The 57671-nt window shown below is 37.6% G+C and carries 55 protein-coding genes and 1 pseudogene (1 of these 56 running past the window's edge); 35 read left to right on the forward strand and 21 right to left on the reverse strand.

Annotated features, from left to right (window positions below):
* Positions 1 to 504: 504 nt before the first annotated feature.
* The 4 genes from G9H60_RS10395 to G9H60_RS10410 all read left to right on the forward strand — a co-directional run bounded on the left by G9H60_RS10395 (position 505) and on the right by G9H60_RS10410 (position 2802).
* Complete coding sequence (locus tag G9H60_RS10395; RefSeq protein ID WP_223143997.1) at positions 505 to 714, forward strand: response regulator transcription factor; 210 nt, start codon at positions 505 to 507, stop codon at positions 712 to 714.
* A gap of 225 nt (positions 715 to 939) precedes the next feature.
* Positions 940 to 1167 carry a hypothetical protein gene (locus G9H60_RS10400; RefSeq protein ID WP_223143998.1) on the forward strand — a complete coding sequence of 76 codons (228 nt, stop codon included), beginning with the start codon at positions 940 to 942 and terminating at the stop codon, positions 1165 to 1167.
* 566 nt (positions 1168 to 1733) lie between these two features.
* Complete coding sequence (locus G9H60_RS10405) at positions 1734 to 2267, forward strand: stage II sporulation protein M (RefSeq protein ID WP_223143999.1); 534 nt, start codon at positions 1734 to 1736, stop codon at positions 2265 to 2267.
* A 28-nt stretch (positions 2268 to 2295) separates the two neighbouring features.
* Positions 2296 to 2802 (forward strand): hypothetical protein, encoded by a 507-nt coding sequence (locus G9H60_RS10410; protein WP_223144000.1) that lies wholly within the window; start codon positions 2296 to 2298, stop codon positions 2800 to 2802.
* 55 nt (positions 2803 to 2857) lie between these two features.
* Here G9H60_RS10410 and pruA read toward each other — a convergent pair whose 3' ends face one another.
* Together pruA and G9H60_RS10420 are read right to left on the reverse strand one after the other, a co-directional pair.
* On the reverse strand, positions 2858 to 4486 hold the full coding sequence (pruA, locus tag G9H60_RS10415; RefSeq protein ID WP_223144001.1) for an L-glutamate gamma-semialdehyde dehydrogenase: 1629 nt from the start codon (positions 4484 to 4486) through the stop codon (positions 2858 to 2860).
* A gap of 51 nt (positions 4487 to 4537) precedes the next feature.
* Positions 4538 to 5254, reverse strand: a complete 717-nt coding sequence (locus tag G9H60_RS10420; RefSeq protein ID WP_223144002.1) for a ComEA family DNA-binding protein — start codon at positions 5252 to 5254, stop codon at positions 4538 to 4540.
* Between the two features lie 286 nt (positions 5255 to 5540).
* Here G9H60_RS10420 and rpoB point away from each other — a divergent pair, with 286 nt between their 5' ends.
* From rpoB to G9H60_RS10450, 6 genes are all read left to right on the forward strand, one after another.
* A complete protein-coding gene (rpoB, locus tag G9H60_RS10425; RefSeq protein WP_223144003.1) occupies positions 5541 to 9416 on the forward strand; it encodes a DNA-directed RNA polymerase subunit beta in 3876 nt (1291 codons plus the stop codon).
* Between the two features lie 61 nt (positions 9417 to 9477).
* Positions 9478 to 13806: a DNA-directed RNA polymerase subunit beta' gene (gene rpoC / locus G9H60_RS10430; RefSeq protein ID WP_223144004.1), complete on the forward strand. Its 4329-nt coding sequence runs from the start codon at positions 9478 to 9480 to the stop codon at positions 13804 to 13806.
* 98 nt (positions 13807 to 13904) lie between these two features.
* A complete protein-coding gene (locus G9H60_RS10435) occupies positions 13905 to 14096 on the forward strand; it encodes a response regulator transcription factor (protein WP_223144005.1) in 192 nt (63 codons plus the stop codon).
* A 357-nt stretch (positions 14097 to 14453) separates the two neighbouring features.
* The gene (locus G9H60_RS10440) at positions 14454 to 14642 is read left to right on the forward strand and encodes a hypothetical protein (protein WP_223144006.1); all 189 of its coding nucleotides are present in this window, start codon (positions 14454 to 14456) and stop codon (positions 14640 to 14642) included.
* A gap of 11 nt (positions 14643 to 14653) precedes the next feature.
* Positions 14654 to 14836 carry a class IIb bacteriocin, lactobin A/cerein 7B family gene (locus tag G9H60_RS10445; RefSeq protein ID WP_223144007.1) on the forward strand — a complete coding sequence of 61 codons (183 nt, stop codon included), beginning with the start codon at positions 14654 to 14656 and terminating at the stop codon, positions 14834 to 14836.
* Between the two features lie 373 nt (positions 14837 to 15209).
* On the forward strand, positions 15210 to 15401 hold the full coding sequence (locus tag G9H60_RS10450) for a response regulator transcription factor (RefSeq protein WP_223144008.1): 192 nt from the start codon (positions 15210 to 15212) through the stop codon (positions 15399 to 15401).
* 18 nt (positions 15402 to 15419) lie between these two features.
* Here G9H60_RS10450 and G9H60_RS10455 read toward each other — a convergent pair.
* From G9H60_RS10455 to G9H60_RS13455, 9 genes and pseudogenes are all read right to left on the reverse strand, one after another.
* Positions 15420 to 16079: pseudogene (locus G9H60_RS10455) on the reverse strand (ATP-binding cassette domain-containing protein); the annotation flags it as partial.
* Positions 16080 to 16174: 95 nt separating this feature from the next.
* Positions 16175 to 17506, reverse strand: a complete 1332-nt coding sequence (locus tag G9H60_RS10465) for a glycosyltransferase (protein WP_223144011.1) — start codon at positions 17504 to 17506, stop codon at positions 16175 to 16177.
* 3 nt (positions 17507 to 17509) lie between these two features.
* Positions 17510 to 18070, reverse strand: coding sequence for a hypothetical protein (locus tag G9H60_RS10470; RefSeq protein ID WP_223144012.1), 561 nt, complete (start codon positions 18068 to 18070; stop codon positions 17510 to 17512).
* Positions 18067 to 18588, reverse strand: a complete 522-nt coding sequence (locus G9H60_RS10475; RefSeq protein ID WP_223144013.1) for a stage II sporulation protein M — start codon at positions 18586 to 18588, stop codon at positions 18067 to 18069. Before G9H60_RS10475 ends, G9H60_RS10470 begins: the two co-directional genes overlap by 4 nt.
* Positions 18572 to 19447: a M48 family metallopeptidase gene (locus G9H60_RS10480; RefSeq protein WP_223144014.1), complete on the reverse strand. Its 876-nt coding sequence runs from the start codon at positions 19445 to 19447 to the stop codon at positions 18572 to 18574. The genes G9H60_RS10475 and G9H60_RS10480 overlap by 17 nt, the downstream gene beginning before the upstream one ends.
* 63 nt (positions 19448 to 19510) lie before the next feature.
* Positions 19511 to 19795 carry a hypothetical protein gene (locus tag G9H60_RS10485; protein ID WP_223144015.1) on the reverse strand — a complete coding sequence of 95 codons (285 nt, stop codon included), beginning with the start codon at positions 19793 to 19795 and terminating at the stop codon, positions 19511 to 19513.
* A 729-nt stretch (positions 19796 to 20524) separates the two neighbouring features.
* Complete coding sequence (locus tag G9H60_RS10490) at positions 20525 to 20845, reverse strand: hypothetical protein (RefSeq protein ID WP_223144016.1); 321 nt, start codon at positions 20843 to 20845, stop codon at positions 20525 to 20527.
* Positions 20846 to 20873: 28 nt separating this feature from the next.
* Complete coding sequence (locus G9H60_RS10495; protein WP_223144017.1) at positions 20874 to 21143, reverse strand: hypothetical protein; 270 nt, start codon at positions 21141 to 21143, stop codon at positions 20874 to 20876.
* The gene (locus G9H60_RS13455; RefSeq protein ID WP_262495130.1) at positions 21143 to 21274 is read right to left on the reverse strand and encodes a hypothetical protein; all 132 of its coding nucleotides are present in this window, start codon (positions 21272 to 21274) and stop codon (positions 21143 to 21145) included. Before G9H60_RS13455 ends, G9H60_RS10495 begins: the two co-directional genes overlap by 1 nt.
* Positions 21275 to 21560: 286 nt before the next feature.
* On the opposite strand from G9H60_RS13455, the gene G9H60_RS10500 reads away from it, so the two are divergent.
* The 6 genes from G9H60_RS10500 (at position 21561) to G9H60_RS10525 (ending at position 28036) form a co-directional block, all read left to right on the forward strand.
* Positions 21561 to 21884 (forward strand): DUF3467 domain-containing protein, encoded by a 324-nt coding sequence (locus G9H60_RS10500; protein WP_130924388.1) that lies wholly within the window; start codon positions 21561 to 21563, stop codon positions 21882 to 21884.
* Between the two features lie 108 nt (positions 21885 to 21992).
* Complete coding sequence (locus tag G9H60_RS10505; RefSeq protein ID WP_223144018.1) at positions 21993 to 23453, forward strand: tagaturonate reductase; 1461 nt, start codon at positions 21993 to 21995, stop codon at positions 23451 to 23453.
* A 201-nt stretch (positions 23454 to 23654) separates the two neighbouring features.
* Positions 23655 to 25058 (forward strand): glucuronate isomerase, encoded by a 1404-nt coding sequence (gene uxaC, locus G9H60_RS10510; protein WP_223144019.1) that lies wholly within the window; start codon positions 23655 to 23657, stop codon positions 25056 to 25058.
* 3 nt (positions 25059 to 25061) lie between these two features.
* Positions 25062 to 26072 carry a sugar kinase gene (locus G9H60_RS10515; RefSeq protein ID WP_223144020.1) on the forward strand — a complete coding sequence of 337 codons (1011 nt, stop codon included), beginning with the start codon at positions 25062 to 25064 and terminating at the stop codon, positions 26070 to 26072.
* Positions 26073 to 26074: 2 nt separating this feature from the next.
* Positions 26075 to 26737 (forward strand): bifunctional 4-hydroxy-2-oxoglutarate aldolase/2-dehydro-3-deoxy-phosphogluconate aldolase, encoded by a 663-nt coding sequence (locus G9H60_RS10520; RefSeq protein ID WP_223144021.1) that lies wholly within the window; start codon positions 26075 to 26077, stop codon positions 26735 to 26737.
* 21 nt (positions 26738 to 26758) lie between these two features.
* Positions 26759 to 28036, forward strand: coding sequence for an MFS transporter (locus G9H60_RS10525; RefSeq protein WP_223144022.1), 1278 nt, complete (start codon positions 26759 to 26761; stop codon positions 28034 to 28036).
* A 51-nt stretch (positions 28037 to 28087) separates the two neighbouring features.
* Here the strand turns inward: G9H60_RS10525 and coaBC are convergent, their stop codons facing one another.
* Positions 28088 to 29317, reverse strand: a complete 1230-nt coding sequence (gene coaBC, locus G9H60_RS10530; RefSeq protein ID WP_317197231.1) for a bifunctional phosphopantothenoylcysteine decarboxylase/phosphopantothenate--cysteine ligase CoaBC — start codon at positions 29315 to 29317, stop codon at positions 28088 to 28090.
* A gap of 30 nt (positions 29318 to 29347) precedes the next feature.
* Between coaBC and panC the strand changes: the two genes are divergently transcribed.
* Complete coding sequence (gene panC / locus G9H60_RS10535) at positions 29348 to 30226, forward strand: pantoate--beta-alanine ligase (protein ID WP_223144023.1); 879 nt, start codon at positions 29348 to 29350, stop codon at positions 30224 to 30226.
* The gene (panB, locus tag G9H60_RS10540) at positions 30204 to 31019 is read left to right on the forward strand and encodes a 3-methyl-2-oxobutanoate hydroxymethyltransferase (protein ID WP_223144024.1); all 816 of its coding nucleotides are present in this window, start codon (positions 30204 to 30206) and stop codon (positions 31017 to 31019) included. Before panC ends, panB begins: the two co-directional genes overlap by 23 nt.
* Here panB and panD read toward each other — a convergent pair.
* Positions 31016 to 31366, reverse strand: coding sequence for an aspartate 1-decarboxylase (panD, locus tag G9H60_RS10545; protein WP_223144025.1), 351 nt, complete (start codon positions 31364 to 31366; stop codon positions 31016 to 31018). The two genes, panB and panD, sit on opposite strands and share 4 nt — an antisense overlap.
* A 69-nt stretch (positions 31367 to 31435) precedes the next feature.
* Here panD and G9H60_RS10550 point away from each other — a divergent pair, with 69 nt between their 5' ends.
* The 6 genes from G9H60_RS10550 to G9H60_RS10575 all read left to right on the forward strand — a co-directional run bounded on the left by G9H60_RS10550 (position 31436) and on the right by G9H60_RS10575 (position 36264).
* Entirely contained in the window at positions 31436 to 32155 is a 720-nt protein-coding gene (locus G9H60_RS10550) for a type III pantothenate kinase (protein WP_223144026.1), read from the forward strand.
* A 299-nt stretch (positions 32156 to 32454) separates the two neighbouring features.
* A complete protein-coding gene (locus tag G9H60_RS10555; RefSeq protein WP_223144027.1) occupies positions 32455 to 33255 on the forward strand; it encodes a UDP-2,3-diacylglucosamine diphosphatase in 801 nt (266 codons plus the stop codon).
* 1 nt (position 33256) lies between these two features.
* Positions 33257 to 34444 carry a glycosyltransferase family protein gene (locus G9H60_RS10560; protein WP_223144028.1) on the forward strand — a complete coding sequence of 396 codons (1188 nt, stop codon included), beginning with the start codon at positions 33257 to 33259 and terminating at the stop codon, positions 34442 to 34444.
* A 98-nt stretch (positions 34445 to 34542) separates the two neighbouring features.
* Positions 34543 to 34920, forward strand: coding sequence for a DMT family transporter (locus G9H60_RS10565; RefSeq protein WP_262900014.1), 378 nt, complete (start codon positions 34543 to 34545; stop codon positions 34918 to 34920).
* Positions 34921 to 35027: 107 nt separating this feature from the next.
* The gene (locus G9H60_RS10570; protein ID WP_223144029.1) at positions 35028 to 35180 is read left to right on the forward strand and encodes a hypothetical protein; all 153 of its coding nucleotides are present in this window, start codon (positions 35028 to 35030) and stop codon (positions 35178 to 35180) included.
* Between the two features lie 7 nt (positions 35181 to 35187).
* Positions 35188 to 36264 carry an alkaline phosphatase gene (locus tag G9H60_RS10575; protein ID WP_223144030.1) on the forward strand — a complete coding sequence of 359 codons (1077 nt, stop codon included), beginning with the start codon at positions 35188 to 35190 and terminating at the stop codon, positions 36262 to 36264.
* Here G9H60_RS10575 and G9H60_RS10580 read toward each other — a convergent pair.
* The 3 genes from G9H60_RS10580 to G9H60_RS10590 all read right to left on the reverse strand — a co-directional run bounded on the left by G9H60_RS10580 (position 36255) and on the right by G9H60_RS10590 (position 41129).
* Positions 36255 to 36695 (reverse strand): GNAT family N-acetyltransferase, encoded by a 441-nt coding sequence (locus G9H60_RS10580; RefSeq protein ID WP_223144031.1) that lies wholly within the window; start codon positions 36693 to 36695, stop codon positions 36255 to 36257. The two genes, G9H60_RS10575 and G9H60_RS10580, sit on opposite strands and share 10 nt — an antisense overlap.
* 249 nt (positions 36696 to 36944) lie before the next feature.
* Entirely contained in the window at positions 36945 to 38276 is a 1332-nt protein-coding gene (locus G9H60_RS10585) for a T9SS C-terminal target domain-containing protein (protein WP_223144032.1), read from the reverse strand.
* A 60-nt stretch (positions 38277 to 38336) separates the two neighbouring features.
* The gene (locus tag G9H60_RS10590) at positions 38337 to 41129 is read right to left on the reverse strand and encodes a TonB-dependent receptor (RefSeq protein ID WP_223144033.1); all 2793 of its coding nucleotides are present in this window, start codon (positions 41127 to 41129) and stop codon (positions 38337 to 38339) included.
* Positions 41130 to 41432: 303 nt separating this feature from the next.
* Between G9H60_RS10590 and G9H60_RS10595 the strand changes: the two genes are divergently transcribed.
* Together G9H60_RS10595 and G9H60_RS10600 are read left to right on the forward strand one after the other, a co-directional pair.
* Positions 41433 to 41786 carry a hypothetical protein gene (locus G9H60_RS10595; RefSeq protein ID WP_223144034.1) on the forward strand — a complete coding sequence of 118 codons (354 nt, stop codon included), beginning with the start codon at positions 41433 to 41435 and terminating at the stop codon, positions 41784 to 41786.
* Between the two features lie 149 nt (positions 41787 to 41935).
* Entirely contained in the window at positions 41936 to 44212 is a 2277-nt protein-coding gene (locus tag G9H60_RS10600; protein ID WP_223144035.1) for an ATP-dependent helicase, read from the forward strand.
* Here the strand turns inward: G9H60_RS10600 and G9H60_RS10605 are convergent, their stop codons facing one another.
* From G9H60_RS10605 to mutY, 5 genes are all read right to left on the reverse strand, one after another.
* Positions 44213 to 45154, reverse strand: coding sequence for a hypothetical protein (locus G9H60_RS10605; RefSeq protein ID WP_223144036.1), 942 nt, complete (start codon positions 45152 to 45154; stop codon positions 44213 to 44215).
* Positions 45151 to 46107, reverse strand: a complete 957-nt coding sequence (locus G9H60_RS10610) for a hypothetical protein (protein WP_223144037.1) — start codon at positions 46105 to 46107, stop codon at positions 45151 to 45153. Before G9H60_RS10610 ends, G9H60_RS10605 begins: the two co-directional genes overlap by 4 nt.
* Entirely contained in the window at positions 46091 to 47449 is a 1359-nt protein-coding gene (gldE, locus tag G9H60_RS10615) for a gliding motility-associated protein GldE (protein WP_223144038.1), read from the reverse strand. The genes G9H60_RS10610 and gldE overlap by 17 nt, the downstream gene beginning before the upstream one ends.
* Before the next feature lie 75 nt (positions 47450 to 47524).
* On the reverse strand, positions 47525 to 47989 hold the full coding sequence (gene ssb / locus G9H60_RS10620) for a single-stranded DNA-binding protein (protein ID WP_223144039.1): 465 nt from the start codon (positions 47987 to 47989) through the stop codon (positions 47525 to 47527).
* A gap of 49 nt (positions 47990 to 48038) precedes the next feature.
* Positions 48039 to 49136, reverse strand: coding sequence for an A/G-specific adenine glycosylase (gene mutY / locus G9H60_RS10625; RefSeq protein ID WP_223144040.1), 1098 nt, complete (start codon positions 49134 to 49136; stop codon positions 48039 to 48041).
* 176 nt (positions 49137 to 49312) lie between these two features.
* Here mutY and G9H60_RS10630 point away from each other — a divergent pair, with 176 nt between their 5' ends.
* The 9 genes from G9H60_RS10630 to G9H60_RS10670 form a co-directional block, all read left to right on the forward strand.
* Positions 49313 to 49606 carry an HU family DNA-binding protein gene (locus G9H60_RS10630; protein ID WP_109321911.1) on the forward strand — a complete coding sequence of 98 codons (294 nt, stop codon included), beginning with the start codon at positions 49313 to 49315 and terminating at the stop codon, positions 49604 to 49606.
* Positions 49607 to 49631: 25 nt separating this feature from the next.
* Positions 49632 to 50498: a tetratricopeptide repeat protein gene (locus tag G9H60_RS10635; protein ID WP_223144041.1), complete on the forward strand. Its 867-nt coding sequence runs from the start codon at positions 49632 to 49634 to the stop codon at positions 50496 to 50498.
* Between the two features lie 279 nt (positions 50499 to 50777).
* Positions 50778 to 52334, forward strand: a complete 1557-nt coding sequence (locus G9H60_RS10640) for an Rne/Rng family ribonuclease (protein WP_223144042.1) — start codon at positions 50778 to 50780, stop codon at positions 52332 to 52334.
* Complete coding sequence (locus G9H60_RS10645; RefSeq protein ID WP_223144043.1) at positions 52312 to 53538, forward strand: tetratricopeptide repeat protein; 1227 nt, start codon at positions 52312 to 52314, stop codon at positions 53536 to 53538. Before G9H60_RS10640 ends, G9H60_RS10645 begins: the two co-directional genes overlap by 23 nt.
* A gap of 88 nt (positions 53539 to 53626) precedes the next feature.
* Complete coding sequence (locus tag G9H60_RS10650) at positions 53627 to 55084, forward strand: inorganic phosphate transporter (protein ID WP_223144044.1); 1458 nt, start codon at positions 53627 to 53629, stop codon at positions 55082 to 55084.
* Positions 55085 to 55180: 96 nt separating this feature from the next.
* Positions 55181 to 55972 carry a DUF2490 domain-containing protein gene (locus G9H60_RS10655; protein WP_223144045.1) on the forward strand — a complete coding sequence of 264 codons (792 nt, stop codon included), beginning with the start codon at positions 55181 to 55183 and terminating at the stop codon, positions 55970 to 55972.
* Between the two features lie 37 nt (positions 55973 to 56009).
* Positions 56010 to 56636: a 16S rRNA (guanine(527)-N(7))-methyltransferase RsmG gene (rsmG, locus tag G9H60_RS10660; RefSeq protein WP_223144046.1), complete on the forward strand. Its 627-nt coding sequence runs from the start codon at positions 56010 to 56012 to the stop codon at positions 56634 to 56636.
* A gap of 40 nt (positions 56637 to 56676) precedes the next feature.
* Positions 56677 to 57663: a glycosyltransferase family 2 protein gene (locus G9H60_RS10665; RefSeq protein ID WP_223144047.1), complete on the forward strand. Its 987-nt coding sequence runs from the start codon at positions 56677 to 56679 to the stop codon at positions 57661 to 57663.
* Between the two features lies 1 nt (position 57664).
* Positions 57665 to 57671, forward strand: the start of a protein-coding gene (locus tag G9H60_RS10670) for a DUF5672 family protein (protein ID WP_223144048.1). Its footprint extends 722 nt past the window's final position; 7 of the gene's 729 nt are visible here — the first part of the coding sequence; it begins with the start codon at positions 57665 to 57667; its stop codon lies off the right edge, out of view.

The following is a 57671-nucleotide window of genomic DNA, read 5'->3' on the forward strand; positions in this document are numbered from 1 at the left end:
GCGTTCATCCTGAGCCAGGATCAAACTCTCCATTGTAAATAATCTTTGGATGTTTGACTTTGCTCTTACTATTAAAATAAGAATTGTCATTATCCTTGTCTTGAATGCTATTTCTTCTCTTCATAACCATTTTAACTGGTTATGAACTTTTTCCTTTTATCAACACGTCAAAGAACTCTTTGTACTTCTCTCCTTAATTCCTTAAAAAATCTCAGGCAAAAAAAATTGAACTCTTAACAAGTTCGACTCTTTTTATTCCTTCTCTTTTTTAAGCCCTAAGGCCTCTGTACTTCGAACGACTGCCGTTGTAGTCGCTAAATCGGAGTGCAAAGATGTAGGTTTATTTTCCTTATTCCAAATCATTCCACAAAAAAAATTGAGATTTATTACTAATTCGCTGAATATCAAAGAGAAAATTTTTGAAAAAATTTAGTCTGCTTTCGTTATTTCATAACTTACCGTATTATTGCTCCCACAATAACCTAACCCTAATAATATACTTACATGAATCCACATGTCCAAAATGGAGATTTTACGCTCCGTGAACTGGAGATTATTTCACTAATCCAACAAGGAAATACCTCCCAGGAGATTGCCGAAGAACTTCACATCTCCGAATTCACCATCAAAAAACACCGAGAAAACATAGCTCGAAAGATTGGAAGCCATGGAAAAAAGGAATTCAGAAGATTCATTCGAAATTTTAAGGCTTGATCCTATTCGTGAAGAATCCCTCCCTCTAAAAAACAGAAATATTTCAAAAAATAGGAGAAAATAGGAGAACCGTAGGACATCATTCCCTACAAAGGACTTTTAAAAAACCAAGAGCTTTACATCAAGTTGGCCAAGCTTGGTGTATCCCGAAAAACCAGAAAAGAGTAGGGGCAATTATTTAGAATTTAACTGAATATGGAAAATTTGAAATCAAGTTTTGCATTGATGGCAGTTTGTTTTGCATTTGCAACTTTATCAAAATCTCCTCAGCAGAAATCAGGTAAAGTATGGCTGGCAATAACTCACGTAATGAGTGCAAGAGGCGCATCTGCAAATGCAACTACAGCTGTCGGAGCAATAGGTATCATGGATGCTGCAGCATGGGGATTTGCAGTTGGTTCTGTAGGTACTCCAGTTGCTGGCGCAGTTGCTGGGATTGCTGCTGGATTCTAATGATTATGGAGGGATTTATACCCTCCATGATTTTTTAAAAAATAAATTTTAAGAAAAAAATACTATAATTTCAAAATTGAAAAAAGTCAAGACCTTTAACAATTATAACTACTTCTGAAATGCGCGAAAAATCCTACTTTACTTGTGATAATTGCCACAATAAAATCTCCTTCTGGGAAACATTCAAAACTAATAAGAACAGTAAAACAATTTGTAATTTCTGTAATACTGAATTACATCCAATCAAAACAATTTCTTTCAATTGGTCTTTTTTTATTGGATTTATTTCAACTGTAATCCCTGCTGAAATTGTGTTAAAATACTATAATAGTGTTCCCATTGCTTTTTTTGTTGCATTATGCGGAGGGATATTATCAGTTTTAGGAATTGCATTTTATACATATAAATCTACGGAACTTAAAAGCTAACTCCATTAAATAAATTTAAGGATAAACATGACACTTCTTGAGTTTTAGTATTAAATGAGACGAGTGTAAAATCAGAAAATTGTTAACACTCCATTTTCTGCTATTTGACATGAAAATTAATACAATTAAAATGAGGTAATGAAAAAATATTTAATGAGCAAGTTCTTTAATTTATCTATTTCAATTTATATCGTCGGGTTTTTAACAGCTTTTTTCTTGAAAAACCATTTCATTGAATTAAAACCAAATTTGCTTTCTAATGACAACAAACTATTTTTAAATCTATCTCAATGGGAATTATTTTTATTAATCCTGAAAAATAATTCGTTAGTTTATTTTATTAATATTTCCGGGTTTCTAACCTTTGGCTTATTTACTGTTCTCAATACATTCTATAATGGATTTGTATTGGGCTATCTAATAACTACAATTAATCGAATTTTTCTTGATTCGGCTTTTTTTTACAAAAGAATAGCTCCTCATTCAATAGAAATAATAGGTATCATCATTTCTTCTACCTTAGGTTTTTATTTAACAAACTATGTTTTTAAAAATATATTTCTAAACAAAAAACCGAAATTCAATTTTAAACATTTCACTAGCTTATTCGTGCTTGGATTCATAATAATTTTAATCGCAGCATTTCTAGAATCATATGTTTCAGCTCACTAGGTTTTATACAATTTTTACTATTGCAATCTTGTCAATAATATTTTATGAAATTTCAGTATATGCAGGTATTTTGCAAGAGAACATTACTGGAAAATTTAATTCTTTTCAATCCTTTATTTTCCAAATAAATAACTTAACATCTGCAATATTTCCACTGTTGATTTACACATTTATATACATTACTACACAAATATTTTTTATATTTTTCAATATAGATAAAGAAAAAGCTTCCCTTTCAAAGATAATAAGTGTCGCTTTATTACCAGTAATAGTTTTCTCATTAGTTTACCTAGTAGTATTAATTCATTTTGTGAAAAATATTGATGGTCCAATGCCGCAAGAATTAAAAAACCTCAAATTAATATCTAGTTTTACTTTTAATGATTTCAAAAATATTGGATACCTATTTTGGGGACTATTTTATTTGATTTTAATTGTAGAAATAAAATCAAAGTTCGAGTTAAGTATTTTAAAGTCTCTAATAATTAATTTAACCCCAACTTCAATTGTGAGTATATTGATTCAAATTATATGAAATTTATTCATATTATTTGAATCAGGTGAACGCATTGAAATCAAAATCTTTAACTTTATCCCCCCAAAAACGGATACTTAAAATCCGTCGGAGAAGAGAATACTTCCTTAACTGTACGTGGGGAAACCCAACGAAGCAAATTCAAATAGGATCCGGCTTTATCATTCGTTCCCGAAGCACGTGCACCACCAAAAGGCTGTTGGCCCACTACCGCTCCTGTACATTTATCGTTTAAATATAAATTACCTGCCGCATTTTCTAAGGCTTTAGCCGCCTCAGACAAAGCATAAGTATCTTGAGAGAAAATGGCTCCTGTCAACGCATAAGCCGAGGTTTGATCCACCAAATGTAAAGTTGCAGCCCAATCTTGATCTGGATAAACATACACAGTCAATACCGGCCCAAAAATCTCCTCCTCCATGGTACGATAGTGGGGATTCGTTGTCAACAAAACTGTAGGTTCTACAAAATATCCTTTACTCGCATCAAAGCCTCCACCAGCAATGACTTCCACTTCCTTCGAATGTTTAGCTTCCTCTATATAAGAAGTAATCTTATCAAACGCTTTTTGATCAATGACCGCATTCACAAAATTCCCAAAATCCTCGGTCCCTCCTACTTTAATCTTAGCCAAATCAGCTTGCAGTTGACTTTTTACGGCAGGCCATAAACTGGCGGGCACATAAGCTCTTGAAGCTGCCGAACATTTTTGCCCTTGGTATTCAAAGGCGCCTCGGATTAATCCTGTTACCAATGCTTTCACATCAGCCGAGGCATGTGCTACCACAAAATCCTTCCCTCCTGTTTCTCCCACGATACGTGGATATGATTTATAGTTAGCGATATTGTTCCCAATATTCTGCCAAATGGTTTGAAAAACTTTGGTAGATCCCGTGAAGTGAATCCCCGCAAAATCACGATGTTTAAATACCACCTCCCCTGCTTCAGGACCATCAGCAAAAACCAAATTAATCACACCAGCTGGTAAACCTGCTTCTTCCAAAATTTGCATCAACAAGGCGGCAGAGTAAATCTGCTGAGGGGCCGGTTTCCAAACTACTGTATTCCCCATCATCGCTGGTGCTGCTGGTAAATTCCCAGCAATGGCCGTAAAATTGAAAGGGGTTAAGGCATATACAAATCCTTCTAATGGTCTATATTCCAATCGATTCCAAACACCAGGGGATGAAATCGGTTGGTCAGCATATATTTGAGTGGCATAATGAGCATTGAAGCGCAAGAAATCTACCCATTCACAGGCTGAATCAATCTCTGCCTGATAAGCATTTTTGGATTGCCCTAGCATGGTTCTGGCATTCAATTCCATGCGATATTTGTTCGCCGACAAATCAGCGGCTTTTAAAAAGATGGATACTCGTTCTTGCCAAGTCAATGCAGCCCAAGCCGCTCTGGCAGATAAAGCCGAATCTATTGCCTCCGCAATTTCTTTTTTCCCTCCTTCATAATAATAACCTAAAATATGCTGGTGATCGTGTGGACATGTCATGGCCACCTTCTTTGATCCTTGAACTGATTTTCCATGGATGCGCATGGAAACCTCCACTTGTTTATTACGTAATGTGTGAAGTGTATCTTGTAATAATTGGCGCTCAGAACTACCTACAGCATAAGAGTAGATGGGTTCATTGGTAGGTTGTGGTACCTTGAAAAATCCAGTTGACATATCCTTATATATAATGAAGTGTAAATTTTAAACAAAAGTACGGCATATTTCTCAAGGTTCAAATGAAAGATAAGGACTTAACCTTTGCCAAACCGCCTCATCCAATTGCTGTACTTTTTTTAAATCTTCCCAATTTTGAAATAGTCCATGTTGTTTACGATAATTCAAAATCAAATTGGCTTGTCGATAAGGCAAATAAGGATGCCTAAATTCTTTCCAATCTGACCTATTAATATATAGGTGTCGAAACACTCCTTTGCCGACATGAAACTGGGAACTATGTTCATTAATCCAAAGAGTATCCAAACCGTATACCTCCTTCAGTTGAGCTGTTCGATAAAAGCCCCCCAATTTATCCCGATAAGCTAAAATTCGTTTAGCAAAAGCTGGCCCTATACCTGGCAAGGCTATCCACGCTAAAGAATCTGCTTGGTTGATATCAATCTGCCAAACTTGCTTTTTGTCCCTTTTCAAATCCTTGGAAGAGAACGTGGATTTGTACGATTGATGGTCAACATAATAATAAGGAGACTTTCTCTTGGAATTAGTACGTAGGGGTTGATTTGACTTTTCCATCTCAATCAAAGTCTTGGTCCAATAAGTGGTTTGAGAAAAATTCGTCATTTGCTGTTGACTTTGGTATGCGATCCAACGGGAAAAGATATCGGCAAGTAATAAAAAAATAAATAAACTGAGTAGCCCCAGAATTTCGGAGCGCGTCATGCCCAGGGTAAAACGGAGGTAATAATGAACTTTATTTTTCCACATGTTTAGAACATCATAATGACAAGAATAGTATTTTTTTGTGGAGCCTTCTAGCTAAGCTATTGTTTATTAGAAAATTATCAGTAATTTTGCAGGCTATTTTAGGATTAAAGCCCTCTGGGCAAATCCGAAGAGTGGTTCCGAAACAACTTTTCTTTTCGTAGGGAAATGGTCAAGGGACACCACATCTTTTCATCTACGAGGCGTTCAGCTTGATTAATCTCTTCCAAAAGGAGGAGAATTTGTGCCCCTAGGGCCATTATTCACATTAATTAAAACGTATAAAGCCTTGAGTAACATCACTGCCACCGGAAGACACAGCTTTGCGAAAACGCAGAGTGTGATCAATTATCCAGATTTTCTGGATATCCAAATCCAATCCTTCCAAGATTTCTTCCAGCTAGAAACTGCAGCTGAAAATCGCACGGACGAGGGTTTATTTAAAGTATTTGCTGAAAATTTTCCAATCGCGGATTCGCGTGAAAATTTCGTTCTTTCATTCGTTGATTACTCAGTAGATCCGCCGAAATATTCGGTAGATGAGTGTATTGACCGTGGGTTAACGTATTCAGTGCCTTTAAAAGCCAAGTTGCGATTGATCTGTAATGACACAGACAACGAAGATTTCCAAACCATCGAACAAGAGGTTTTCTTGGGAAATATTCCTTACATGACAGAACGTGGATCCTTTGTGATCAACGGTGCTGAGCGTGTTATTGTATCGCAACTACACCGTTCACCGGGTGTATTCTTCGCACAATCGAAGCATACCAATGGTACGAAATTGTATTCGGCTCGTATTATTCCATTCAAGGGTTCTTGGATTGAATTTGCTACGGACGTAAACAATGTCATGTATGCCTACATTGACCGTAAGAAAAAGTTCCCTGTAACCGTTTTGCTTCGTGCGATCGGATACGGAAATGATAAAGACATCCTAGATTTATTCGGTTTAGCTGAAGAAATCAAAGTAGATAAAAAAATCATCAAAGGTATCGTTGGTCGTCGTTTGGCTGCAAGGGTTTTGAAAACTTGGCAGGAAGACTTCGTAGATGAGGATACAGGTGAGGTGGTTTCTATTGACCGTAATGAAATCTTGATTGAACGTGATACGGTGATTACAGAGAATGAAGTAGAGACGATTTTAGAATCAGGTTCTTCTACCGTTATTCTTCACAAAGATGATGTGAACGTTTCTGACTACAACATCATTTACAATACTTTACAAAAAGATACTTCCAACTCGGAAAAAGAGGCTGTTGAAGTTATTTATAAGCAATTACGTAACACGGATGCACCGGATGAGCAAACAGCTCGTGACATCATCCAAAACTTGTTCTTCTCAGACAAACGTTATGATTTAGGAGAAGTTGGTCGTTACCGTATTAATAAAAAGTTAGGCCACGACATCCCGATGGATGTGAAGGTATTGACGAAGGAAGATATCATTTCAATCGTGAAGTATTTGATCGGTTTGATCAACTCGCGCGCAGTTGTGGATGATATTGACCACTTATCTAACCGTCGTGTACGTACTGTAGGTGAGCAATTATATGCTCAGTTCGGTGTGGGTCTTGCTCGTATGGCTCGTACTATCAAAGAGCGTATGAACGTACGTGATAACGAAGATTTCAAGCCAGTTGATTTGATCAATGCTCGTACATTGTCTTCGGTGATTAATTCATTCTTTGGAACGAATCAGCTTTCTCAGTTTATGGATCAAACGAATCCATTGGCGGAGATTACACACAAAAGACGTATGTCGGCCCTAGGGCCAGGTGGTCTTTCTCGTGAAAGAGCTGGTTTTGAGGTTCGTGACGTTCACTACACGCACTACGGTCGTTTGTGTACGATTGAAACACCAGAGGGTCCAAACATTGGTTTGATTTCCTCACTTTGCGTTCATGCTAAAGTGAATTCCATGGGCTTTATTGAAACTCCATACCGTATTATTGACGGTGGTAAAGTGGATGTAAGTAGCCATGTACAATATTTGACTGCAGAGGAAGAAGATGGTAAGAACATTGTTCAAGCTAACGCTCCTATTGATATTAAGTCGGGTAAATTCTTATCTGATCGAGTGAAGGCTCGTTTTGAGGGTGACTTCCCATTGGTTAATCCATCGGAAGCACAGTATATGGACGTGGCACCTAACCAGATTGTTTCGGTGGCGGCTTCTATGATTCCTTTCTTGGAACATGATGATGCTAACCGTGCCTTGATGGGATCCAACATGCAACGTCAAGCGGTACCATTATTAAGACCAGAAGCTCCGATTGTAGGTACTGGTTTAGAGCACCGTGTAGCGATTGACTCAAGAACTTTGGTAGTTGCCGAAGGAGATGGAGTTATCGAGTACGTAGATGCCATGAAGATTGTGGTAAATTATGATCAAACGGAAGATGAAAAAGTCATCAGCTTTGATGGTTCTTCTAAGACGTATAAATTGATCAAGTTCCGTAGAACGAACCAGGATACTACCATCAACTTGAAGCCAATTGTTTTCAAAGGAGAGCGTGTTTCAAAAGGACAAGCACTTTGCGAAGGATATGCCACTCAAGGTGGAGAATTAGCTTTAGGACGTAACATGAAAGTGGCATTCATGCCATGGCAAGGTTACAACTTTGAGGATGCGATCGTAATCTCAGAGAAAGTTGTTCGTGATGATATCTTTACTTCCATCCATATTGAAGAGTTTGAATTAGAAGTTCGTGATACTAAACGTGGAGAAGAGGAATTAACTTCTGAAATCCCGAACGTATCGGAAGAGACTGTTCGTAACTTGGATGAAAACGGGGTTGTTCGCGTAGGATCTGATGTAAAAGAAGGAGATATTTTAATCGGTAAGATTACTCCAAAAGGAGAGTCTGATCCAACTCCAGAAGAAAAATTATTACGTGCCATCTTTGGTGACAAAGCCGGTGACGTGAAAGATGCTTCTAAGAAAGCACCTCCATCACTTAAAGGTGTGGTTATCGATACGAAATTGTTCTCTCGTCCTAAAAAGGATAAAGAAGAGCGTGAGAAGTCGAAAGCTGAGTTGAAAAAAGTGATGAAGCAATATGGTAAAGATTTGTTAGACATTCGTCGTATCATGATTGACAAGACTGTTGCCTTGTTGAACGGAAAGACGTCTAACGGAATCAAGCATAAATTCGGAACGGTGATTGTTGAGAAGGGTGTAAAATTCAGTGCGAAAAACATTGAAGAATTATTATTCCCTGACAAAAACTTATACCGTGATGAGAGCACATATGCTGTACCTGAAGAAGCCAATTTACTTTCTGATTTGATTGTAGAGGAAGCTACTGCTGATGCAGAATTAAATGCTCGTTTCTTACAGTTAATTAAGAACTACAACATTCGTCGTAATGAAATCGCTGGTCGATTCAAGCGTGAGCGTTTCGTGTTAGAAGTGGGTGATGAATTGCCTGCAGGTATCGTGAAATTAGCGAAGGTGTATGTAGCTAAGAAACGTAAGTTGAAAGTAGGAGATAAAATGGCGGGTCGTCACGGTAATAAGGGTGTTGTAGCTCGTATTGTACGTGAAGAAGATATGCCATTCTTGGAAGATGGAACACCAGTAGATATCGTATTGAATCCACTTGGGGTACCTTCTCGTATGAACTTAGGTCAGATTTACGAAACTGTATTAGGTTGGGCTGGACAAAAATTAGGTAAGCGTTATGCGACACCAATCTTTGACGGTGGAACTGAAGCAGAAGTAGCTGCTGAGTTAACTCTAGCTGGTTTACCAGATTGGGGCCGTACGTATTTATACAATGGTTTGACGGGTGATAAATTTGATCAACCAGTAACAGTAGGTATTATTTACATGCTGAAATTGGGCCACTTAGTGGATGATAAGATGCACGCTCGTTCGATTGGACCATACTCATTGATTACGCAACAACCATTGGGAGGTAAAGCTCAATTTGGAGGTCAGCGTTTTGGTGAGATGGAGGTATGGGCGCTTGAGGCCTTCGGAGCAGCGAATATCTTGCAAGAGATTTTGACTGTTAAATCCGATGACGTTATCGGCCGTGCTAAAGCATACGAAGCCATCGTAAAAGGTGAGAATATGCCAAAACCAAATATTCCAGAATCATTCAACGTATTGATTCATGAATTACGTGGTTTAGCATTAGAAATCACCCTAGAGTAAACATACATAGGGCTGGCAACGGCCCTTAACTAACATCATTTTCCAAAAAAATTAAACGAAAATGTCATTTAAAAAGACTAGAAAGCTGAATAGCGACTTCCAAAAGGTGACCATTTCATTGGCCTCACCTGAGTCGATCTTAGAAGGTTCAAATGGTGAAGTAACCCAACCGGAAACCATCAACTATAGAACATATAAGCCTGAGATGGGTGGATTGTTCTGTGAGAGAATCTTTGGACCTACCAAAGATTGGGAATGTCACTGTGGAAAATATAAGCGTATTCGTTACAAAGGCATCATTTGCGACCGCTGTGGTGTTGAGGTAACTGAGAAAAAAGTACGTCGTGAGCGTATGGGACACATTGAATTAGTGGTCCCAGTAGCGCATATTTGGTACTTCCGTAGCTTACCCAACAAAATTGGTTACATGCTCGGATTATCAACTAAGAAATTAGATCAAGTGATCTATTATGAACGATATGTGGTAGTTCAAGCCGGTATGTATGCTGAGGAAGGAAAGATAGGTTCTCAATACCTGGATTTCTTAACGGAAGATGAATACTTAGATATCTTGGATAAGTTGCCACGTGAGAACCAACATTTGCCGGATGAAGATCCACAGAAATTCATCGCTAAGATGGGTGCTGATGCATTGAACATGTTGTTGTCTCGTATCAACTTAGACGAATTATCAGCTGACTTGCGTCACTCGGCAGATACAGAATCTTCACAACAACGTAAAGCAGAAGCTTTGAAGCGTTTGAAGGTGGTAGAAGCTTTCCGTGAGTCGATTGGCCGTATTGATAACCGTCCAGAATGGATGATCATCAAAATGGTACCTGTAATTCCACCAGAATTACGTCCATTAGTTCCATTAGATGGAGGTCGTTTTGCGACTTCAGACTTGAACGATTTATACCGTCGTGTGATTATTCGTAATAATCGTTTGAAGCGTTTGATCGAGATCAAAGCTCCAGAGGTAATTTTACGTAATGAGAAGCGTATGTTGCAAGAGGCTGTTGACTCTTTGTTCGATAACTCTCGTAAAGTAAACGCAGTTCGTTCTGAAGGTAACCGTGCTTTGAAATCTCTTTCTGATATGTTGAAAGGAAAGCAAGGTCGTTTCCGTCAAAACTTATTAGGAAAGCGTGTTGACTACTCTGGTCGTTCGGTAATTGTGGTTGGACCAGAATTGAAAATGCATGAGTGTGGTCTTCCAAAAGACATGGCAGCTGAGCTTTTCAAACCGTTTGTTATCCGTAAGTTGATCGAGCGTGGTATCGTTAAAACAGTTAAATCTGCTAAGAAAATTGTGGATCGTAAAGATCCTGTCGTTTGGGATATTTTGGAAAATGTTATGAAAGGTCACCCGGTATTATTAAACCGTGCTCCTACATTGCACCGTTTGGGTATCCAAGCGTTCCAGCCTAAATTGATCGAAGGAAAAGCGATTCAATTACACCCATTGACTTGTACGGCATTCAACGCCGACTTTGACGGTGACCAGATGGCGGTTCACGTTCCACTAGGACATGAAGCGATTTTGGAAGCCTCTTTATTGATGTTGGCTTCACATAACATCCTTAACCCTGCCAACGGAGCACCAATCACGGTACCTTCTCAAGACATGGTTCTTGGATTGTATTATGTAACCAAAGGAAGAAAGTCGACTGAAACTCATAAAGTTGATGGTGAAGGCCGTCGCTTCTATGGTTTTGAAGAAGTGGTTATTGCTTTGAACGAAAAGAAATTATCGAAACATGCGAACATCGTGGTTAAAGCGAATGTACGTAAGGAAGATGGTTCTTTAGTAAGCGAAATGGTGGAGACTGTTGCAGGACGCGTATTGTTCAATCTTTGCGTACCGGAGCAAGTAGGTTACATCAATGAATTATTGACTAAAAAGAAATTGCAGCAGATCATTTCTCAAGTTCACAAAATTTGTGGAATGGCACGTACGGCTCAATTCTTGGATGATATCAAAGATTTAGGATTCCAGCAAGCCTTCCACGGCGGATTGTCGATGGGTATTGGTGATGTTCAGATTCCAGAGGAAAAAGCACATTTAGTGAAGAAGGCTCAGGAAGATGTACAAGCTGTTTGGGATAACTACTTAATGGGTTTAATCACAGATAACGAGCGTTACAATGCTGTTATTGACATCTGGACTAAAGTGAACTCGAAAATTACCGAGACATTAATGAAGCAGATGGAAGAGGACAACCAAGGATTCAATGCGATCTACATGATGATGCACTCTGGAGCCCGTGGTTCTCGTGAGCAAATTCGTCAGTTGGGTGGTATGCGTGGTTTGATGGCTAAGCCACAGAAGAACTTACAAGGTTCGGTTGGTGAGATCATCGAAAACCCTATCCTATCTAACTTTAAAGAAGGTCTAGACGTATTGGAGTACTTTATTTCAACACACGGTGCGCGTAAAGGTTTGGCAGATACTGCCTTGAAAACAGCCGATGCGGGTTATTTGACACGTCGTTTACATGACGTTGCTCAAGATGTGATTGTGAATGAAGAAGATTGCGGTACTTTGCGTGGTATTCAGGTGTTCCCATTGAAAGATAATGAGGAGATCATTGAGCCATTATCTGAGCGTATCTTAGGTCGTGTATCTGTACATGATGTATATGATCCTATCAGCAATGAGTTAATTGTAGCTTCTGGAGATGAAATCACTGAGATTGCAGCTAACAAAATTGATGAAACGGCGATTGAATCTGTTGAGATTCGTTCGGTATTAACTTGTGAAACTAGAAATGGTGTTTGTGCGAAATGTTACGGACGTAACTTAGCAACAGGCCACATGGTGGGTCAAGGAGAAGCTGTTGGTGTAATTGCATCACAGTCGATCGGTGAGCCAGGTACACAGTTGACATTACGTACATTCCACGTCGGTGGTACAGCACAAAACGTATCCTTAGATGCAAGTGTTAAAGCGAAGTTTGACGGTGTGATCAATTTTGAAGAAGTTCGTACGGTAAGTTCAACTGATTCAGAAGGAAATCCAGTAGAAATCGTAATGGGTCGTTCGGGTGAGGTTCAGATCATCAACCCTGCTAACAAGCAATTGTTGATTTCTAGCAACATTCCATACGGTTCCGTGATTCGTGTAAAAGATGGTCAAACCATTAAGAAAGGCGAAGAGATTTGTGCATGGGATCCGTACAATGCGGTTATTTTATCTGAAGCTGAAGGTAAGGTTGTGTTTGAAGCAATTGAAGAAAACAATACCTACAAAGAGGAAGCAGATGAGCAAACAGGATTACGCGAGAAGGTGATTATCGAATCTAAGGATAAGACAAAGAACCCTTCTGTATTGGTTGTAGCTAAAGGAAAAGAGGATTTGGTATATAACGTACCAGTAGGTGCTCGTTTGGCGATTGATGAAGGAGACAAAATCAAAGCTGGACAAATCATTGCGAAGATTCCACGTGCTGCGGGTAAAACTCGTGACATTACGGGAGGTCTTCCACGTGTAACAGAATTATTTGAAGCACGTAATCCATCTAACCCAGCGGTTGTTTCTGAGATTGACGGTGTTATTTCTTATGGTATCATCAAGCGTGGTAACCGTGAGATCATTGTTACTCCAAAAGAAGGAACAGAGCGTAAGTACTTGGTGCCATTGACTAAGTTTATCTTGGTACAAAACAATGACTTCGTACGTGCTGGAACGCCATTATCTGATGGAGCTATTACGCCTTCGGATATTTTATCAATCAAAGGACCAACAGCGGTACAAGAATACTTAGTAAATGAAATCCAAGATGTATACCGCTTACAAGGGGTAAAAATCAACGATAAGCATATTGAGTGTATCGTTCGTCAGATGATGCAGAAGGTTGAAATCTTGGATCCAGGTGATACTCAATTCTTACAGGGTCAAAACGTAGATCGTTTTGCCTTCCGTGAGGAGAATGACCAGATCATGGATAAGAAAGTGATCACAGAATCAGGTGATTCAGATAAGTACAAGCCAGGTATGATTATCTCTGCTCGTGCTTTACGTGATGAGAACTCCTCATTGAAGCGTAGAGATATGAAAGTGATGAAAGTACGTGATGCTCATGCAGCAGTATCTTCAGCAAATTTGCAAGGTATTACACAGGCATCTTTGGGTACTGAGTCATTCATCTCGGCAGCATCCTTCCAGGAAACCACGAAGGTGTTGTCTGAGGCATCGATTCGTGCAAAACAAGATACATTGGATGGCTTGAAGGAGAATGTAATAGTTGGACACTTGATTCCTGCGGGAACGGGAGTGCGCAGATACAAGGACTTCATTGTTACTCCAGTAGACGAGTTAAAGCAATTAGAAGCCAAAGTGGCAGCTAGCGAAGCAGAAGTTGCGGCAAAGGTTTCTGTTGAAAACTAGTCGAATTTAACTTGAATTAAAAGCCCTCTCAGGAAACTGAGGGGGCTTTTTTTATTATAAATGATTGCTTATATTAGAGTAAATAAACCACTAAAAACATGTCCACAATTCAATTAACCTTGCGTGAATTTCGCGTGGTGCAATTAGCTCAACAAGGCTGCAGTAATAAGGGAATTGCCAAACAATTGAATATTCAAGAATCAACGGTTAAAAGCCATCGAAAAAATATTATGAAAAAATTGGGCTTAAAAGGGAAAACTGAGTTTATACGGTATTTACTCAACAAATGATATAAAGTAGACCTACCGTTATTTCATTAACAAATTTTGTTTCATGGACATCTCATAGAAGTATTGTTTGTTATTCATTAGAAAATGGTAGTTCCCTTGTTCAACAATTTGTCCATTTTTCATCACCAAAATTTGGTCCGCTGAAACAATGGTAGAAAGTCGATGTGCAATAATTATTTTAAAAGGTAATTTCCTATAAAAATTATGCCCAAGATCCCACTAAAATACTACCAAAATACTACTTAGGTGGTATTGCCCAACTTACACCCAACTAATAAATTTACTTGAAGATTGGCCAATCTAGGAGAATCCTGAAAAACCTTAAACGAGTAGGGGAAATTTTTAAATTATAAAAAAATGAATTGTTTAGAATTAAAAAAAATAAATTTAATTGAATTGGACACTAATGAAATGTTGGAATCAGATGGAGGGTTTATTCCAATAATTATCTTAGGTTATACTGTTTTAACTGCAACCCAAACTGCAGCCGTATTTTTAACAGGAGTAGGTATAGGAGCTGCAGTAGCGGCATCACATCACCATTAAAAATAAATAATATGACTAATTTAAATAACTTAAACCAATATGATGTCTTAGAATTGGACAATGTTGAATTAGAAAAAACGGAAGGAGGTGCTGCTCCTTTAATATTAGTTGCTGGTGCCGTAGTGAGGGTTCTACTAGTTGGAGCACTCGTTGGATATGCAGTTTACAAAGCCGTAGATTGGTTAACTCATTAAATAACTTAAAATGGACTATTTGAAATTATTTTTTGAAAAATATGCTATCTGGACATTTTTAGCAGGGGTTTGTATTGGCGCTCTTGTAGCTCATAATCAATTACATGCTTAAATATTCAAGTTTAGAATTTGCAGAGCTCATAATCTCCTTTGAATTGGGGTTCGCAGATACAAGGACTTCATTGTTACTCCAGTAGACGAGTTAAAGCAATTAGAAGCAAAAGTGGCAGCTAGCGAAGCAGAAGTTGCGGCGAAGGTTTCGGTTGAAAACTCGTCTTCAACTATCTTGAATTAAGATCCCCTTCAGGAAACTGGAGGGGATTTTTTTATTATAAATGATTGATTATATTAGAATAAATAAACCACTAATAACATGTCCAACATTCAATTAACCATACGTGAATTTCGCGTATTGCAATTAGCTCAACAAGGCTGCAGTAATAAAGAAATTGCCCAACAATTGAATATTCAAGAATCAACCGTTAAGTGCCATCGAAGGAATATCATGAAAAAATTGGGCTTAAAAGGGAAGTCAGAATTTATAAGGTATTTAGTCAACAAATAATGTAAAGTAGACCTACCGTTATTTCATCAACAAATTTTGTTTCATGGACATTTCATAGAAGTATTGTTTGTTGTTCATAAGAAATTGGTAGTTCCCTTGTTCAACAATTTGTCCATTTTTCATCACCAAAATCTGGTCAGCTGAAACAATGGTAGAAAGTCGATGTGCAATAGTAATGATGGTTTTATTTTGTGCTAAATACTTAGTAAGTACATCTTGAATTAATCCTTCAGCTTGAGAATCCAAAGATGAAGTTGCTTCGTCCAATAACAAAATTTCTGGCTCTTTGTATAAAGCCCGTGCAATGGCTATACGCTGTTTTTGTCCCCCAGATAGCATTGCCCTGTTTTCCCCTAATTGTGTTTGATACCCATTGGGTAATTTTTCAACGAACTCAGAAATACCTAATTCTTGACAAAGTTGAACTACTCTTTTTATATCGGGGAAAGATTGCCCCAAGGCAATATTATCAATAATATTGCCAGAAAATAGGCTAATTTGTTGAGGAACAACTCCGATCAAATGCCTTAAACTTTGTTAATGAATTGAATCCAAGGAAAACCCTCCAATAAAAATCTTACCGGTACTTATTGCATAAAGATTTTGCAAAATTGCAAAAATAGTTGTCTTACCACTCCCACTTTCACCTACAATGGCTGTCATTTTATTCACTGGAAAAACAGCATCAAAATCTTTAAAAGATTAAAAACATTCTACTACAAAAAATTAGTTGTGATTATCTAAATAAATTGTTCATCCAAAAAAGAAAGGACTTAATATCTGCCCAATAAATCTAAAATTATTTTTTCTTCATCGTATTGATTTATGCATATCTCCTTAAACAATTTAATTGACTCTTTGAAAGATTTATCAGTAAGAAGTAATTTTATTTTTAACCAAATATCATTTTTAGAATCTTTATTAATGTCTCCCAATAGTCCAATATTTTTAAACTCAATCTTTTGTGCATTTCCAAATTGGTCTATTTCAAGAGGGTAAGCTATCATTGGAGTTGTTGTAGAAATACTTTCTTTTATTGAGTTAAGACCACCATGAGTAATAAAAATATCACATTCATGCAAAAGGGCTAATTGTGGAATAAACTTGAAGATATGCAAATATTTCAAATCAATTCCTGATAAATTAATATCTTGACCCCCGAGAGAAAATATTCCTACCATTCCAGGCTCTTGAGATAGAATAGAGTTTATTTTAATAATAAATGTTACTATACAATTTAGTCTATTAACATAAACTGACCCAAATGATATATAAATTATTATTTTCCCTGCGTTTTTTGCTTTGCAAATTATAGAGTTTAAATCTGGATAATCGGTTAATAATTGTTGATTTGAAGGAGTAACTAGTCCAAGATAATATTGAAATTCCTTTTTTCTTTTACTAAGCTCCAATTCAAATGGTGCTGTTATGAGCTCTGGGATATTTCTAAAACTGAGAAAAAGATAATTATCATATAAAGGATAATGATTTGTGCAGAAACCTTCACTTTTAATTCGGTATTTAATTTGTGAATTATCATCATATCCTAAATAAATAATCTTAGAAATAAAATTATTTTTGATTCTTCTAAATTTTCTTTCTAATTCTTCAAGGTAAATTTTTGTCCTATCTGTTAATTTAAGAGAACTGTCAATGTATGGAATTCCTTCATATTGATAGCATGATAACATTGTTTGAAGAAAACACACTTTGATACTATTTTCAAATAGATACTTGTAAGAAGGTATAAAATCAGTACTTAAATAAGCGTCTATAAAAACTAAATCAGGTTTAATTAAGGCTAAGGCTTGAATAAGTTCATTCTTTCTTTTTTCATAAACATCATCTTTGAGTTTATTTTTTAATCTAGTAAGATAAGGAATGGTTAAGCCTTGACTTTTTGCAATATCAACATCTAAATTTAGTCCGAATGGAATAGTGGAAGATATAAAAAAATCAAAACCCAAACTTGTGACATAGGCTTTTATATTTTCTGGACCGAAATAAATAACTTTAAAACCATTTTTACCTAATATTTCGCTTACACTATGGGCAGCTCGCAAATGGCCTAGTAATGGAGGAACTATAAATAATGCCTTTTTCATTCGTCAAATTGCAAATAAAACATAAACAATTGACACTGAAAACAAAAGAAATAAAGAGGTGATTGCAATATCAAAAATTGAATTTACCCCACCAAATTTCAATTCTATTCCAAATATAAAAATAGCCAATACTGTAAATATTAAATCAAGATATTTACATATCTCAGCATAATAACCATCATTTAGTTGTTCAATTTTAAAATCAGGTGCTAAAGATTTTATTTCATCACTAAATACTAATATTAAAAAAAACAACTTAATTATCTCATTAGTGATAAGTACATAAATAGCAAAATTGGTCGATGCTAAATAAATTTCGTTTGAAATATCTATATTTTGCCATCGAACTAGATACCAAGGAATTACAAATATTATACAAATAACTACAAATGAAACTAAGCAAGAGATACTTAACGTAAGTAAGCTACTAATTCTCGTAATTAATATTATAGAGTCATTAAGGACAGAAATAATCATTTCACTCCTTACTATTCCATTAACCCAAATGATGATAATATAATAAAACAATATTTTTAATGTTTTTGAAAACACTAACTCTTTCATGATGAAATAAACGTTTCAATTAATGCAGAAACAAACAATAAAAAAGTTGGTAAAATAAACTCTTCAATCCTTGGAAGATGCATCAAATAAAGTCTTGACTCAAATAAAATTCCTTTAAAGAAAAAATAACCTTTCAACCCTATACATCCAAATAAGCAATAGGCAAATATTTCAGTTGGAGCATGTGGTAAAACTTGATTTATGAAAATATTTGTAGCATTAATGTTTGTATTTTGTAACGTTTTATATAACAACCCAAGTGTAAATCCATTCCAAATAAAAACAAGGATAGTCATTAGACCACCAGTAAAAAATCCAATTATTGAAGTAAAAAATCCTACAATAAAGTTGTTGAAAAATATTTTTTTAAAGGTTGCTATATAATCAATTGGGCTAATATTTGTAAATATTTTAAGCAATAATGGCTTATCATTGTTTGATATTAATCCTAAGTAAAAGCCTACCACTCCAAGTAGAATACATAATATGCTTCTTCTAAAATTATATCTTCCCCACATTTTCTAATCGTTCTGTTAAATTTGGATAATTAATAGCCCATTTCTCTAACCCTCCTTGAGTGATTAAATTTAGTTTGATTAGGAATGCCTGATATTTATCACTACCCATAATTTTTGCAGCGTATAAATCTGCATCCTTTTCCAATTTTCTCTGTATTATTCCCAAGAATAATAATGATCCCCCCCCTAAAATAATACCAGCATAAATCCCAATAAATAAGTGCTTATACTCAAATAATCTTAAATAAGGGAACACAATAAAAGTTGATAAAACATAAATCGTGACATAAATTAAATTAGCTAAAAATAATTTGCGAAGATGATTTAATTCAGAATGCCCCACTTCGTGTAAAAGCAAACATTTCATCTCATCTTCAGATAATTCTCTTACCATTGGTTTCCCGACTAAAATTATTTTAAGAAAAGGAACCAAGCCAGTCGCATAAGCATTTAATATATCTTTATTAATTATCCTGACATTAATTTTCTTAGAAAGAACATTATCAATCCAATTTTGATATTCATTACCTACATGAAAATCTCTTTGATTTAATAAATAATAAACTGGATGAACTACATAATTGTAAGTAATAGGCACAGTGGCAAATACCACTGAAAAAATCACCCCAGAAAATAGCTCGCTGATATACCCAAATCTTAAATACAGTTCTAAAACAATATATAGAAATATTGTTAAAATTGAGAAACTAAAAATATCTGATTTCCAATCAATCTTTTTAATGAATAGAAATCCATTTCCTGATAATACACTAATAAAAATAAATACCAAATACTTAATAAGTATAAATATTCCACTTAAAAATAATGCCAACAATAGATTGCTAGTAGTTATATACATGATTTGGTGGGGTTTGAGTTTAACCTATGAAGAGATGGTAGGTTCTCTTCATAGGTGTAAATTTTAAAGGGCACCCGCGCCAGCTCCCACAATTCCACCAATAACTGCACCGGCAGGACCTCCAACGCAACCAATTTGTGCTCCTAACCATGCTCCAGCATAGGCTCCAGCCATTGCCCCAACATAACCACCTACTCCAGCTGCTCCGTTGATTACATGGTTATTTGAAGTAACATGAGAAGCGGCCCAAGAACCTAAATTTGCGTTTAATTCGCTACTAGTTTCCTTTATACCAACTACTGCAGAAATACATGTAATTATTCCAATAATGATTGTCTTATTTTTCATTGATTTAAAATTAAAAGGATTAAACACCTACTCTCTTTCAGGCTTTTCGGTTAGCGCCTTTGTCCATTGCAATGACATGTCAAAACTAGTTAATACAAAGGCCTTAAAAAATCCCACCTAGGTAGTAATTTGGTGGTATTTTAGTAGGAGATCAGTTAAGGATTGGGGCAATTTACCCCATCATCCATTCTCTCTTATGGAAATACATCTAAATAATCACTTATAAAAGATGACATGCTTCAAGCTCCTATATTATAATGATCCGAACAATCATCCATGGAAGTAAGCAACAATAAACCTGAAAAACATGGGAGAGTAAGTCATCAAAATATAGGCTATTAATCCTCCTAGAAAGAACCAGATGCTAAATTTCAGCTTCATCATTCAAAATAAATTTACTTGACAATATAATTAAGCCTTAAATCTAGAAGCCAGATGATACTCGAATATAGGCTACTTCTAACGAGCGTTTCAAAATGTTCAATATCCTATAGTATCTGCCATTCATAGGCTTTAGTGTATTTCGGATAATTGCATTAATAGCCCTTACTTATTAATCCAAACAAGTAAGATTTCTATCTTTCGAATTAAAAAATCCACCCAGTCGGGCAAAATTTCTATTTAAGTAATGAGTTAAGGCATTTATAAATTATCATACCAATAATTCCGCAAATAGCTAGTAAATAATAATTTGGCTTTTTTTTCATATGATTCGAAAAATTAACTTCCCTACCAATTTAATAAGCCCACTAACCCAAACGGCCGCTCAAACCATAGATAAATTCCATATAGAATGAAAGCCAAAGTGGCTATTCGAGATTCTTGAAAAAGGAGTGGATATCGACTTTGATCTATGAACATGCTTCCCAACAAATAGAGGCTTAGGATAATCAAGCCTACCAAAACATAACGAGTATCTACTACAAAATAGGTAAAGGGAATCCAATCCAAGGTTTTGATAAAATCCACCGTCGGTATGATGAGTGAAGCCAACACGAGGAATATATTGGCGTACCAAGACGTCCAACGAAAGGATAGTAAATTATTCATGGTCCTACATGTAGATATTTTGATTTGACTATTCAGAAGGATAAAAACTTTGTCCATTCAATCGCTTTCGCTCATACACCTTTGCCTTGTTCGATTTATTATCGATAATCATATATCCAGACTGGTGTAATATCGGATTAAATATATCCACACCTTGATATCGTTTATTGATTTTCAATATGGGAATTGGACTGGGGACGACCAATTTCTTGACAGGCGAAGTACTCGTAGAAAAAAACAGAAATATGGCTAGGTTGATCACGATCAAATCCAAGCTCCAAGAATTTAGCTTGCTCATTATATTTTCTTGGAAGACGCTTGATAATAACCTTTGAGATATCCATTTTTTATCTCTTTGAAATTAATGGCAATCAAAAACGCCAAACATACGAATGCTATAAATAGCAAACGGCCTGCAAATTCTTTCATAATTATTACTGGTTAGGTGACAGGATAACGGGCTTATTGTACCAAATCATGGAGAAAAAAGCCTCAGCAAAGATGGCTATTCCAAAAATAATGTTTCTTGCGAAAACGCAAGAAATAAATATTACCTCTAAAATATCAAGTTTGAATTCCATCGAATTAGCCCAATACTCCTTCTTTACTGCGCCACTATCAATTGATAATTCCCCAAATTAGTCCCCTGAAAAAGACGCTTATACACGCAATATTCCTAATATTTCTTTAAATTTAAGCTTGCTATTTTTATACTATGAAAAATCCAAATCCCGAAGAAAACCAGTTAAACATTGAATTGCCTGAAGAGATTGCAGAAGGCGCTTATGTGAATCTTGCCCTCATCGCTCACTCTCCCTCTGAATTTGTTATGGACTTTATTCGAATTTTACCTGGAATTCCAAAAGGAAAGGTGAAATCGCGAATCGTCATGACGCCCGATCATGCTCAACGTTTATTGATGGCGCTTCAGGAAAATATTCAACGCTATGAAGAGGCCTTTGGACCCATTGCCAAGGACTTAGATAACCCTGGTTTTCAATTTCCTATGAACTATAATGGCCCCATAGGCGAAGCGTAAACGTTTGCATTTTCATTTGATTAAAATAGGCCTAAATTTTTACGAATTCATAGGGTAAATACCCTTACTTTTCTACTTTAGAAAGGTATATTAACCATTTTTATATTAATGGCCATGCCCATTCTCAATCAAAAAATAATTAGCGAAGGTGCAATTAACACCAAGCTTGACTTACAATATCCCTCTCCAGAAGTATTTACTTATCCGGAGAAAATCCTGCAATTTGGAACAGGTGTCCTGTTGAGAGGTCTCTGTGACTACTTTGTGGATAAAGCCAATCGCAAAGGTGTCTTCAAAGGACGTGTCGTTTTAGTTAAATCTACTGCCAAGGGTGGTGCAGATGCCTTCGAAGCACAAGATGGTTTATACACACATTGTATCAACGGCATCGATGAAGGGAAAGAAGTGGAGGAATATTTAATTAATTCATCCATTTCCAGAACATTAACTGCCTCCAAAGAATGGGATTCCATTTTGGCCTGCGCAAGCAGTCCAGATATGCAAATCATCATCTCCAATACCACGGAAGTTGGCATACAATATGTCGCCAATGATGCCATCAGTGGTGGATGCCCAGCCTCTTTCCCCGCTAAATTAGTAGCATTTCTACATGCCCGTTGGCAACATTTCAGTGGAAGTAAAGAATCAGGGATGGTCATCATCCCCACGGAATTGATCATCAACAATGGAGATGTATTGAAGGATATTGTATTAAAATTAGCCCATGATCATCAGTTACCGGCCGACTTCATTCAATGGCTTCATACTGCCAATCATTTTTGCAATTCCTTGGTAGACCGTATCGTACCTGGTGCACCAGATCCTGCAACTAAAGCCGCCATTTGTGAACAATTAGGATATGAAGACTCCTTGGTCATTATTTCAGAAGTTTATCGCTTATGGGCCATTCAAGGAAGTTCAGAAGTTAAGAAAATATTGAGTTTTGCATCCGTTGATTCAGGTGTGGTGATTGCTGAAGACATTGAAATTTATCGTGAGTTGAAACTCCGTTTATTGAACGGAACTCATACCCTCATGTGCGGTATGTCCTATTTATTAGGTTTCCGTCTAGTCAAAGATGTTATGAGCAATTCGTATTTGAGCAAATTGGTGATGAACCTGATGCTGACCGAATTAGCCCACTCCATTCCATATAAAATGGATTTCAAAATTGCCGATCGCTTTGGTCGTTCGGTTTTGGACCGCTTTAAAAACCCGTTCATCAACCATAAATTGATTGATATCACGGTTCAGTACACCACCAAAATGAGAATGCGTAACATTCCTCTATTGGTGAATTATTACCAGATTTTCGGAAAAGCCCCTGAGCTATTTGCCATGGGTTTTGCGGCTTATTTACAGTTCATGCATGCCGTGAAAGTAGAAGATGGCAAATATTTTGGGGAATGTAATGGAGAATTCTACCCCATTCAATGCGACTATGCCGCTTATTTTTATGAGGCTTGGAAAGATTTAAACTTAACAACATTATTGGCTGATGAGAAGCTTTGGGGGCATGATTTAAGTGCTTTGCCAGGCTTTGAAGATGCGGTGAAGAAATACCTTTAATAGGGATTAGGGATTAGGGATTAGGGATTAGGGATTAGGGATTAGGGATTAGGGATTAGGGATTAGGGATTAGGGATTAGGGATTAGGGATTAGGGATTAGGGAAAAAGCAGACTTGAATTTGCATCTACTCGAAATCTACAAATAATATCCTTTCATTTTTTACATTCTTCATTCTACATTCTACATTAATTAAAACACGATGAAGGCTTTTTTAAACGAAGATTTTTTATTGCAGTCGGGCACCGCTCAGACTTTATACCATCAATATGCGGCTCAAATGCCCATCATTGATTACCATAATCATTTAGTACCACAACAAATTGCGGAAGACAAGCAATTCGATAATATTACTCAAATTTGGCTCTATGGCGACCATTATAAATGGAGAGCGATGCGGGCTCATGGGGTAAATGAACGTTTCATCACAGGCGATGCAAGTGATGAAGAAAAATTCATGAAATGGGCTGAAACAGTTCCATATACCATGCGTAATCCTTTGTACCATTGGACTCATTTGGAATTGCAGCGCTATTTTGGCGTTACAGAAGTACTAAATGCAGAATCTGGAAAACGTATTTATGATCATTGCTCTGCATTATTGCGCAGCAAAGAATACTCAGTTCGGAATTTGTTGAGAAAAATGAATGTCAAAGCACTTTGTACAACAGACGATCCTATCGACAATTTGGCATATCACCAAGCAATTGCAGCCAGTGGTTTTGAGATCAAAGTATTACCTACTTTCCGTCCAGATAAAGCCATGGCAGTTGATGATGAATTAACTTTCATTGAATATGTTAATGCTTTAAGTGAAGTAACTGGCAAACAAATCAATCAACTACAAGATTTTAAAGATGCCATTCAAGAGCGTCATGATTTCTTCCATTCAGTAGGTTGCCGATTAAGTGACCATGGTTTGGAACATATCTATGCAGAAGATTATACAGAAGAAGAAATTGAGCTTATTTTCACTCGACTACATTCAGGTAAAACCATCAACAAAAAAGAAAAATGGCAGTTCAAATCAGCCATGTTAGTATTTTTTGCTCATTTAGATCATGCCAAAGGATGGACACAACAATTCCATTTAGGTGCTTTGAGAAATAATAATAATCGACTATTGAGTAGTTTAGGGCCGGATACGGGTTTTGATTCTATCGGAGATTTTGAACAAGCGAAGTCATTGTCGAAATTTTTAAATACCCTAGACACTACCAATCAATTAGCAAAGACGATTCTATATAACTTGAATCCAAGAGACAATGAATTGTTTGCTACCATGACTGGAAATTTTCAAGATGGAACAATTGTTGGAAAGATTCAATTTGGCTCAGGATGGTGGTTTTTGGATCAAAAAGACGGCATGGAAAAGCAAATCAATGCCTTGTCGAATATGGGAATGTTAAGTCATTTTGTTGGTATGTTAACTGATTCCCGCAGTTTCTTATCTTTTCCAAGACATGAGTATTTTAGAAGAATCCTTTGTAATTTGATTGGTCAAGATGTGGAAAATGGCGAATTGCCAGCAGATATGGAATGGTTAGGGAAATTGGTAAAAGACATCTCGTATACCAATGCTTCCCAATTTTTTAATTTTGAATAAAGCATGAAAAAAGTAGTTACGTTTGGAGAAATCATGGGGCGACTAAGTCCTCCAGGTTATGGGAGAATAGTACAGGCACAATCACTCAATTTGACTTTTGGAGGAGGAGAAGCCAATGTTTCTGCCGCTTTGGCTCATTTAGGGATTCCAGCAGCCCATGTGACAAAATTTCCAGATCATGAAATGGGTCATGCTGCTACCGCTTATTTTAGAAAAGTAGGGGTAGATATGCAGTATGTCCAATATGGTGGAAATCGTTTAGGCTTATATTTCACGGAATTTGGAGCTGCCATGCGCCCCAGCAAAGTAGTTTATGATCGATCAGATTCTTCTTTTGCTCATTTAGATCCGAAAGAATTCAATTGGAAAGAAATATTAAAAGATGCTCAATGGTTTCATTGGACAGGCATTAGCCCAGCTATTTCTGAATCAGCGGCTCAGGCTTGTAAAGAGGCTATTAAAACGGCTAATGACTTAGGAATTACCGTTTCTGCTGATGTCAATTACCGAAAAAACCTATGGCAATATGGCAAATCTGTACAAGAGGTCATGCCAGATTTAATTGCAGGATGTGATATCATTGTTTGTGGAAAAGGAGATGCTGAAGATATTCTAAACATAGTTTCAGATGGCAGTACCAAAAGCGGCTGGGAATCTGTTTGTAAGCAAATCATGGCTAAATTTCCTAAAATTAAAAAAATCATCAATACCAAAAGGGGTCAAATTTCTGCATCTCAAAACACCTTGTCGGCCACATCCTTCAATGGCAAACAAGTGCTGAAGTCAGAAACTGTAGAAATTAGCCAAATAGTAGATAGAATTGGCGGAGGAGATGCTTTTATGGCTGGATACATCTATGGGAATTTAATTCTGAAAGATGAGGCTCAGTCATTATCTTTTGCAGTAGCGGCATCCGCATTAAAACATACAATCGAGGGGGATATTAATTTAGCCAACTTAGATGAAATAGAAACCGTCATGAAGGGAGACCTGACAGGACGCTTAAAACGATAATCATGGCAAGAAATTCTTCCGAAGTTGTATATCAACGCATTCAAGAGACACCCATCGTCCCATTATTTTTCAATGCTGATTTAACCGTCGCTACTAGTGTATTAAAAGCGTGTTATGATGGAGGAATACGCGTTTTTGAATTTACCAATCGTGGTAAAGAGGCTCCTTATATTTTTGCGAAAGCAATGGAGTATGTGGAGAAGGAATGTCCTGATTTGGTCTTAGGAATTGGAACAATTTATGATGCCAAACAAGCCAATGAATTCATTCAAATGGGGGCCGATTTTATGTTGCAACCTTTCATTACAGAAGCTGTTGGTGAGGTTTGTGGAAAGTATGATATTCCTTGGATGCCTGGGGCTATGACCCTGACTGAAATCCGACAAGCGGAAATTTGGGGCGCCAAAATTGTTAAAATATTCCCTGGTAATGTGGTGGGTCCTGCCTTCGTGAAAGCCTTAAAAGGCCCTATGCCCAATACCCAAATTATGGTAACTGGTGGAGTTGAGCCTAATAAGGAGAGTTTAAGTACTTGGTTTAAAGCTGGTGCTTCCGCAGTGGGAATGGGTTCACAATTATTTCCAGCTGATTTAATTGCTAAAAAAGATTATCAAGCGATAGAACAAACAATTGCCCAATTAATAACAACTTACCGGGAACTGTAACCCAAACAAAACCTCAACCTTATGGAAATTGGAAAATACCGTTGGAAAATTTGCGCATTACTTTTCTTTGCCACAACCATCAACTACCTAGACAGGCAAGTGATTGGTTTATTAAAACCAGTTTTAGAAGATCAATTTAATTGGACTGAAACAGATTATTCCAACATTGTCATTACCTTCCAGGCTGCCTACGCCATTAGTTTGTTAGGTTTTGGTGGGATCATCGATAGAATCGGAACCAAATTAGGATATTCCATTTCCATCGTAGTTTGGAGTATTGCAGCCATGTTACATGCCTTGGCAACTGGCACGTTAAGTTTCGCATTTATGCGCGGATTATTAGGCTTGGGTGAAGCAGGAAACTTTCCTGCAGCAATTAAGACTGTAGCTGAATGGTTTCCAAAAAATGAAAGAGCCTTAGCCACAGGTATTTTTAATTCAGGTGCCAATATTGGTGCTGTAGCTGCACCCATTTTAGTGCCTTGGATCTTAGGAGTATATGGTTGGGAAATGGCCTTTATTGCTACAGGTGCCATTGGCTTTATTTGGTTGATTTTCTGGTGGTTATATTATGAAGTACCTTCCAAACACAAGGAATTATCTCAAGCGGAATTTGAATACATCCATGCCGACAAAGAAGAAAAAGATGAGAACCAAGAACCCGTTAAATGGGCTAAATTATTTGGCTTCCGCCAAACTTGGGCTTTTTTCTTTGGTAAAATGCTGACCGATCCAATTTGGTGGTTTTTCCTTTTCTGGTTACCCTCTTATTTCTCTGAGCGCTTCCAATTGGATTTGAAAAAACCAAGCTTGGAATTGATTATCGTATATACTGCCACGACTGTAGGTAGTATTGGTGGAGGTTGGTTATCAGGTAAATTAATTAACCTAGGTTGGCCCTCTTTCCGTGCTAGAAAAATCACTATGTTGGGTTTTGCTTTGGCAGTTGTGCCCATCATGTTGGCACGCTATTGTGATAATATTTGGCAAGCTGTAGCTTTGATTTCATTGGCAGCTGCATCTCACCAAGCATGGAGTGCCAATATATATTCTATCGCAACGGATATGTTCCCTAAGAAAGCTGTTAGCTCTGTCATTGGAATTGGCGGTATGGCAGGTTCAGTAGGAGGTATTTTCTTCCCAATGATCGTAGGATCTTTATTGGATAAATATAAGCTTTTAGGCAATATCAACGATGGCTATAATATCATCTTCCTACTTTGTGGAAGTGCTTACGTCTTGGCTTGGTTGATTATCTATTCCTTGGCTCCAAAATTAGAGACAGCGAAAATAGATTAAATAAATTCGTGATTTTTGAAAAAGGCGTGTTGAGCAATCGACACGCTTTTTTTATTTCCAAGAATGAAATAAGTCGACCAATTCTTGTGCTATGACATCTTTGGATTTCAGACTAAAAGCATGTCGCTCTCCCGATTTCTGAAAGACTTGAACTTGATTAGTATCCAAACCAAAACCCGCTCCTGGGTCTTTTAAAGAATTCAACACAATGGCATCCAGATTTTTTCTATTCAATTTATCTAGAGCATGAACTTCTTCATTTTCTGTTTCCAAAGCAAAGCCAATCAGTTTTTGATGGCTTCTTTTTTGCGTACCCAAAGTGGCTAAAATATCCGTGGTTTTTTCTAAACCAATTTCTAAGGTATTTTCTTTTTTCTTGATTTTTTCACTAGAAACTTGTGCAGGTCGATAGTCAGCCACTGCAGCGGCCATAATGGTCCAATCTGACTCTGGAAATTCTCGAAGACAAGCCTCTTCCATTTCTTTGGCAGAAACTACTGGAATCCAATGAATCCCAGAAAATGTAGGTTTCAAGGCCATAGGTCCAGCTATGACCGTTACGTTTGCTCCTTGTAAATAAAAGGCCTCTGCTATTGAAATTCCCATTTTGCCAGAAGAATGATTGGAAATATAACGAACTGGATCAATCGCTTCCTGGGTTGGACCGGCGCTAATTAACACATTTTTACCTTGCCATTTTCCCCCTCTCCCAATTTTATCAACCAAGTCCAAAAGTATTTCTTCTGGTTCCGCCATACGACCTTCTCCATGTAAGCCACTGGCCAAAAAGCCTGTATTCACAGATAAAATATGATTGCCAAAGGATTGTAACTTACTAAGATTCTGTTGAGTAGATGGATGCTTAAACATATCTTCATCCATAGCTGGGGCTATAAAGATAGGACAACGAGCCGATAGATAGGTGGCTATAACGATGTTATCACATAAGCCATTGGCCATTTTACTTAGGGTATTGCAGGTGGCAGGAGCTATGACAAAAGCGTCTGCCCAAAGGCCTAGTTCTACATGATTATTCCAAACATGGTTTTCATGGAAATCTATCCATACGGGATGATTTGAAAAGGTTGAAAGAACCAAGGGTGATACGAAATCTTTGGCGGATTGGGTCATAACCACACGCACTTCTGCTCCATTTTTTTTCAATAAACGAACCAAAAGTATGGCTTTATAGGCGGCAATACTGGCACTAATTCCTACAATGATTTTTTTACCCTGTAACATAGCATTGGAAAAGGTCGGCAAGTAACGAAATTTGCTCAAAATAAGGTAATTTTAGAGCCAAATTCGGCCATGAAGATATTTGAAACAAAACAAACTCTACAAAATTTCATCGATGAAAATCGGTCGAAAAACGCAATTATCGGATTTGTTCCAACCATGGGAGCTTTGCATGAAGGGCATTTATCCCTGATAGAAAAGTCGAAGGAACAATGTGCCATTACGGTTTGTAGCATATTCATAAATCCCACGCAATTCAACGATCCAAAGGATTTTGAAAAGTATCCCAAAACAATCAAAGAAGATCTAGAAAAGTTAGAATTAGCTGGCTGTGAGGCGGTCTTTCTTCCTTCTGTAGAAGAAATGTACCCAGAAGGAATGCTACAATTACCTCATTATCCATTAGGTAGATTAGAAGAACTTTGGGAGGGAGCGCATCGACCAGGACATTTTCAAGGAGTTTGTGTGGTTGTACATCGCCTACTCGAAGCAGTTCGTCCAGATTTATTGTTTATGGGTGCTAAAGATTACCAACAGGTGGCCGTCATTCGACATTTATTGGATCATTATACATTTGAACCGAATATAACATTAATCGCATGTGAAACCATTCGTGAAACAAGTGGATTGGCCATGAGTAGTAGAAATGTTCGACTTAGCTCGGAACAAAGAATTCAAGCCTTAGCCATTTATCAAGGATTTGGTAAAATTCAAAAGGCTTTACAAGAAAAAACAATTCGTAGTACAGAAATATTAGAGCAAGAATTTGTTCAACAATTATTGGATGCTGGCTTTGAATCCGTGGATTATATTGCATTTGCGGACCCAAAAAGTTTAGAACCCATTACAGATCTCTCTCAAACATTTGTAGTATTAGTGGCCGCTTTTATAGGCGGGGTTCGACTAATCGACAACCAATTATTCCCTCATGAGCTATTTAAAAGAGTTTAAAAAAATCACTACACAGAGTTTACAAATCATGAAAAAGCAAGGAGAAAAAATCTCTATGCTGACCTGTTATGATTTTTCCATGGCAAGATTATTGGATCAATCAGGTGTTGATGTTTTGTTGGTAGGTGATAGTGCCAGTAATGTAATGGCAGGACACGAAACAACTCTTCCTATCACTTTGGATCAAATGATTTACCATGCACAATGTGTGGTTAGAGGAACCCAACGAGCCTTGGTCATTGTGGATTTGCCTTTTGGGTCCTACCAGTCCAATAGTGAGATTGCGCTATCCTCTGCCATTCGAATAATGAAAGAAACAGGGGCACACGCTATCAAGCTGGAGGGGGGACAAGAGGTCATTGAGAGTATTAAAAAAATCGTAAAAGCCGGGATTCCCGTTATGGGACATTTGGGTTTGACACCACAAAGTATCTATCAATTTGGATCTTATGGCGTTAGGGCCAAGGAGGAAGAAGAGGCTAATCTCTTACTAGAGGAAGCAAAGATGTTAGAGACAGCGGGTTGTTTTGGAGTAGTATTGGAAAAAATTCCTGCCGATTTAGCCAAACAAGTGAGTGAAAGACTTCAAGTCCCTACTATTGGGATTGGAGCTGGGAATCATTGCGATGGGCAAGTTTTGGTTATGCACGATATGCTGGGTATCAATACAGAGTTTAAACCTAGGTTTTTACGTCGATATTTGAACTTAGGGGAATTGATACCCCAAGCCGTTAAAAACTATGTTGCCGATGTAAAAAGTCAAGACTTTCCCAACGAAGAAGAATCTTATTAAACGAGAAGGTTGGAGGTATTAGGAAATACGACCGTTGGTTTAAACGTTTTTGCTGCTTCAAAGTCCATTAGGGCATAAGAAATGACAATAACAATATCCCCAACTACGGCTTTTCTTGCGGCAGGACCGTTTAAGCAAATGATACCTGATCCTCGTTCTCCTTTGATTAAATAGGTTTCAATTCGTTCGCCATTATTGACATTGACTACTTGAATTTTTTCGTGTTCCAACATGTTGGCCGCATCCATTAAGTCTGCATCCATGGTTAGACTTCCTACGTAATCAATGTTGGCTTCTGTGACTGTGGCGCGATGCACCTTTGATTTTAATATTTGTATTTGATACACAATGTTGGTTTTTGAGAGTGCACAAATTTACGAAAAAGAAATATTTAACTTTGTTAACAAATCAAATGAATGATGGTACTTTGCTTGGATTTTGGTAATTCTCAGTTAAAATATGCCTTTTTAGATAATGATCAACTAGTCATATCCGGCTTTTTGAATGAGGCCAAATTCTCCTGTATTTATCCCATTTGCCAAAATTACCCGATTGACTCCATCCTTCTTAGTTCGGTCATTGATGTCCCTACAGATTTAATTCATGCTCTACAAGAAATTGCCCCATTTCATCAGCTAAGTGTTAACTCAAGAACAGAAGTAAATTATCAAGAATATGATAAATCGAGTTTAGGTGTAGACCGACTAGCCATAGCCGAGGGTGCTCAAATTTTATATTCTGGCAGAAATCATTTGAGTATTTGTCTAGGAACCTGCATTACTTATAATTGGGTTGAAAATGGTTATTTTAAAGGAGGAGCAATAAGTCCTGGACTCCTGCTGCGAACAAAGTCCATGCATGATTATACGGCCCATTTACCTGTTATCACTCCACAAAGAGACTTCCCTTTGTTTGGACAATCTACTTCAAGTAATTTATTGGCAGGAACCATGTATGGCACGCTTTTGGAGGTTCAAGGCTATATAACGGAATTGAGAAAACAGGATCCAAGTGTTATAGTCTTATTATGTGGTGGAGATGCTCCATACTTTATTTCCAAATTAAGTGGCTGGGATGTACACTTAGAAGCAGATTTAATTTGGAAGGGTTTAGGTGCTTTGGCGAGGTTAAATTAACAACGCTGTCAAGGTTTTAAACCTTGACAGCGTTAGGCAAAACTAACCATTTTTTTCTCTTCAATTCACCACAAAACTGATATGTTTTTCACATTATCAATAAGCTTATTTTAACAAATAAATACCAAGAATTAGATTGGTAAAATGGAATTTTAAGGCCAATTTTACCAACGCTGTCAAGGTTTTAAACCTTGACAGCGTTAAGAAATCTCTATTCAAAATTTAACCATTGCTTAACGCCCACCTAACATAATCCTCTGGCAATCAACGTAGTTTTGAAACAAGAAAAACTACGCAACATGAGCGTTAACTACCAACCCACTTACAAAACCATCGTTATTTCCGATCTGCATTTAGGAAGTAAAGGTGCTAAAGCCAAAGAGGTCAACGAATTTCTAAAAGCTTATTCCTGCCATCAACTCATTCTAAATGGAGATATCATCGATGGATGGCAATTAAAAAAGGGAGGCGAATGGAAAAAAAAGCACACGGGATTCTTTCGAGCCGTACTAAAAATGATGGATCGATGGGATACTGAAGTGATATATCTGCGGGGGAATCACGATGATTTTCTGGACCAAATCATTCCTTTAAAAATTGGCAAGCAGTTCTCCATCCGAAGAGATTATACCTTAAAATCCTTTGGGAAGAAATATTTTATCACCCATGGCGACATATTTGACAGTATTACAAGTCAAATGAAATGGTTAGCCTATTTAGGTGATATCGGTTATACCTTTTTATTATGGGTCAACAAATGGTACAACTACCATCGTGAAAGACAAGGTAAACCCTACTATTCACTTTCCCAAACCATCAAACAAAAGGTAAAAGCCGCTGTCAATTTTATCTCTGATTTCGAAGAAAAACTAGTGGAACTAGCCATGGCTCAAGAGGCGGATGGTATCATTTGCGGTCATATTCATAAAGCTGAAATCAAACAAATCAATGGGATTTCTTATATGAACTCAGGAGATTGGGTAGAATCATTAACTGCTTTGGTTGAAACACATCAAGGAGAATGGCAAATTCTTCACTACCCTAATTTTGATTTAAAATCTGAATTAAAAGAAATTTTAAGCGATCAAATGACCCTCTAATATGGGAAAGTTTATATTTACCGTTCAAGGAGAAGGAAGAGGCCATTTGACCCAGGCCATTTCCCTTAGTCAAATAGCACAAGAAGCTGGCCATGAAGTGATTGGCTATGCTGTGGGCTCTACCAATAACCGAAAAATACCTAGCTTCTTTACTGATTATATCGGGGACAAACCACTGTTGCAATACGATAGCCCTTCACTTTGTTATGGAAATGGCAAGGCTGTCCAAGTAGGGAAAACAGCTTTACAAGTCATTTCCAAATTTAAAACCTATTGGAAAAGTGCTTCGGAGTTGGGAAAATTCATTGAGCAGAATAAACCTGATGGAATCATTAATTTTTATGAATCGATCACCGGCCTTCACCAATGGAGAACCGGCGCTACCATTCCTTGCATATCCATAGGCCATCAATATCTATTGTTAAATAAACATTTTCAGACTATTCCTGAAAAGAAATTAGATCAGTTCTTTCTAAATCTAAATACCCAAATCACAGCCATTGGATCAAAGAAAAAGTTGGGTCTTTCCTTTTTGCCCTTGGAAAATGATACACAAAGAAACATCGATGTGATTCCTCCTCTATTGAGAAAAGAGGTAAAAGAACTGAAAGCTATATCGGGTAAAAATTGGTTAGCTTATTTGACCCACTTTCGGTTAGCTGAAGATATCATGGCCTGGTCAAAACTTAATCCAGATATTCAATTAGACTGTTTTTGGGATCATCCCATCCGCAAAGAGATATACCACTATTCTGATAATTTGACATTTCATCCCATCAATGCGGAACTGTATTTAGAAAAAATGTCGCACTGTGCAGGCTTAATTTCTACGGCTGGATTTGAGTCCATTGCAGAAGCCATGTATTTGGCAAAACCTACCATGATGGTTCCTGTGCCTAACCATATTGAACAAATGATCAATGCCTTTGATGCTTCTCAGTCTGGGGCAGGTTTGGCTGCTAATTCATTTGATTTAACTCTTTTTAAAGACTATCAGAAGGAACATCAAACAGATTATTCGACCTATCAACAATGGATTCAAGAATCCTCCCGCTTAATGGATATGCATTTACGAGAGCTCATTCAACCAAATCCTAAGAAAAAGAGTTCTTGGAACTCGCTATTCGCCAAGCGAATCCATTGGACTTTCCCAAAAAATAATGGGGGATTGTCATTTCCAAAAGCCTAAATCTCTTTACCGGCAAGTTTAATCTTTGGAATTTATGTGAGAAAACTTAGCTATTGGGTTTCTATTTTAGGAACTTTAAGCTTCTGTAATACGCGCACATGATCAAACCTTGGATTTATCTTTTCATTGCTTCCATTTTTGAGACAGGCTGGACTTTCTCGTTGAAGTACATGAATTTTGGAAGATTGAAAGATGCATTTCAACAACATCCTTTCATTTCAAAAGAATTTGGCATTGAGTTTTTTCCTCTTTTGGGATATATTTTTTTTGGTGTAGCCAATATTTATTGTTTATCAGTCGCATTTAAAGATATCCCTACAGCTACTGCTTTGGCCGTTTGGACAGCATGTTCTCTCATATTAGTCAAGCTGTTTGATGTCTTTTATTATAAAACACCGACCAACCTTGCCGAAGTATTTTTTATGAGTTTGATTGTAGTAGGAATCATTGGTTTAAAAAAATTTGCAGCAAGTTAACTTGATAAATCACATTCATAAAATGCATCATTTTTACATATTTTCTTAACTGAATCAAGCACTGTAAGGACATATAAAATCTAGAATAATGAAGGCTGGAGTGCAGAATGTGCCTTTGGAGACATTATCTACAAGCCAACAAATCAGATATCTTTACATCAACGTTGGATGATGTCATTCATGTGATCAATGGAATTGGTGGCAAAGGCATGACGACAAGTCCCGGATTTACAGCAGAATACATTCAAAAACTATACTAAACCTTCCATGAAAAAAGTCATTTCTTCCCTTTTAATTTTCTTAGTCACATTAACTGCTTTTGGGCAAAATTCTAAAAAAAATTATCCTAAGAATATCATATTTTTAATTGGGGATGGGATGGGTGTCAGCCAAATTTATGCTGGACTAACTGCTAATAAAGGTCATCTAGCTTTAGAAAGAATACGTAACATTGGATTTCATAAAAATCAAGCTTCTGATAATTACGTAACGGATTCTGCGGCAGGAGCAACGGCTTTTTCAACAGGCAAAAAAACATATAATGGGGCCATTGGTGTAGATGCTACACAAACTCCACAAATAACGCTGTTGGAATTGGCCGAAAAAAAAGGGCTTGCAACGGGTTTGGTAAGTACTGCGGATATCACAGATGCTACACCAGCGGCATTTATTGCCCACCAAATCAAGCGTAATATGCATGATGAAATTGCCAAAGATTTCTTAAAAACGGATGTCGATATAGTAGTGGGAGGAGGAAGAAAAAGCTTTGACCAAAGAAAAGATGGACAAAATATTTTGGATTCATTGAAAGCAAAAAAATACCAAATTGTGGAATCTTTAGCCGAAATGAATGGGATTAAGCAAGGTAAATTTGTCTACTTATATGCTCCAGGAGACCCGATTAAATTCAGTGAAGGAAGAGGTGAAGTCTTGTTGGACGCCGCAAAAAAATCAATGGAACTACTTTCTAAGAACCCAAAAGGATTTTTTGTGATGATAGAGGGTGGACAAATTGATTGGGGTGGACATGCTAATGATGCAAATTATGCCGTTACTGAAATGGTTGATTTCAATAAAAGTATAGCCGCTGCATTGGATTTTGCCGAAAAAGACAAAGAAACGCTAGTGGTCATTACCGCCGATCACGAAACAGGTGGCATGGCATTATTGGGAGGAGATATGTCAACAGGAGAAGTAAAAGCCTCTTTTATTACGAAAGGACATACTGGCCAAATGGTTCCAGTTTTTGCTTTTGGACCCGGTTCTGAAGCTTTTCAAGGAATTTATCAGAATACGGCCATTTTCGATAAAATGAAAGCCGCTCTTAGGCTATCTCAAAAATAGATGGTAAACTTTTCATGTGAATTAATAAAGCCCATTGCTTCATAAAAAGCATGGGCTTCTTTTCTTCGTTTATTCGAGGTTACTTCAATCGATTTCACGTCCTTGTGTTTCAGTTCATTTTTAAATGCCTCAATCAATTTCCTTCCTAGACCTTGCCCTTGATAAGTGGCTGTAACCATTAATTCTTGAATCTCATAGACCATGCCTTCATGGTGCAATAGGTTTTGACCAATAACACTCAAAAAACCGACAACTTGATTTTCGTGATTTTCAACAACCCAGACATGGGTATGTTCATGCCCTACATACTCCCTCCAAATTTTAGCAAAAATATGAGGATCAGAGTTTCTGTTTTCTAACTCATTAACGAGTTCTAAAACTGCTTTTTCATCGTCTAATTGACCGAGTCTAATATTAAAATGTAAAGACATTTTATTGGTTTGGGACATGGCAAATTTATTAAATGCAACAAGGTATAAAATATGTTTAAACTTCTCAAACTATACCTCTTTACCAAGAAACTGATACAATAAGCCCAATTCCCAATCGTTCAGTCTGCGCCCAGCCACGCAACGCTGGCAAGGTTCCAAACCTTGACAGCGTTAAAATGCGCAGGCATAAAACAAGAAATGCCGAAAGGAATCCTTCCGGCATTTTCTGAATTACACCAATATAAAATCTTAGTAATCCGTGTTTTGTGGATCCCAGTTTGTCCAGCCTTCTGTCCAATCCGTAGTTCCAAAAGCACCAATATTAGTATTAGCTTCAAATCCAGCTGGCAAGCTAACTCCCGCTCCCAATAATTTGGAAGTAGTCGTCAATGCTAAACTTGGCTTTCCTTGCAAACGATTATATCCCGCAGTTAAACCTAAAGTCTCCGAAGCAACTCCAAACTGATTTTTGCGAGTAGCATCTTTTAACATCGTTTCATCTCCAGTAACGATTGGCTTTAACATACCCGTTACCACTAAACCAGCAAGTATATTTTTACCTGTTACAAAATTATTTTGTGCTGCAGTTCCTTCTAATTCCAAACCACCCTTAGCTACCCAACCTCCAACAAATAAACTGTTGATCACTGATATAGCTGAATTACGACGAATACGCATGGCTGAACGGTATTTTTTATCCACAGTTCCATCTGCAATAAATGCACTTACGTTGGCAAACTTCGCACTCGTCTGTGGCGTAGCTTCTGAACCTGCCGCATCATTATCCGATTCAAATGCATTACTATCCGAACATGAACATTGGTCTGCTACTTGTGGGTCACGGATCGACAAAGCAAATTGAACATTACCACTGTAACCCCAATCCGTATCAAAATCATCATCCAAATTTCTATAGGATACCAAGTGTTTCGCATTTACATTTCCTCCAAACCACTCATAAGCATCATCACCATTGTAAGAAACCTGTACATAATCAATTTCAGTACCTGAACCCACTCCGCCTAATGTTAATCCGTTGATTTCCTTATCCGTCTCAAATGCAATACCCGCAAACTCAATACGTACATATTTCAATACTCCTGAATTATCCGAATCATTAGAACCTCCAAAAGTGGAAACGTTCTCTCCCTCAATAGTTGCTGGAGTTTTATTTACGCGGGCATTACCCAACATAATTAATCCACCCCAATCACCATAATTTCTAGAACCTTTAGCCTGTGCTGAAGTAAATACTATTGGTTTAGCAGCCGTTCCCCTAGCGATTAATTTTCCACCTGGCTTAACAATTAAAGTCCCTTTCGTGATTTTATCTCCTAAAATGATAGTTCCAGGCTCTACGGTCAACGTGGCTCCAGACTCTACATAGACGAATCCCTTTAACAAATATTTTTCAGACTCCTTCCAAGTAGTGTTGGCAGTGATTTTTCCTGAAACCTCCACTACCGTACGATTAGATGGCGCAGGTACTGTAATTTCTACTTCTGAATCGTTTTTTGTACAGGCCGACAAACCTACAGCAGCCGTAAGCAAACAAGCGAAAATGACACGTAATTGTTGCATGAATTTGTTTATTTATATGTTTTTAACTGTTACTACTTATCATTTTTCTGTAGGCGCGCACTAAAACTTCATTGTAATTCCCATGGTAAAATAACTTCCACGGTGATACTCTTGGTATACACCATCCTTGTCAGAAATTTCACCATCTCGGTTCGTGTCCTGCACTAAAGAAAACTTCTGGTTTAATAAATCTTGTACCGCTAATTTGAAATCAATCTTTTTGGTTAATGCCTTCGTGATATTAATATCCACCACATTTCTAGGCATTTCATAGATATCAGCCGACAACTGGCTATCTCCAATCACAAAGATTCTTTTACCAATCACATTGTATAAAATATTGGCCTGCCATCCTTTGTCTGCATTTTCATAAAAAATACCTGCATTAATTAAATAAGGAGATTGTCCCTGAAGATTACGGTTCAACATGTTGTCGGACTGACCTGCACGCACATTACTACTAATCAAAGCTGCATTGAATAAAGCCACCCAGTTAGGTGCAATTTGCTTTCTGATTTCCAATTCTAGCCCAGTACTAGTTGCTTCCGTAGCATTGTCAACCGTAAAAGCGACTGTACTACCATTGTAAAACACTTTGGATTCAATTGGATTTAAGAATTTCTTATAAAATACCGCCAATGAAATCAATTCAGATTTCGATGGATACAATTCATATCGTAAATCAAAATTGTTAATCGTCGCATTCAATAATTTAGGCTTGTCTGCTCTTGGAATAAAACCTGTACGTGTAACATCATATACGAAGTCATAATACGTAAATGGAGCTAATTCACGAAACTCAGGACGGTTTACCGTAGAACTATAAGCAAAACGCAATAAGTTTTTAGTGGTGAAATTATAAGCCAAATTCAAAGATGGAAGTGGGCTAAATACGGGATTGGTTACCTTAATGGCTGCTCCAGAACCCCTTTCCTTACTTTGCAATTCTTGATTGTTATACTCTCCTCTCAAACCAATCGTAGCATTTAATTTATCTCCAACTGGCAAATACAATTGCACATAAGCTGCACCAAAAGTATTTTGGGCCGTGTACTTATCTTCAAAATTGGTTCCTACTCCGTAATAAATAGAGTTACCTCCTAAATTGTTTGGATTGAAGAAATTTGTAGGATCTTGTTTCAACAAAGAGTTATCGGATGACAATCGGTTAGGATTCGTGATTCCATACCAACGATTGGAGAATGCACGCTCTTTGTATTCTGTATATATTCCAGCACGGAATGTAGTTCTTAATTTCTCGTCCTCGTTCTCCTTAAGAATATGATCAAAATCGGCTCTAGTGGTATAAATAAACTCTTCTACATGTGAAAATGAACGAGCTGACTGCTGTAGGGTGGGACTATCTGATTGTTGTAAATCAAAAGTAAAAACTCCTGTAGAATTTCTCTCCCTACTTCTTGTATATCTTCTATAATCAGGCTCAGTTCTAAACGTATAACCTAACCCTGTTACCCACTTCAACTTACTTACAGATGACAATTCATGTGTACCGCTAAACTGACCTGAATAAATGGAACGCTGCTCATAACGGAAAGAAGCATTGTTTAAATCTACGTTCTCATTGTATCCATTACGAAAAACAGTTTCCTTGATTCCAATTTGATTGAACAAGTTTCTAAACTCTAACTTATTATTTGGATTCAAAATCAAAGCCCAGTTCGACATCATTCCAATACGAACGTTTTGAGACAAAGATTGATCTTGATAATACTTCTCCGTATCTCCTAAGTAAGTAAATCTTCTTTGCTGCATTTGAAAGGACTGATTGGTATTCGAATAATTCACATACGAAAAGTTCGTAAGCTCTTTATCCCCCAAAAACCAACGGTGAGCAAAATTTAAATTCCCTCTAAAATCAGGTAATACGTTTTTATCTTCTACATTGTAAAAGGCTGGCAAATTTCTAAAATGTGAAATTACGGCCTCAGTATTTCCAGCTGTAGCAATGCTATTTCTTGAAGGGAAACCAGACGGCAACTGACGTCCACCATCATCAAAACCTAACCAATCTGTCTTTCCTCCTACATAGGACATGGCTTTTTGAGCCGTTGTCCCAGAACGGTAACTAGTAGAAAAACTAGCAGAAAATGTATTTCCATCTGGAACGGTCTTCGTGTAAATCTTGATAGCTCCTCCACCCAAATCTCCAGGCAAATCAGAAGATGCCGATTTAAAAATCAACATACGATCAATAATCGAACTTGGAATTAAGTCGAATGAGAAAGCTTTTGAATCCACTTCAGTCGAAGGAGTAATGATATCATTCACCAATACTGTATTGTAACGCTCATTTAAACCTCTCACCACCACAAATCTCTCATCAAAAATGGAAACTCCTGGAATTCTACGAACCACAGCAGAAGCATCTCTATCTTGAGTCTTTTGAATCTGCTGTCCTGATATACCAACAGCAATTTGTTGTAACTGCCTCGTCTCTGTCAATACAGCAACTTCCGAAGTAGTTATTTTTTGAGCTTTAACAACAACGTTGGCCAAAGTCTTATTATCTTCTAATAAAGAAACTGTAACAATGGATTCTTTACCTGACTCAACGCGAACATTTGGAATTTGCTGAGATTGATAACCTACTGAACTTACAATCAATTTATAGATTCCAGCTGGAACATTAGCTAATTCAAAATTACCTTCAATACCGGTACTAGCTCCAACAGTTAACCCTTCTAAACGAATGGTTGCTCCAATAACTGGCTCCTTAGATACAGGATCTGAAATAGTCCCTTTAATCTTCCCTACTTGGCCAAAAGTATGACCAAACGACGCCAATGACACAAAAACGATTAATAAACTTCTAAATAATTGGTGTGTATTCATTTGTATTTATATTGATTACGGTACAAAATTACCTGCAATCAATAGCCTCACGGTTAACACGCTATTATCTATATGTTTCCTGAATGTTAAATAATTCAAGAAAAATTTAACCATTTCGTAACATTGAAATAAAAATTGAACTATTTAAAGAAATATAATTTTTTTAAGAGGAATATTCTTAAAAAAGTGAAATTTTATGTCTAATTAATTTGGAGTTAACATGAAAAGTCTAGTTTTGAGCAAACAAACGGAAAACTTCCGCCTAAGATTTTATTAATCAAGCATTTATCAATTATCAACATTATGAAAAATTTCATCACAAAAAACGCTTTAGCCGCTTTCGTCGTAGCCGCTATCTTGTCTGTCTCTTCTGCACATGCCGCAGAATTCGCTCTTCCTGTCAACATTGATCAAGTAGGTAAAATGAAATTCCTTGTTAGCTCGGATATCTCTTCCCCCTTGTTCGTGGTCATTTATGATGAAGACAATAACCAGATTACCCGCGAGTCACTTAGCTCTAAGAAATTATTCAATTTCTCAAACCTAAATGATGGTCGTTATAAAATGGTTATTCTAGATTCTCGTAAAAACGTTATCAAATCCAAGACTTTCAATATCTTAACTGAAACGAAAAGAGATTTGGTGGCAATCCAGTAAGCGATTAAACCCATCACAAAAAAGGCGCTATGGCGCCTTTTTTTTTGCCCTAAAAAATACCGTCCCAAAAAATAAGTTAGAATACCAAGCCCCTGCTCAAAAATTCGTAATTTTAATCTCTATTTTTTCCCATCAATTAATTTTCCCTTATGGATTATTTGGCTGGCTTGAATGAGCCCCAACGACAAGCTGTTTTACATACTGAAGGCCCTTTAATGATTATCGCTGGAGCTGGCTCCGGCAAAACTCGCGTACTTACCTACCGAACAGCTCATCTCATTCAACAAGGCATTGATCCATTCCAGATTTTACTCCTAACATTTACCAATAAAGCCGCTGGCGAAATGCGCCATCGTATCGAATCCGTCATCGGAAAGGAGGCAAAAAACATATGGATGGGAACTTTCCACTCCGTATTTGCCAAAATCCTTCGTTTTGAAGGAGAAAAATTGGGCTATACCTCCAATTTTTCCATTTATGATACCGATGATTCCAAGTCATTACTTCGTGCCATCATCAAAGAACAAAACCTAGATGATAAAGTATACAAGGTCAATTTAGTGTTAAACCGAATTTCTGGTGCCAAAAACAGATTAATTAGTCCAGAACAATACTTAAACAGCGCGATTCTTGGGGAAGAAGACCGCATGGCTCGCATTCCCAAAATGGGTGAAATCTACCGAACATATTGCATTCGTTGCTTTCAAGCAAATGCCATGGACTTTGATGATTTATTATACCAAACCAATATTCTTTTTAGAGACCATTTGGACGTACTGAACAAATACCAACACAAATTCAAGCACGTAATGGTGGATGAGTTTCAAGATACCAACGTCTCTCAATACTTATTAACCAAAAAGCTGGCCGCTGTACACCGCAATATTTGTGTAGTAGGAGATGATGCCCAAAGTATTTATGCTTTCCGTGGAGCAGATATCCAAAACATTTTGAATTTTGAAAGAGATTATGCTGATCTAACAACCATCAAATTGGAACAGAATTACCGCTCTACCAAAAACATTGTAGCTGTAGCGAACTCCATCATCTCTAGAAATAAAAACCAGCTCGAAAAAAACGTTTATACTTCCAATGAGGTAGGCGACCAAATAGAAATTATTCGTGCTGGCAGTGACAATGAAGAAGGAAGAATGATTGCCTCCACCATCTTCGAAACCAAACAAAAAGAAGGTTTACACTGGTCAGATTTTGCCATTTTATACCGTACCAATGCCCAATCTCGTTCGTTTGAGGAATCATTACGTCGACTAAATATCAAATACCGCATCGTTGGGGGTTTATCTTTCTACCAAAGAAAAGAAATCAAAGATGTCCTTGGCTACCTTCGTTTTGTAGTTAATCAAAATGATGAAGAGGCATTCAAACGTATTATCAACCTCCCAAAAAGAGGTATAGGAGATACCACCATTGCCAAAATTGCAGTTACAGCAGCAGAAAATAATTGCTCAATTTGGGATGTTATTTCCAACATTCAAACCTTCCAAGGTGCTAGAGGCACAGCCGCCATTGAAAATTTTGCTGATCTCATCAAGTCATTCAAATTAATGGCTGAAGTAGAGCAAAAAGATGCTTACGAAATTGCCAACCATGTAGCTAAAGCTTCAGGACTTTTGCGTGAACTCTATGAAGATAAAACAGTAGAGGGTCTAGCTCGCTACCAAAACTTACAAGAATTATTAAACGCGATCAAACAGTTTGTGGATGACCCAGAAAATGAAGATAAATCACTGGCAACATTTTTACAGTCTGTCTCTTTATTAACCAATGCCGATACACAAGAAGACCCCAATGACCGCGATAAAGTAACCTTAATGACAGTTCACTCTGCCAAAGGACTAGAATTTAAGCACGTGTTTTTGGTAGGATTGGAAGAAGATTTGTTCCCAAGCCAAATGATGCTGCAAAGTCAAGCCGATCTGGAAGAGGAACGTCGTCTCTTTTATGTTGCAGTCACCCGTGCCGAAAAGAAATTGATGATTTCTTATGCGGAATCCCGCTACCAATTTGGCCGATTAAAATCCTGTGAACCAAGTCGTTTCCTAGATGAAATTGATAGTGCCTATTTAAAAATGGCCAAGACTCCAGGTAAAAAGGAAGTGCAAGCTTTTAGACCCGTACAAAAAACGGGTTTTGTGTCCAGCTCCACCAGTCCATCTGCTGCTCAACTTATCCAAAAACCAAAACAAAATACCAATTACCAACACGTAGCTTCCAGCAATTTTGTGCCTACTGATCCTTTAAAATTAGAAGCAGGCCAGCAAGTGGAGCATCAGAAATTTGGTTTTGGTTTAATCAAAAAAATAGAAGTCAATGGCGCTGAAAGAAAAGCCGTGATTGATTTCGAAAAAGGAGTAGGAGAAAAAACCTTACTTCTGAGTTTCGCCAAATTAATGGTGAAAGCTTAATTATTTCTTAGGTGTAAAATATACATGTACGGGGCCTGGAGAACTTGCCACTTCGGAAATAGTATAAAATCCATCTGACAGATGGGAAAATGCTAGGGCCTCACCTTGAGGTTCTAATTTGCTAGGTACTATTTTAGGAGGCCGTTTTAAGGCATCTCCCAAGCTCTCATGTTTGCCTTTTTTCCAATAATATACCTCTAAATAATTCCGAATAATCACTTCTTGGTTGTTGCTAGCCACATCTCCAGCCGTAATGTTATACAGTTGTTTCAAAATGGCTAAGTCAGAGCTGGGTTCTGAAAAATTCAATTTTCTAACAAAATCTGCCTCCACCACTTTAGTTTCTTTAAAGCTGCTAGCTTTAATCCTAAACAAGCTCTTTCGATCGTCTTGTTTACTCACCAAATACATATCCCCATTCAACTGATCCACCAATAGACACTCCATATCTTTGGATCCATCTGGTAATTTAAATTCCAATTTCTCCACTTTTTTGATAATTCTAGTAACCATATCAGATCCTCGAATATCAAACTCCTTAAACCGATAAATGAAATAGGTACCGAACTCCTGTTTATTGTCGCCCGTGTCGGCCACATACACATATGACTCTTGGGGGCTTTTATACCAATAAGCCAAATCCTCCCAATCACGGTTTTGTACTCCTTGAAGTAAAAACTCTACCTTCCCTGTTCCGTATCGGTCAATCAAAAAGATACGATTCAAATCTTGAGAATCATTCACCACCCAGAAAAGTTCAGGATTCAGTCGACTAGCCACCATACCGGAAGCTTCATCAATTTCAATATTTTCCAAAACCCCTTCATCGATTGTCGCCGAGAAATTGGTTTTAGCCATTTGAGCATCGATGATATAGAGCGATTGGCAAGCCCAGACAATCAAGGCTAGAATTCCTAAACGAAACCAGTGAGCAATTTTCACTTTCGTTTGTAATAATATAAATGAACTGGTGTACTCCCTTTTTCAGAAATGGTATAATACCCTCCTCCATCAGCAGCAAAGGTGATGCCCTCCCCTTGATATTCGGTTGGGTTACCTACATAAGGCACTGTTTTATGTGCCCTAGCTAAAGCTTCTGGGATCGTTTCGTTGGCTTTTCTCTTCCAATAATAGCACTCTATGTAATTCTTGATTAAAATCTCTGTGTTATCAGGAGAAACATCACCTGAAGTAATGTAATACGCTGTCACAATTTGGCCTACCGTAGAAAACGGTACCGATACATTTAATTCCTGCACAAACTCGGCCTTTACATTGGCTTGATTAGTAAAACTTCCTGCCGGTATCTTGTATAATCGTTTTTTTGTTTCTCTTTTTGATATAATAAAAACGTCCTTGGTCTTTTGATCAACCAACAAACATTCCATATCCCGAGAACCATCAGGCAACGTAAAGGTTAATTTCTGAACACCCGTAATCGTGGCATTATTAATGGACGAAACATTGGGTTCATTAAACCAATAAATCGCATAAGAAGCCTGGTTGGAGCTATTATCACCAAAGTCGGCAATGTATATAACGGCACTTCCATTACTATCTGAAATCAAGGCAATGTCTTCCCAATCTCTATTTTCCGCTCCTTGAATGACAAATTGTTTCATTCCCTTCCCAAAAGTATCAATCAAAAACAATCGATTGCTATCTCCTGAGTCATTGTGCGCCCACAAGAAACCTTCATTTTTTTTACTTGAAACAATGCCTGAAGCCTCATCTAATTCAGGATTTTCAATAATGCCACGATCTACTCCATCTTCATAGCTAGACTCCGTAGTACCCGGATCAGGCGTAGGTGCAGGTCCAGGACAGGCTGTGAGCAAAAAGCTTAATGATAGTAAAAAAAGAAAACGTTTATACGAACTATACAGTTTTTTCATCAGATTCAGTGGGCAATGGAGCGGCATTCAAGCTAACCTTGATTTTTTTAATTCGTCGGGTATCCACCGACTGTATTTTAAAGACAAAAGGTTCACATACAATTTCTTCACCAGCATGTGGGATACGAGAAAATAACTCGATACACAAACCTGCCAAGGTTTCGCTTTCTCCTTTTACTTTTTCAAAAATAGACACATCTACATCAAAAACACGACAAAAATCATTCAAAGAAATTTTCGCTTCAAACAAATAAGTATATTCATCTAGTTTTTTGTAGTCTAATTCCTCTTCATCAAACTCATCATTGATGTCCCCAACAATCTCCTCGATGATATCTTCCATGGTCACCAAACCTTCCGTTTCTCCATACTCGTTCACCACAATGGCCATGTGCACCCTTTTTTCCTGAAAATCGTAGAGCAAATCATCAATTTTCTTGTTTTCTGGAACAAAGAAGGGTTGATGTAGTAATGACAACCAATCAAATTTTTCATCTTGATCGATATGTTCTAATAAATCCTTGATGTATAGAATCCCCTCAATCTTATCAATGGTTTCGGCGTACACAGGAACGCGAGAATACCCATTTTTATTGATTTTATCCATCAATTCATGGAAATCCATCTCGGTATCAAAAGCCACAATATCCCTTCTAGCCTTCATAACACCTTTCACGGAAGTATTCCCAAAATTTAGAATTCCACGCAAAATATCTTTCTCTCTTTCTGTCGTATTCTCATCCGTCGTTATTTCCAAAGCCTGATTCAACTCGTGGGTGGTCAAATAATAGGACTTCTTCTCTATTCGATTTTCAATCAAATTGGAAATCCCCAATAGTACCCTGGAAAGAGGTTTGAATACAAAGGTGAAAAAATCAATCAGAGGAGCGGTATATCGAGCAAAAATCAAATTGTTTTGTTGTGCCCAAACTTTAGGAATCAATTCTCCAAAAAAGGCAATAATAAAAGTCACACCAAACAATAAGAATAGGGTGACTATCAGGCTATTAACTGACTCTTCTCCAATCAACAATTGAGTGAGGTAATTGGCCAAGGTAATGAAAATGATATTGACAAAATTGATAGCAATTAAAAGAGTGGCAAGTAGAAGCTGCGGTTGATCGAGTAGTCTACTAAGTGTCTTTTCACTCTTGGTAACACTTTCTTTAAGTGCTATTCTTTGCTCGGCATTTAAAGAAAAGAAGGCTACTTCTGAACCTGAAAGCAAGGCAGAAAGCAATATCAACGTTAATAATATAAGGCTTATAAAGATAACGGAGGGCGCGCTGATGTTGGGTTCAAAAGCAATCAATAAGATATTCGAAAAGGGATCGGCCTCCATAGGGTAAAACTAAATTTATGCAAATTTATAAAAAAGGGAATAGTTTTTTTATCTATTCCCTTCTAGTCCAGAATATTAAAATGGAAGATCATCGTCTCCGGAATCAGATTCTTGGGCAAAACTCGGAGAAGGCGAAGCAGATTTATCGGCAGTTGGCAAAGCTTCTGGTCGAGGTCTAGCTTCTGGAGCATCATTCGCTGGACGATCATTTCGACCTCCAATCAAGTTGATGGATGTCGCCCTAATTCGGTATCCACGCACGGTAGCCCCATTTTTATCTTGCCATTCTTCGGAACGAATTTTTCCTTCAATGTACACCTGATTCCCTTTTCGCAAATATTGTTCTGCGATATTGGCCAAATTATCCCACAGTTCTACGCGATGCCATTCTGTTTGCTCCACGCGCTGCCCATCCTTTCCTGGATAAGATTCAGACGTGGCAATATTGATATTGGCCACTTTAATTCCACTGGGTAAGGCCCTAACTTCTGGGTCTCCGCCCAAATTGCCTAGTAAAATAACTTTGTTTACTCCTGCCATAATGTGTTTGTTTTAAATGATTATCGGCAAACCCTTTGCCAAAACAAAATTATCGTGGCATTGAATCATTAAAAATCTCCAGATGCAAATTATCAGTTATCAGATTCAAAAGCAAGACCGATTTTCCTAGCTTTTCAAAGTCCTCTGGCCCTATCCATTGAAAATCTTCCACATGGCTAATATCAAGATTATCAGGAACTTGGACATGCCAAGCTTTGCAATGGATTTTTTGATGACTCAATAGATGTATTTTGGGCGACTTCAATGGTTGAATGACTGCATCGTGAAGGAATTTTGGTAAAATCTTATCCAATTCCACTAAGCTTTCAAGCTCTTCTTCTTGTGAAGATTCTAATAAATAAAACTCCCATAAACCCGACCAAATATCCTTTCCCTTTCTTTCTCGAACAAGCATCTTATTCCCTTGTTCCAAGATAAAGTAATTAAAATATCGATTCCTTTGTTTAGCTTTCTTTTGCTTCACGGGAAAATCCTGAATACGCTTCTGCTGAAATGCTATACAAGTCAGGCTCAATGGACAGCTTGCACACAAAGGTGCTGGGCTACATTGCAACGAGCCAAAATCCATAATGGCTTGATTAAATTCAGCAGGTTGGTCCTTCGGGATTAATTCCAATGCCACATCGGTAAATTCTTTTCTGGCAGAACTATGTAGAATATCCGTTTCAATGCCAAAATAGCGGGCCAATATTCGAAAGACATTTCCATCTACAACTGGTTTAGCTTCTCCAAAGGCAAATGATGCTATAGCTGCTGCTGTATATGGACCCACACCGGGTAATTGAATCAATGCCTCATAGGTAGAGGGGAATTGTCCTTGGTATTCAGAAACAACCAACTTGGCTGTTTTATGTAAATTTCTAGCTCGGGAATAATAACCTAATCCTTGCCAATGACGAAAAAGAACGGATTCATCTGCATGAGCAAGGGACTCAATGGTCGGAAAAACCTCGAGTAGTTTCAGGTAATAGGGTAATCCCTGCGCTACGCGGGTTTGTTGCAATACGACCTCTGACAACCAAATTGCATATGGATCACGGGTTTGTCGCCAAGGCAACTCGCGAGCATGTTGACGATACCAGGTTAATAGACCTTCTGTAAAAGGGTGATGATTTGTAGATTGCATGGGATGATTCAAAGATACGAAGAAAGAAGGGAGCTATTTGACATGCATTTGCTAAAAAAATCAATTAAATCATTGACAACCATTTCTATTCTTCGAGAAAAACATTACTTTTGTGTCCCTTTTAAAGAAAGGGAAAGCGATTAGAACAAAATTGATAATTTAAAGCATTAATTACCGTGACCAAGGCAGATGTAATTGCTGAAATTTCCAGCAAAACAGGGATTGACAAAAAAGATGTTTCTGAAACGTTAGAAAAGTTTTTCGAAGTTGTAAAAGATAATTTATCCAAACAAGAGAACATTTATGTTCGTGGTTTTGGAAGTTTTATCAACAAAAAGAGAGCTAAAAAGATTGCTAGAAATATTTCAAAAAACACGGCAATTACTATTGACGAGCACTATGTACCTAGCTTCAAGCCAGCTAAAGTGTTCATTGAACAAGTTAAAACGAGCACTGACCCTGCTAAATAAGGTATAATACCTCAGGTCTAGAAAGATGAAGAAATCCTATGTGATCATTCTTGTTATTGGCCTTGGGTTAACTGCCCTCATATTTCAATTACCCAAGGGAAATGTGAGTAATACAACGAGTAATGCTCCTGCTGGAGGAGCCAATCGCGATGCGAAAGGCGATGAGCACCAGGATGAACATACAGAAGAAAGCGCGACAAAATCAGAAGAAACGCATGCTGCACCCTTGACGAAAGCTCAACAAGCCGCAGTTGCAAAATTAAAATCTGAATTTAGTCAAGCAAAAACAGAGGTTTCACAATCCAGTGTGTTGGATAAATTAATCAACACATTTGTGGGAGCTAATCACTACGACAGTGCTGCTTATTATGCAGGACAATTCGCTGATCAGCACCCTGCCTTGAATAACCTCTTGCGTGCGGGCCAATTGTATTTTGAAGCCCAAACTTATGCTCTGAACCCTACTAAGGGTAAAGCCATGGGAGAGAAAGCACGTGTATATTTTGAACAAGTATTATCGAAAGATCCGTCAAACCTCTTGGTTAAAACGAATTTGGCGATGACTTACGTGGATACACCCACCCCGATGAAAGGAATCACCTTATTGAGGGAAGTGATTGAACAAGAGCCGACATTCGTGCCAGCTTTATTTAACCTAGGGATTTTATCCATTAAATCGAATCAATTTGGCAAAGGCCAGGAACGATTCACACAGATATTGAAGCTGGAACCAACGAATTACAAAGCCGCCTTAAACCTCGGTTTTTGCTTGGCCCAGTTAGATAAATTAGATGAGGCAAAGAAAGTGCTTCGGATGGTCCTTGACAAGAGCAAAGACCCTGAAGAAACCAAAGCTGCCCAAGAGTTGCTCGCAGAAATGCAAAAACATTGAGGTTGAAAATCAACTTCTTACATTATTCAAAATTTAAACGCTAAAAGGTATGCCTTGCGGAAAGAAAAGAAAACGTCATAAGATTTCAACACACAAAAGAAAGAAACGTCTTCGTAAGAATCGTCACAAGAAGAAATAGTTAGTATAATTACCTCCTTTTGGTAGTGTAATTAGGTAACCCAAAAACAGACCATCCAAAATGGCCTGTTTTTGGTGTTTGTTATATATATTAGCGTAGGGATAAGTCTGTCCCGTCTAACATTCTTCTCGTAATATATTGTGAGTAATGAATTAATCATTAATTCTACCCCCAAAGGGGATAGAATTGCCCTTTTGCAAGACAAAAGGATTGTAGAATATCACATTGAACAGTCGGAACCTCAATTCTCCGTAGGTGATATCTATCTTGGTACTGTCAAAAAATTAGTCTCTGGTCTTAACGCTGCCTTCATTGATATTGGTTATGAAAAGGATGCTTTCCTTCATTACCATGACTTAGGTCCTAACTTGAACTCATTGCAGAAATTCTCGCGTGATGTCATGAACAAAAAGGGCAAAAACATCAAGTTAGAGAACTTCAAAATAGAAGAGGAAATTGATAAATTAGGTAAAATCGATAAGGTTTTAACCCGCAATCAACTCGTCTTAGTGCAGGTAGTCAAAGAACCTATTTCCACCAAAGGCCCTCGTCTTTCTTGTGATATTTCCATAGCAGGAAGATTTTTGGTATTAGTTCCTTTCTCTAATGGCGTGAATATTTCTAAGAAAATTACGTCCAAAGCTGAAAGAAGCCGATTGATGAAATTGATGTCATCCATCAAACCAAAAAATTTCGGGGTTATCGTTCGTACAGTAGCGGAAGGTAAAGCCGTAGAAGAAATGGAACGCGACCTGCGTGATTCTATTTCTAAATGGGAAGATGGTATTGCCAAATTAGTTGATGCTAAACCTAGAGACCGTGTCATTGGTGAAATGAGCCGTGCCACCTCTATGTTACGTGATTTACTGAACAACGATTTTGACAATGTCATCGTAGATAACCAGGATTTGTACAATGAAGCCAAAGGTTATGTACATCAAGTAGCTCCAGAAAAAGAAAAGATTGTCAAATTACATACGGGTAAAACCAAATTATTTGAACAAGTGGGTATCGAGAAGCAATTGAAAATGCTTTTTGGAAGATCTGTTTCTTTGCCTGCTGGTGGTTATTTAATCATCGAACACACGGAAGCTTTACACGTGATCGACGTGAATTCGGGAAATAAATCCAATTCAGAAGACGATCAAGAGGCTACTGCTTTAAGTGTTAATCGAGAAGCAGCTAAGGAAATTGCGCGTCAATTACGCCTTCGTGATATGGGTGGTATCATCGTGATCGATTTCATCGACATGAAAAAAGCGGATAACCGTAAGTTGATTCAGGACATCATGCGTGATGAAATGAGAACGGACCGTTCAAAATACACCATCCTACCGCTGACCAAATTCGGTCTGATGCAAATCACCCGTCAGCGTGTTCGTCCGGAAATGAATGTGGCTACACATGAAACCTGTCCTAGTTGTGGAGGTACCGGTACCATTACTGCTAGTATTGCCGTTTCGGAGATCATTGCGCAGCATGTGGAACATTTGGTTACCAAACAAAATGAGAAAAAACTCACTTTATTGGTTCATCCCTTCTTAAGTGCTTACTTTACCAAAGGATTTCCTTCTATACGAATGAAATGGTTCATGACGTTTAAGTCTTGGATCCACATTACAGAAGATTCTTCCCTAGGTATTACTGACTTTAAGTTTTTGAACCATAATGGAGATGAGATCGAGATATCGTCTTAGATCATACTTGCTACTTGTAGGTTTTCTTTCACTATCGTTTCTGAGTGCAGGACAATGGTGGAAGAAAACCGAAGAAGCAGAAAAAGAGCGTTCCAAAGGGATGCTTTTATTAACTTCCGAAGTTCAGATTGAAGCAACGAATGCCATCAATCAAATGTACAACTTCAAATTCCCAGAAGCCGAAAGGGAATTCAATTACCTCAAAGTCAAACATCCAGATCATCCACTGCCCGACTTCCTATTAGGACTGGTACAATGGTGGAAAATAGTGCCCAATACCCAAAATGAGGTATATGATGACCGCCTTTTGGAATACATGGATCGTAGTATTTCTAAAGCAGAGAAAATTTGGGATGAAACCGAAAACCCAGAAGCTGCCTTCTTTATGGCTGCAGCCTATGGCTTCAAAGGACGCTTACATTCTGAACGCAAGCACTGGGCACGCGCCACGCTTGCCGCTAAAAGTGCGTTAAAATACTTAGAATATTCCCGTGAATTTGCTGATTTCAGTCCTGAATTGATGTTTGGCGATGGCTTGTACAACTATTACTACCATTTTATCAAGCAAAACTTTAAATTATTACGTCCTGTACTTTGGCTTTTTCCCAAAGCCAATAAGCAACAAGGCATAGAACAATTAGAAAAAGTAAGCTACCAAGCCTTTTATACACGTACGGAAGCCCGCTATTTCCTTTTGCAAATTTATGCCATGGAAAACATGTCGGAAAAGAGTTATGAGCTTGCCAAATACACGCACCAGAATTACCCCGACAATCCTTTCTTCGAGAGATATCATGCTCGTTCAGCATTCATGTTAGGGAAATTGGATGAAGCCATGGAGGTTTCTAAAAGTATTCTGAACAAAATAGATAACCATCAAGTAGGCTATGAAGGCGTCTCAGGACGTTATGCCTCCTATATTCTAGGATATTACCAATTATATATTTTCAGAAATTCTGCTGAAGCTAAAATCTATTTCAAAAAATGCATGGATTTCTCCATTCAAACTGCTTCCTTAGAGTCAGGATATTATTGGGCCTCTGTTCTAGGCCTAGCTCGTATTGCCTATCAAGAAGGAGATTATGATACGGCCGTAGACCATTGTAAAGAAGTAATGGATAAAGCCGATAAAAAAACGAGTCAATATACCGAAGCGAAAAAATTGCTTTCTGAAGCTAAAAAAGCAAGAAGAAAGAAGAAATAGAGAATTTAACAATTACTTAACATTGGCTTGATGGGTAAACCGTACTTTTGCGATCATATTTGCACCAATATACCTTAAATAATACTTTATGTTTGGGTTAGATCCTACCTTATTCTTCCTACTATTTTTCTGCTTATTCGCAGCCTGTGCCTTTGAATTCGTTAATGGATTCCATGATACAGCCAACGCAGTAGCGACCGTTATCTACACCCATTCATTGAAACCCACACAAGCAGTAGTTTGGTCTGGATTCATGAATTTTGTAGGTCTTTTGACCGGTGGTGTGGGAGTTACCATGAGTATCATTGGCCTATTACCGACCGAACTCCTCATTGATACCAACGTGTATCATTCCATGGCCATGGCACTTTCCCTACTATTTTCAGCCATTTTATGGAATTTAGGTACTTGGTACTTTGGTATTCCTGCCTCTAGTTCGCATACCTTAATTGGTTCTATCATAGGAATTGGAGTAGGTCATGCTATTTTGCCAGAAAATCAAACAAACGTTAGTGCCGTGAACTGGGATAAAGCTCAAGAAATAGGACAAGCCTTATTGCTTTCGCCTCTATTTGGTTTTGCCTTGGCCATCGTTTTGATGTACATCTTAAAAAAGACCATCAAAAATAAAGAAATCTTTAAAGAGCCTAAAAAGAATTCCCCTCCTCCACTTTGGATTCGTGCTATTCTAATTACAACGTGCACTTTGGTATCTTTTTTCCACGGACGTAATGACGGCCAAAAAGGTATTGGTCTAGTAATGGTCATTTTGATTGCCTTTTTACCTGGCTATTTTGCCATCAATTCAACCTTAGATTTGAATCGTCTACAAAAAGATTTAACTCAAGTAGAAATCATTTCAGCTAAAATCGATACCACCACTCTTTCTGTCAAAGAACAAGAAAGTTTCCGTACCGTAATTAGTTCTTCTAAAGCTTTACACGAACTACTTTTAACTAAAAACATTCAGACCAGTAACTTATCGACTAAGCAAAAGTTTGACATTAGAAAAGCGGCATTGAATATTAACAAGCATGCCAAAAAATTGATTGAAAGTGAATCTGTTGCTCTTTCTGAAGCAGATAAAAAAGCATTCAAAAAAGCTACAGCAGGTGATAAAGCTGCTTTTTTCGCCTTTGGCGCTACATCGGGAACGGGTATAGCCGCGGTGACTGATTTCGCTCCGAACTGGGTGATGTGGATGGTGGCTCTTTCCTTAGGCCTAGGCACTATGGTCGGTTGGAAACGAATCGTGGTAACCATTGGTGAGAAAATTGGAAAGCACCATTTAACCTATGCACAAGGAGCCTCTGCTGAGCTAATTGCCTCGGTAACCATTGGACTAGCCACGGCTTATAAATGGCCAGTAAGTACCACGCACGTATTGAGCTCTGGTATCGCAGGAACCATGGTAGCTTCTAAAGGTATCAAAAATCTTCAAGGCGGAACCGTCAAAAATATTGTCATGGCTTGGGTATTAACTCTCCCAGTAACCATCGTATTGGCGGCAGGTTTGTTCGTCTTTTTCCGTTGGATTACGGGATAAAAGCTTGTAATTTTGAGGGAAGCTAAATGCTTCCCTTTTTTTTATACACCAATATAATACATGAAACAGTTAAGCCTAAGCCTAAAGCTTGTGCTTATGTTTTGCGTACTGAGCGCAAAAGCACAATCCCCCAGGCAATACTACCATATTTCAAATGGCTGGACTGACCTAAACATATCCGGTAAAATAGCAGGCAAATTCAGTTGGCAATTAGAAAACCAACATAGAAGACAAGACCAACAAGGAGATTATAATCCGAATACCACGACAGGCAATCCTTACCATAATTTAAACCAGCACATTTTCAGGCCCTACATTCATTATCAAATGAGTCCTGCTGTGCGCTTCTCTTTGATGCCTTTAGGATGGATAGGAAGCAATCGATTTAGTAATGGTGAACCGTCGGCATTTTTCTCAGAATTACGCATAGCACCTCAAGTTATATTAACCCAGCAGCTTAACCGTTTACGCATTGATCATCGCTTTCGCTATGAATTCCGTTGGTTAGGCGTCAACCAACCCGTGGATGATAAAAGCTTTGTTTATGGAGGAGATTTTTCAACTAGCACCTACAGAAAAAGATTTCGCTACCAAATTAAGGCCAGTATGCCATTGGGAAAAGCCAAAATGGAAGATAAAACTTGGTATGTTCAAGCCTACAATGAGTTGATGATTAACATGGGGGAACAAGTTCCTAACCTGAATATATTTGATCAAAACCGCGTATTACTAGGTGTAGGTTACCGAATTAACTCCAATTTGTCGGTAGAAATGGGCTATATGCAACAAAGCATTTTCCGTTTTAACAATGCTGCTAAAAATAATGTGGATATCAACAACATCCTTCAAGTAAATCTAGCGATATCGAATTTCGAAACATTCTTTTAAACAAGGCATTTACGTATCTTTGCACTTTGAAAAAGAAATGAAAGCCGATATCATCAAAAATTACTTTCCTGAACTGACATCCAAACAATTGGAGCAATTTGAAATGCTCTACCCTTTGTATCAAGAATGGAATGAAAAAATCAACGTTATCTCCCGAAAGGATATCGACAATCTGATGCTACATCATGTGCTTCATTCCTTGGGAATAGCTAAAATCATTAATTTCCGACCAGGAACTGAAATCTTAGACGTAGGAACAGGCGGAGGTTTTCCAGGTATCCCATTGGCCATTTTATTCCCTCAATGTACTTTTACTTTAGTAGATAGCATTGGTAAAAAAATCAAAGTGGTGGAAGGAGTCGCGGCTTCTCTTGGTTTAGAGAATGTCACCGCTTTACATACCAGGGCAGAAGATTTGGATCAAGACTTTGAATTTGTAGTTAGTAGAGCCGTTACACGCATTACACCATTCTATTATTGGGTCAAAAATAAAATCAGTCCAAACCATTTTCATACCCAAAGAAATGGCATTCTATGTTTAAAAGGAGGAGATTTAACAGAAGAATTGGCTGAATTTGGTAAAAAACATAAGATATTTGAGTTGGGGGAAATCTTCAACGAAGAATTTTTTGAGACTAAAAAAGTGGTTTACGTCCCTATGTAAATAGCGTTATTTCCTTATATTGAATTTTTAATCTGTTTGAATGCCCCATATTTCAGTTGCTCTTTGTACCTATAACGGCGAAAAATACCTCCCATATCAACTGGAAAGTATAGCTTCACAGACTCAAGCCATCCATGAGCTCGTTGTTTTTGACGATGGATCTAGCGACAAAAGCATCGAAATTCTAGAAGTATTCAAAGAAAAAGTCCCATTTCAAGTACGCATTCATCAGAATGAAATGAATGTGGGAAGTAGTAAAAACTTTGAATTGTGTGTGCAAGCATGCACAGGAGATATCATCTTCTTTAGTGACCAAGATGACTTATGGTTACCTCACAAAGTAGAAACTTTAGTTCGATATTTCGAACAATATCCAGATAAAGATGCGGTTTTTTCCAATGCGATCATGATTGACCGAGCAGGAAAACCAACAGGTAAAACAAGCTTTGAACAAATTGAATTTATAGAGCCATTGCAAGATGCTTGGAAGGCAGGTAATTCCTTTGACATATTATTAAAAGGTTATGTGGTCACAGGGGCTACATTGGCCATTCGTTCTCAAGTAAAAAAGGAAGTTTTTCCTACTCCTCACATCATTCCTGAGCTCATTCATGATGGTTGGATAGCCTTGTTTTTGTCAATGACGAATCGAATCGCTTTTGTGAAAGAGCCATTGATACAATACCGAGAACATGACAGTCAGCAAGTAGGCCTTAAAAGTGAAAAAAAAGCCGTCTCGCTTATGGACCGACTAAAGCGTTCAAGAACAGCTAAATTAGCTCAGATTGAAAAGAAAGCTACAGATTCCACAGCCCTATACAATTATCTAAAAGCCAGTGGTAAAGCAGGCGACAATGCCTTAAATAAAGTGGCCAGCCGAATGCAACATTACCAAATGCGGGCTAACCTAGCCAATAACCGATTACTAAGAATTTGGCCTGTTTTGAAAGGAGTATTGCAAGGAGGTTATAAATTGCATGACGGAGGCAAGTGGTGGCATCCCGTCTTAGGTGATATCATTGAATAACATGCAAA

This window comes from Aquirufa aurantiipilula (assembly GCF_019923745.1).
Classification (GTDB): Bacteria; Bacteroidota; Bacteroidia; order Cytophagales; family Spirosomataceae; genus Aquirufa; species Aquirufa aurantiipilula.

Bases quoted from the DNA above. Each gene is read 5' to 3' on its own strand.
- G9H60_RS10645 (WP_223144043.1), top strand. From the start codon at position 52,312: ATGAGATCGAGATATCGTCTTAGATCATACTTGCTACTTGTAGGTTTT.
- G9H60_RS10395 (WP_223143997.1), top strand. From the start codon at position 505: ATGAATCCACATGTCCAAAATGGAGATTTTACGCTCCGTGAACTGGAG.
- G9H60_RS10435 (WP_223144005.1), top strand. From the start codon at position 13,905: ATGTCCACAATTCAATTAACCTTGCGTGAATTTCGCGTGGTGCAATTA.
- G9H60_RS10515 (WP_223144020.1), top strand. From the start codon at position 25,062: ATGAAAAAAGTAGTTACGTTTGGAGAAATCATGGGGCGACTAAGTCCT.
- G9H60_RS10590 (WP_223144033.1), bottom strand. From the start codon at position 41,129: ATGAATACACACCAATTATTTAGAAGTTTATTAATCGTTTTTGTGTCA.
- pruA (WP_223144001.1), bottom strand. From the start codon at position 4,486: ATGTCAACTGGATTTTTCAAGGTACCACAACCTACCAATGAACCCATC.
- G9H60_RS10475 (WP_223144013.1), bottom strand. From the start codon at position 18,588: ATGTGGGGAAGATATAATTTTAGAAGAAGCATATTATGTATTCTACTT.
- G9H60_RS10565 (WP_262900014.1), top strand. From the start codon at position 34,543: ATGATCAAACCTTGGATTTATCTTTTCATTGCTTCCATTTTTGAGACA.
- panB (WP_223144024.1), top strand. From the start codon at position 30,204: ATGAGCTATTTAAAAGAGTTTAAAAAAATCACTACACAGAGTTTACAA.
- G9H60_RS10600 (WP_223144035.1), top strand. From the start codon at position 41,936: ATGGATTATTTGGCTGGCTTGAATGAGCCCCAACGACAAGCTGTTTTA.
- G9H60_RS10655 (WP_223144045.1), top strand. From the start codon at position 55,181: ATGTTTTGCGTACTGAGCGCAAAAGCACAATCCCCCAGGCAATACTAC.
- G9H60_RS10400 (WP_223143998.1), top strand. From the start codon at position 940: ATGGCAGTTTGTTTTGCATTTGCAACTTTATCAAAATCTCCTCAGCAG.
- G9H60_RS10610 (WP_223144037.1), bottom strand. From the start codon at position 46,107: ATGAAAAAACTGTATAGTTCGTATAAACGTTTTCTTTTTTTACTATCA.
- G9H60_RS10440 (WP_223144006.1), top strand. From the start codon at position 14,454: ATGAATTGTTTAGAATTAAAAAAAATAAATTTAATTGAATTGGACACT.
- G9H60_RS10465 (WP_223144011.1), bottom strand. From the start codon at position 17,506: ATGAAAAAGGCATTATTTATAGTTCCTCCATTACTAGGCCATTTGCGA.
- rsmG (WP_223144046.1), top strand. From the start codon at position 56,010: ATGAAAGCCGATATCATCAAAAATTACTTTCCTGAACTGACATCCAAA.
- G9H60_RS10520 (WP_223144021.1), top strand. From the start codon at position 26,075: ATGGCAAGAAATTCTTCCGAAGTTGTATATCAACGCATTCAAGAGACA.
- G9H60_RS10450 (WP_223144008.1), top strand. From the start codon at position 15,210: ATGTCCAACATTCAATTAACCATACGTGAATTTCGCGTATTGCAATTA.
- G9H60_RS10555 (WP_223144027.1), top strand. From the start codon at position 32,455: ATGAGCGTTAACTACCAACCCACTTACAAAACCATCGTTATTTCCGAT.
- G9H60_RS10650 (WP_223144044.1), top strand. From the start codon at position 53,627: ATGTTTGGGTTAGATCCTACCTTATTCTTCCTACTATTTTTCTGCTTA.
- G9H60_RS10470 (WP_223144012.1), bottom strand. From the start codon at position 18,070: ATGAAAGAGTTAGTGTTTTCAAAAACATTAAAAATATTGTTTTATTAT.
- G9H60_RS10635 (WP_223144041.1), top strand. From the start codon at position 49,632: ATGAAGAAATCCTATGTGATCATTCTTGTTATTGGCCTTGGGTTAACT.
- G9H60_RS10595 (WP_223144034.1), top strand. From the start codon at position 41,433: ATGAAAAATTTCATCACAAAAAACGCTTTAGCCGCTTTCGTCGTAGCC.
- G9H60_RS10405 (WP_223143999.1), top strand. From the start codon at position 1,734: ATGAAAAAATATTTAATGAGCAAGTTCTTTAATTTATCTATTTCAATT.
- G9H60_RS10570 (WP_223144029.1), top strand. From the start codon at position 35,028: ATGTGCCTTTGGAGACATTATCTACAAGCCAACAAATCAGATATCTTT.
- G9H60_RS10480 (WP_223144014.1), bottom strand. From the start codon at position 19,447: ATGTATATAACTACTAGCAATCTATTGTTGGCATTATTTTTAAGTGGA.
- G9H60_RS10495 (WP_223144017.1), bottom strand. From the start codon at position 21,143: ATGAGCAAGCTAAATTCTTGGAGCTTGGATTTGATCGTGATCAACCTA.
- uxaC (WP_223144019.1), top strand. From the start codon at position 23,655: ATGAAGGCTTTTTTAAACGAAGATTTTTTATTGCAGTCGGGCACCGCT.
- rpoC (WP_223144004.1), top strand. From the start codon at position 9,478: ATGTCATTTAAAAAGACTAGAAAGCTGAATAGCGACTTCCAAAAGGTG.
- G9H60_RS10445 (WP_223144007.1), top strand. From the start codon at position 14,654: ATGACTAATTTAAATAACTTAAACCAATATGATGTCTTAGAATTGGAC.
- G9H60_RS10585 (WP_223144032.1), bottom strand. From the start codon at position 38,276: ATGCAACAATTACGTGTCATTTTCGCTTGTTTGCTTACGGCTGCTGTA.
- G9H60_RS10420 (WP_223144002.1), bottom strand. From the start codon at position 5,254: ATGTGGAAAAATAAAGTTCATTATTACCTCCGTTTTACCCTGGGCATG.
- G9H60_RS10560 (WP_223144028.1), top strand. From the start codon at position 33,257: ATGGGAAAGTTTATATTTACCGTTCAAGGAGAAGGAAGAGGCCATTTG.
- G9H60_RS10500 (WP_130924388.1), top strand. From the start codon at position 21,561: ATGAAAAATCCAAATCCCGAAGAAAACCAGTTAAACATTGAATTGCCT.
- gldE (WP_223144038.1), bottom strand. From the start codon at position 47,449: ATGGAGGCCGATCCCTTTTCGAATATCTTATTGATTGCTTTTGAACCC.
- mutY (WP_223144040.1), bottom strand. From the start codon at position 49,136: ATGCAATCTACAAATCATCACCCTTTTACAGAAGGTCTATTAACCTGG.
- G9H60_RS10505 (WP_223144018.1), top strand. From the start codon at position 21,993: ATGGCCATGCCCATTCTCAATCAAAAAATAATTAGCGAAGGTGCAATT.
- G9H60_RS10490 (WP_223144016.1), bottom strand. From the start codon at position 20,845: ATGAATAATTTACTATCCTTTCGTTGGACGTCTTGGTACGCCAATATA.
- G9H60_RS10575 (WP_223144030.1), top strand. From the start codon at position 35,188: ATGAAAAAAGTCATTTCTTCCCTTTTAATTTTCTTAGTCACATTAACT.
- panC (WP_223144023.1), top strand. From the start codon at position 29,348: ATGAAGATATTTGAAACAAAACAAACTCTACAAAATTTCATCGATGAA.
- G9H60_RS10580 (WP_223144031.1), bottom strand. From the start codon at position 36,695: ATGTCTTTACATTTTAATATTAGACTCGGTCAATTAGACGATGAAAAA.
- ssb (WP_223144039.1), bottom strand. From the start codon at position 47,989: ATGGCAGGAGTAAACAAAGTTATTTTACTAGGCAATTTGGGCGGAGAC.
- G9H60_RS10665 (WP_223144047.1), top strand. From the start codon at position 56,677: ATGCCCCATATTTCAGTTGCTCTTTGTACCTATAACGGCGAAAAATAC.
- G9H60_RS13455 (WP_262495130.1), bottom strand. From the start codon at position 21,274: ATGAAAGAATTTGCAGGCCGTTTGCTATTTATAGCATTCGTATGTTTG.
- G9H60_RS10550 (WP_223144026.1), top strand. From the start codon at position 31,436: ATGATGGTACTTTGCTTGGATTTTGGTAATTCTCAGTTAAAATATGCC.
- G9H60_RS10485 (WP_223144015.1), bottom strand. From the start codon at position 19,795: ATGAAAAATAAGACAATCATTATTGGAATAATTACATGTATTTCTGCA.
- G9H60_RS10525 (WP_223144022.1), top strand. From the start codon at position 26,759: ATGGAAATTGGAAAATACCGTTGGAAAATTTGCGCATTACTTTTCTTT.